Origin of the sequence: Ruegeria sp. HKCCD6157 (assembly GCF_013110685.1) — a bacterium.
Taxonomy (GTDB): domain Bacteria; phylum Pseudomonadota; class Alphaproteobacteria; order Rhodobacterales; family Rhodobacteraceae; genus Ruegeria.
In genome coordinates this window covers 1,026,164-1,083,273 of sequence record NZ_WVRB01000001.1, presented here as the reverse complement: position 1 = coordinate 1,083,273, position 57,110 = coordinate 1,026,164, and the positions used below count along the sequence as shown (strand labels likewise).

Sequence of the window (57,110 nt, the reverse complement as noted above, 5' to 3'; positions counted from 1 at the left end):
TTCAAGCTACGGAAGTGTCGCAAAGACGTTTCACTGGCTCACCGCGTTGCTGATCTTCACAGCCCTGCCGCTCGGCTGGATCGCGGACAATCTGGCCCACGCCGTATTGCATGCCTCCACAGCCCCAAGCGAGGCCGAAATCGCACGCGCGGCGCGCATGTTCTCATTGCACAAAACCGTAGGCGTCACCGTGTTCTTCGTTGCTTTGGCTCGGATAATGTGGGCCTTCACGCAAACCAAGCCCGGCCTGTTGAATGCCGACAACAAGCCCGAGGCTTTTGCCGCCGAAACTGTCCACTGGCTTCTTTATGGGTCATTGGTGCTTGTGCCACTGACCGGTTGGGTGCACCACGCCGCAACCGAAGGGTTTGCTCCAATCCTCTGGCCCTTCGGCCAAAACCTGCCTTTTGTACCGAAATCAACCATTGTGGCCGAGGTGACAGGCGTTCTGCATTGGCTGTTCATGTGGACGCTCGTCGGCGCGCTGGTCCTGCATGTTGCCGGAGCGTTGAAGCATCACGTCATAGACAAAGACAGCACATTGCGCAGGATGTTGCCGGGTGGGTCGGACGCACCGGAGCCTCCACACCAGCATCATTCCCTTGTGCCCGCCGTCGCCGCGGTGGCCGTTTGGGCGCTTGTCCTCACCGGCGGCTGGGTCTCTGGCGAATTTGCGCGTGAGGCCGACGATGATGACGCCGACGTCCAACTGGCCGAGGTGCAATCAGACTGGCAGGTTCAGAACGGCACCCTGTCCATCACGATTTCCCAATTGGGCAGCCCGGTCACCGGCTCGTTTTCCGACTGGACAGCCGCAATTGCATTTGACGACCCGGCCGAGCCTGGCCCGGCCGGGTCCGTCGAGGTCACGATCGCAATAGGTTCTCTCAGCCTCGGAACCGTAACCGAACAGGCCATGGGTGCGGATTTCTTCAACAACGCCCAGTTTCCGACGGCCCAGTTCGCGGCTGACCTTTTCAAAACCGAAAGCGGATATGAGGCACGCGGACCACTGACAATCCGCGACAAGACGATCGATATCATACTACCGTTTTCACTGGACCTTCAGGACGACACCGCGACCATGACAGGCTCGGTTGATCTGAACAGGTTGGATTTCGGCATCGGCGCATCGCAGCCCACCGAAGATTCGCTCGGCTTCACCGTCACAGTCGCTGTGGAACTCGCCGCGTCCCGCAGTCAGTGATGCCAAATACATACCGCCGGTGACAGGATCACCGGCGGTTTTCGTGTTCGCCGTCTTGCGCTTATTCGGCTTTTTGCGCTTCGACCGAGATCTGCACCTGCACTTCGTCACTGACAAACGGTGCGAACTGGCCCAGATCAAATTCACTGCGGACAAGGGTCGTGGTGGCGTCGAAACCGGCCCATGGCTTGTTCGCCATTGGATGGGTATCAACCTTGTTCAGTTTGGCATCCAGAACAACGGAATTGGTCACGCCGTTCATGGTGAGGTCGCCGGTGATCTTGGCAGTGTTTTCACCGGTCACTTCGATACCCGTCGAGGTAAAGGTGATCAGGTCGCCCTCGGTCGCACCAAAGAAATCCTCGGTCATGAAGTGATCTTCACGCGGCTTCCAACCGGTGAACATCTCCAATACCGGCATCGACACGCTCACGCTGGAAGCGGCGGGATTTTCCTGATCAAACATGATCTCGCCCTCAAAGCCCGAGAACATGCCGGTTGTGGTTGAAAAGCCCAGGTGGTCATAGCTGAAGACAACCTGGCTGTGGCTCGGGTCCAGCACGTATTTCTCGGCGCTGGCGAATGCCGTGGTCGCCGATACGGCCAGTGCAGCAGCAAGAAGGGTGGATTTCATAACAATCTCCGCGTTTTTGTGAATGCAACCCGGCAGGGTTGCTCACAAACAAAATGTGCCGCCTGTCGGCGGCACACAACCTTTTTCGAGTCACAACATCTGTTCCTTTTTGAACAGAATAAAGTTCAGCCGAAAATTGTTACGCTCTTGCTCAGTTGCCCTTTCAGCGCTCGGCTGACATCCGCCGATTCAAGGGGCAGCTTCATCAAAAGGCTCCCATCCACATCAAACAAGTGGACTTCGTTTTCTTCAAAACGCGCACCACCCAGCGATTCATAGCTGCGGCGCAGCACCGTCTGAGGGCGTCCGTCTTCGTTCTTTTGCAGAACACGGACTTCGCGGCGGATCGGATCGAAATAGGCATCCGGGCGCTGATCAAGAACTTCGATCGTCAGCAAACTGACACCGACGATCAGAAACAGCATGGATGCCACCATCTTGATCGGCCAGACATCTGCACCCACGATCGAGCCTGGCATCAGCCACATCGAAAACGCCGAAAAGATCAAGAACGCTCCTACCAACCGCGCCAGGATCAAACGGGCCTTCCAGTTTGGCGCGAAGGCAATCATTACCGGCACCGAATGCTCAAAGCGCGAGCCTGCCGCCTCTTCCCGGTATGTGTTTGTATTGGTCGCGGTCATAACACTTCACCTTTTATCAGGTTACTGTCGAATTTCTGTTTGGTCCGGGTAACGTCCGGTATGCAAAACAACTTTGAGCCGAAAAGCGTCAGCATTTGGGCGGCCCAAAGGAAATTGGGCGGCGTCTCAAAGGCATATGTGGCGGGGCTTGCTCCTGCGGTTCAAACGTGTATACGGGGCCATCCTTCGCAATCAGATGAATCGCGCAGCCTCTCGTGGCAGGGTCGCGAAGGACCGGATGGCCCCGCCTATGAAATGCGCCTTGACATAAACAGGAGTGCACATGCCACTGTATGAGCATGTAATGATCGCGCGTCAGGATCTGTCCAACGCGCAGGCGGAAAGCCTCGTCGAACATTTCGGCACCGTTCTGGCTGACAACGGCGGCAAGCTGGTTGATAGCGAGTACTGGGGCGTCAAGACGATGGCCTACAAGATCAACAAGAACCGCAAGGGCCACTACGCCTTCCTGAAAACCGATGCGCCCTCGGGTGCGGTTCAGGAAATGGAACGCCTGATGCGCCTGCATGATGACGTCATGCGCGTGCTGACCATCAAGGTTGACGGTCACGAAGACGGCCCGTCGGTTCAGATGCAGAAGCGTGACGAACGTGGCGACCGCCGCGAGCGTCGTTGATCACCGCCTGAGGAAAGGACACTAAACCATGGCCGCAAAACCATTTTTCCGCCGCCGCAAGGTCTGCCCGTTCTCGGGTGAGAACGCGCCGAAAATCGACTACAAAGACACTCGTCTGCTGCAGCGCTACATCTCTGAGCGTGGCAAGATCGTACCTTCGCGCATCACCGCCGTTTCGGCGAAAAAGCAGCGTGAACTGGCCCGTGCTATCAAGCGCGCCCGCTTCCTCGCCCTGCTGCCCTACGCAGTGAAGTAAGGAGAGACTGATATGCAAGTTATCCTGCTGGAACGCGTTGCGAAACTGGGTCAGATGGGCGACGTCGTTGACGTCAAGCCCGGCTACGCCCGCAACTTCCTACTGCCTCAGGGCAAAGCTCTGAGCGCCTCAGACGCCAACATCGCGTCGTTCGAAGCCCAGAAAGCGCAGCTTGAGGCACGCAACCTGGAAACCAAGAAAGAAGCTGAAGCACTGGCTGAAAAGCTGGACGGACAGCAGTTCATCGTGATTCGCTCGGCATCGGATGCTGGCGCTCTGTACGGCTCGGTCACCCCGCGTGACGCCGCAGAGGCTGCAACCGAAGCTGGTTTCACCGTCGACAAAAAGCAGGTTGTTCTGGTCAATCCGATCAAGGAACTGGGTCTGCACTCGGTTGCAGTCAAGCTGCACCCCGAAGTCGAAGTTGAAATCAAGATGAACGTGGCGCGTTCGGAAGAAGAAGCCGAACTTCAGGCGTCGGGCAAATCGATCCAGGAACTGGCCGCTGAAGAAGAAGCAGCCGCTGAATTCGAGATCGCCGAACTGTTCGACGACATCGGCTCGGCCGCATCCGAGGACGAAGAGCTGGCTGCAGAAGCCGCTCCTGCCGAGGAAGACGAAGCCAAAGCCTGATCCGGCAAGGTTTCGAACACAACAAAGGCCGTGCTTCAGCGCGGCCTTTTTTCTTGCCTCCGAGCCAAACCAGCAAATTTTAGCCCAACTCCATCCATAATCTTGCAGCCAAATACTCAGACCATATCATTGCAACTCGAAACCCCGGAGAAACTTATGCCCCTGTTCACCCGTCGCAATCTCATGGCACTCTTACTGACAGCCCCGTTGGTTGCCTGCGGTGCAGGAGAAGTCTCCAAGGCGGAAACACCGCAATTCAATCCTCCGCTCTATCCAAACGAAACGCCGGAACTGCGCGCGTCGATCAACAAATGGGCGGACCACTACGAGCTTCCGCGAGAGCTTGTTCACAAGCTCGCCATTCGTGAAAGCACGCATCGCCCCTGGGCGGTCAACCGACCCTATTATGGGTTGTTGCAAATCCTTCCGGCCACCGCACGATCCATGGGATACACCGGAAACGCCAAAGGTCTGTTGGACGCGGACACCAACCTTGAGTTCGCCGGGAAATACCTTCGTGGCGCCTGGCTTCTGTCTGATGGCAACCAGGATAGGGCCATATTTCTTTATGCCAAGGGCTTTTACCCCGAAGCCAAAGCGCGCGGATTGTTGGTGGAAACTGGGCTGAAACCCGCCAACTGACGGTGATTAGCGTCAGAAAGCCGCGTGAAATTAGCACTTTTTGCCGAATAGTGACAAAAATGTTCTATTGAATGTCTCATTATTTGGAATTGCGCAGACAATTAGTACCTCGCCTTGTCATGTTTAGGAAAGTATGGTGTTCTGGCTCGGTGAGGTAAACGGGTTCCACTCTGTGTTATATGCATGCTCGACGACACCATCGGGCTGTAAGATGGGCCGCAGCTGGTAGGCACCACATGGAAATTGTCGATCTGAGCACTCTGCCGGATTCAGAAGTTCGATACACCGAATTTCTAAGGCAAATCTGTGAGAAGCATGATATGGATCATGCTGCTTATGCTGGCATGAACCCTGCTGCCGGCACGGTTGCCGGCTTTGTTACCTATGACGACGCCTGGAATGAGCACTACCAAAACCAGGGTCTGATCATGATTGATCCGACCATCCATATGGCCCGCCGCAGCATCGCGCCAGTGGATTGGAGCCGACTTGAGCGCAGCCCCGACTTCCAACGTGTATTCCGGGATGCCCATGATTTTGGATTGCCAAACCAAGGCGTTACAATTCCCGTGCGCGGTCCCTACGGAGATATCGGCCTGCTGAGCGCAACGCGCAATTGCAGCAAAGAGGAATGGCGCAAGCTATACACGCATGTCATTAGTGACTTGCAATCGATGGCAGTGCACATCCATGACAACGTGGTTTCCTCAGACGAATTGACCAGCGCGCTGTATCATCCAACACTTTCCAGACGTGAGACAGAGATCTTGCAGTGGGTTGCGGCAGGGAAATCGCAACAGGACATCGGCGATATTTTGTCCATTTCACACCGAACCGTAGAAGTGCACTTGCGTTCCAGTCGAGAAAAGCTTAGTGCGCTGACCACTCCTCAGGCCGTTGGCCGGGCGATTGCAATTGGGCTTATTACCCCAAGTTAAACAAAAAAAACGCAAAATTTCGCCAAAATACGGGAAACCCCCAATAGAAAAATCCCCTGTGTCCGGTAACGTCTAAGTTACCGAATAACCACTCGAAGGGGGAAGAAATGATCATCGTGGTAGATGGCCTGAACAGACATATGTTCAGCGAAGTTCTTGATGAAATGTTCGAGTTGAGAGCACGAGTTTTTGGCGAACGCCTGGGATGGGACGTCAACATTGAAGATGGCAAAGAGATCGACGAGTTCGATCACCTGGACCCGGCATATGTAATCGGACTCGACGATGAGGGGAATGTCGTCGCAGCCGTGCGTGCCCTCCAGACCACCGGACCACACATGTTGTCGGATGTCTTCTCGGCGATCCTTTGCGGCGAAGCACCACTTCGCAGTGCGACCATGTGGGAATCGACCCGGTTCTGCGTCGACACGCAACGGCTCACGCGTGGCAAAGAAAAGAACTCGGTCTCCTACGCGACTTGCGAGTTGATGATCGGATCTTTGGAATATGCGAAAAATGCAGGTATTCAGGACATCATCACCGTGATTGATCCGGTCATGGATCGGGTGTTGAAGCGTTCGAATTGCGCGCCTTACGACTATGTCGGTAAGACAGTTCCAATGGGCAAGGTTCACGCATTGGCCGCTCTGCTGGACTGCACCGAAGAACGTATCGCCGGCCTGCGTGAATTTGCGGGCATTCACAACGACGTGTTTATGGACGAAGAAGAAGCGTTAGCTCTGTTTGCCGCGAAGAAAGCCGCAGCACAGAATCCCGCGAACCAGGATCACAAACCACTCACCGATCTCGAGAAATATTTTGTGGAACAGATGAGCGCCGCAAAAACAGAAGCTGAACGGCAGGATGTCCTCAAGCTGATCGAAGCGCTCACGGATACGTTCACGCCAGAGCAAAGAACCGCTCTTTTGGAAACCCCCCGTGCTTTTGCTCATGAGGCCTGACCCCCTCACCTCATAGATACAAAAGCCACCCATGCGGAGCCGTCTGATTGCAGGCGGCTCCGTTTTTTGTCCCTTCTTCTGACGAAGGGAAGGAAGAGGATTACTCCTCTTCCAGTGCCTCGACGGCTTTCTTAAGGTCATCTTTGCTGACTTCCTTGTCAGTGACCTGAGCCAGCTCCAACACGTAATCCACAACCTTATCTTCAAAGATCGGGGCACGCAGCTGCTGTTGCATCTGTGCGTTCTGTTGAACGAACTCGAAGAACTGACGTTCCTGACCCGGGTACTGACGTGCCTGGTTCATGATCGCCTGTGTCATCTCAGCGTCGGTAACTTCAACTTCGGCCTTCTGGCCCAGTTCAGCCAGCAACAGGCCCAGACGCACGCGACGCTCGGCCAGCTTGGTGTGCTCGTCCGTGGGCTCGATCGGGTCATGGTCGTGGCCTTCGACTTCTGGGTTTTCTTCGTGCCACAGTTGATGCGCAATCTGCTTGGCTTCGGCTTCAACCAGCGACGGCGGCAGATCGAACGACACCTTCTCGTCCAGCGCATCCAGCAAAGCGCGCTTGATCACGGCGCGCGATGCACCTGCATATTCAGCTTCCAGGCGCTCTGCGATCTGGCTTTTCAGGGCTTCAAGATCTTCGGCACCGAATTTTTTAGCCAGTTCGTCGTTCACTTCCGCAGCAACCGGTTCTTTGACTTCCTTGATGGTGCAGGTGAAAACAGCGTCTTTGCCCGCCAGATGCTCGGCGCCGTACTCTTCAGGGAACGTGACGTTGACGTCTTTTACTTCTTCGGCTTTCACGCCAACCAGCTGCTCTTCAAAGCCGGGGATGAAGCTGTTCGAGCCCAGAACCAGCGGGTAATCCTCGGCCGAACCACCTTCAAATTCTTCGCCGTCAACCTTACCGACGAAATCGAACACGATCTGGTCGCCGTCCTTGGCTTTTGACCCCTTGCGGCGCGCTTTGAAGTCCTGAGCGGTTTCCGCCAGATTGTTAAGAGCTTCCTCGACGGCTGCTTCATCAGCCTTGACGATCAGCTTTTCCAACTCGACCGATTTCAGATCAACTTCCGGGATCGCTGGCAGCGCCTCGTAAGACATGGCGACTTCTACGTCATCGCCTTCTTTCCAGTCCTCATTGGTCATCTTGACCTCGGGCTGAAGCGCGGGGCGATCACCGCTGTCTTCAAAATGCTTGTTCATGGCGCCGTCGATGGTTTCCTGCATCGCCTCGCCCAACAGGCGCTGGCCGAACTGCTTTTTCAGCAGCGCCATAGGCACCTTGCCTTTACGGAAACCTTTCATTTCGATTTCCGGCTGCGCTTCGGTCAGCTTTTCATTGACCTTTTCGTCCAGCTCGGCTGCTGACACAACGATGTTGTAGCCACGTTTCAGACCTTCGTTCAGCGTCTCGGTAACCTGCATTATGGTAGTCCCCATAGGATTCGGGGCGCGCAAATAGGGCGCGCCGGGCAAATTTGAAGCCTTCTATTTGCCCTGCCGCCCGCGTGCAAGAGGCAAAGGCTGAATCCAGTGGTATTTGATCGCCTAAACCGCAAAAAAGAACGCCCCGGAAACCGGGGCGCTCGCACTTGTTCCAGCCAGACAATCAGAACTTCCAGCGTGCGCCCAGAACCCATGCTTCGTTGTTGTCGAATGACGAGCCGTCATCGAAATCGTGGTTGCGGTATTTCAGATAAACATCCGTGTTGATCGGCTCGACTTTTTGCACGACCGCGATACCCCAAGCTTTGGTGTCAGAACCGTTGCTCTGGAAATCCGAGCCACCATAATAGTCGATACCGACGCCGGTCTTGCCCCAGGACACCCAGTTGCCTTCGTACGAGATCTTACCGTACCAATAGTTCGGATCCGTGGCACCGGCCTGATCATCGTCGCGCGTACCGCCCGCAATCGTAAAGCCCAACCCGCTGGGAAGCAGGACGGAAGCGGAACCGATCGTATCTTTGCGATCCCCCGAATTGTCATCCCGGTCTCTTACCGAATAGGCCACGGCTGCTGCGAATTCCACACCACCGGCAAAGGTGTTTTCATAAAACAGACCGACATCGTAGTAATCGTCATCGTCGCTGCTGGACAAAATGTTCTGACCATAAGCGAAACCGGCGGAAAACCCGTTGAACGACGGCGTATCATACCGCACACGACCACGCCGCGCGCCGTCAAAGTTGCTGGAACTGTCACCAACCGTAATACCGCTCAGCATACCGGTCGTGTCCCGATAGAAGAACCCTGCATTTTCATCGTTGGTAAACGAATACAGCGCGGTTCCGACATATGACAGATCAACTTCTGCGGCGCCATCAGCGACCATGCTGCCCTGACCTGCCGAAAACTTGCCGTAGCCACCTTTCAGCGAAAAATCCACATGGCGAATGTCTTCGCGATTCCAACCATCTGCGTTGGTTCCGAATTGATCGGCAGACGCCGAACCCGGCAGGCCAAGGCCTGATTCAAACCAAAATTGGAATTCGTTGCTTCCATATGGCTGCACAAGACGCAGGCCAACACGGCTGTTCGACAGATCGTTGTCGAGAACACGGGTCTCGGTATCCTGTCCGTCATCCACCGAGATCAAGGCGGGGTGCAGTTGTCCATACAGCAGCACATATCCGCCACTATTGTTTTCGTATTTCATTTCCGCCACAGCCGGGATGGCGGTCGTCGCAGTCAGAACAGCGGCTACTGATATCGGTTTGATGTTAAGGGTCATTTCACTCACCATGAAAGGTTCGGGGTTCAGGTACTGTCCATTTGTTTACGAACTGCGAGCGTTCCAGTGGCCCGCATTCACTCCCTCGCAAGCATTGCAAATTCGCAACATGGCATATCGAAAAATTGGTTATTTTTCATTTTATTTCATACAGTTACGAATCCATTCGAAGATCCAAAGCACAGTGTGCAAATAAATTGTGACGTCCAGCCATGCATCTGGCAAACATTCGGTCTGCACTGATGTGAACCTTGACGGCGGATTTCCGCCGACTCGCCGTAAATTGAGCCGTTCCACGCCCAACAAACTCAAATATTCAATTTTCTAAAAACCTCCGGCACTTGTTCCGGCAAATCTTCCGCGATCAAACCCGGCCCGAACTGGCGCGCACATTCCACATGCAGCCACGCCGCGGTTCCCGCCGCCTGCATCGGTGCCAAACCTCGCGCCAACAATCCTGCGATGAACCCGGCCAGCACATCGCCGGACCCGGCCGTCGCCAACCAGGGGGCCGCTCTTTCGTATACGGCCAAGTTGACCACGCACCGCCCATCCGGCACAGCGATCACCGTGTCCGGGCCCTTGAACAGAACCACGCACCCAGCCCGTTTTGCGGCAGCACGCGTTGCGTCCACCTTGGAAAACGTAGGACCCTTGACCGGTTGCGCGTTCATCTGCGCGGCGATGTCCGGGAATACCCGAGCAAATTCCCCGCCATGCGGTGTCAGTACGCATTTGTCGTGCAATCGCGCGATCAGGGCGCCGGGATCCTCTGCAAAAGCTGACAAAGCATCCGCATCCAACACGGTCGCCCGCCGCGCAGCCAACGCCATCGGCACCAGCGCCTGCGCCCGCTCGAATCCCAGCGCAGGCCCCAGACAGAGCGCATTCAGGCGCGTATCCTCAAGTATTTCAGTTATTCGATCAGCCCCATCAACCCGCTGCAACATGAGGGCCGTGATCTGGCTGGCCACCTCCATCTGCGCAGACGGCGGCACGCCCAGCGTCACCAGCCCCGCTCCAACCCGCAAAGCCCCCCGCGCCGCCAAACGCGCGGCCCCTGTTTTGCCCGAGCCCCCGGACAGGATCAAAGCATGACCATGTGAGTATTTGTGGCCAACCGAACCTTTCGACAGCTTCACCCCGTCAGCCTGGGTCGTGTGAACGATCTGACCGTCTTCCAGTGTTTCAAGCCCGATCGACTTGGTTCGGACCGCCCCGCAGGTCACCGGACCATCGCACAGAACATGCCCAAGCTTTTTGCTGTGAAACGTCACCGTCATGTCCGCAACAATCGCCTGACCAAGAATGCGACCGCTGTCGGCGCACAGGCCGCTTGGCGCGTCAATTGAAACGACCTTTACGCCTCGCTCTCGCAGCAGGTCTCTGACCGGCGCATTGGCCAGCATGGAGAACGCCCCTGCAAATGGCCGGGTGAGACCCGTGCCAAAAACCCCGTCGACAACCAGATCAATGCTCTTTGGAAACCCAAGAACATCATCCGCCAACGGGGCGGAGTCGAAAGCGAAGACGCGAACCTCGTTCTTTGCCCCCCATTTCTCATAATTCACCCGCGCATCCGGAGGCAGCTTTTCCGGGTCTCCATAAAGGAACACCTCAACCGCCCACCCCTGCTTCTGCAAAAGCCGCGCCACGACAAACCCGTCACCCCCATTGTTGCCCGGTCCGCACAGCACCACTGCGCGCAGCGGGCCCTCTTCATCTGGCCCTAAATATCCCGGGGAGCGCGAGGGGCTGGCCCCTCGCCTGTCCAACACGGGCCATTCTTCGAAAATCGCGTCAACAACACCCCGCCCGGCCCGCTCCATCAGCTCCAGACCGGTCACGTCACCAGACTTGATGGCGGCCTGCTCAATGGCCCGCATCTGTGCCGCTGTCAGCAATTCCATCCTTTCACCCCTTGCTCGATTCAATTTTGATTACTTTTTGTGCAAGTCGCTCAAAAAATAGCATACAGCCGTTTTTCAAAGCACCCCGACCCGCACGATATCGCAATCACATTGCCGCCCGATCTTAGACGTGATCACTGCCCCTGAGACAACCATTCAAGGTGAGCCGGGATGAAAAAGATCGAAGCGATCATCAAGCCGTTCAAACTGGACGAAGTGAAAGAGGCATTGCAGGATGTGGGCGTCCAGGGCCTCAGCGTCATCGAGGTCAAGGGTTTCGGTCGCCAGAAAGGCCATACCGAATTGTATCGCGGCGCGGAATATGTCGTCGATTTTCTGCCCAAGGTAAAGGTCGAGGTCGTATTGGACGACGACCAGGTCGACGCCGCGATCGAAGCCATCGTATCGGCCGCCAAAACCGACAAGATCGGAGACGGCAAGATTTTCGTCTCGCCCGTCGACCAAGCCATTCGCATCCGGACCGGCGAGACCGGCTCGGAAGCACTCTAACTCACAACATTACTGACACATCTATCAGAAGGACCAAGGGAATGAGCGCAGACGCAGTTCTCAATACAATCCGCGAAGAAGACGTCGCATATGTCGACATCCGCTTCACCGACGTGCGCGGCAAACTACAGCACGTCACGGTGGACGTCGATCTGGTCGACGAAGACTTCCTGGAAGAAGGCTTCATGTTTGACGGCTCGTCCATTGCAGGCTGGAAATCGATCGAAAACTCGGACATGAAACTGATCGCCGACACGACTTCGGCTTACATCGACCCGTTCTATGCGGAGAAGACACTGTGTCTGCACTGCTCGATCGTTGAGCCCGACACCGGTGAAGCCTATGGTCGCGACCCGCGCGGAACCGCGCAGAAAGCCGAAGCCTACCTGAAGTCCAGCGGTATCGGTGACGTTGCCTATATGGGTCCCGAAGCTGAATTCTTCCTGTTCGATGACGTTCGTTTTTCCAACAGTATCAATAAAGTATCTTTCGAAGTTGATGCAACGGATGCGTCGTGGAACACCGACACCGAATACGAGATGGGCAACATGGGCCACCGTCCGGGCGTCAAGGGCGGCTACTTCCCTGTCAACCCCATCGACGAAGCGCAGGACCTGCGTTCGGAAATGCTGTCGACCATGAAACGTCTGGGCATGAAGGTCGACAAGCACCACCACGAAGTGGCCTCGTGCCAGCACGAGCTGGGTCTTGTCTTTGACAGCCTGACCAAGCAGGCCGATGAGCTGCAAAAATACAAGTACGTCATCCACAACGTAGCACACGCCTACGGCAAATCGGCCACTTTCATGCCCAAGCCGGTCGCAGGTGACAACGGCACCGGCATGCACGTGAACATGTCGATCTGGAAAGATGGCAAGCCGCTGTTCGCTGGCGACAAATATGCCGACTTGTCGGACGAAGCGCTGTACTTCATCGGCGGCATCCTGAAACACGCCAAGACCCTGAACGCTTTCACCAACCCGTCGACCAACAGCTACAAGCGCTTGATCCCCGGGTTTGAAGCCCCCGTTCTGCGAGCCTATTCGGCACGTAACCGTTCGGGTTGTGTGCGTATCCCATGGACTGAAAGCCCCAAAGCCAAACGTGTCGAGGCGCGGTTCCCCGATCCGTCATCCAACCCCTATCTGGCGTTTGCCGCCCTGCTTATGGCTGGCCTGGACGGTATCAAGAACAAGATCAACCCCGGCGAGGCGATGGACAAGAACCTGTACGACTTGCCCGCCGAGGAACTGGCCGACATCCCGACCGTCTGCGGCAGCCTGCGTGAGGCTCTGGAAGCTCTGGCATCCGATCACGACTTCCTGCTTCAGGGCGATGTGTTCACCAAAGACCAGATCGACGGTTACATCGCACTTAAGATGGAAGAGGTGGAAACCTACGAGCACACGCCGCACCCGGTGGAGTACGGCATGTACTACAGCTGCTAAGCTGAGTACGGAAATGATTTGGCAGGGCGCCCCTTCGGGCGCCCTTGTCATTTCTGCCCACACGGTTTGACGCGCCGCCCTTGATCCAACAAACTGGTGAGAACACGCCCGGCCGGAGACGACAGCATGCCTTGCGATACCTCACCTTTCTCGAAATTCACAAACCTTGTGACATCCGAACAGGAGCTGAGGAGGATCTCTGGCCATCCGCTGCCACAGATCACTGCCAAGGAGGTGTCTTCACTCGATCAGATGTGTCGCGATTTCATAGCGACCTCGCCCTTTTGCCTGATCGCTTCGGCCAACACGGATGGGCATCTTGATGTTTCACCCCGTGGCGACCCGCCCGGCTTTGTTCAGGTGCTGTCCGATACCCTGATCGCGATCCCGGATCGGCCGGGAAACAAACGCGTGGATACGTTTCACAATGTTCTCAAGGATCCGCGCGTCAGCGTCCTGTTCTTTGTTCCCGGCAAGATGGAAACGCTTCGTATTCGCGGCACGGCCCGCATCTGTGCAGACCCCCGTTTGCTTGAAACCATGGCCATTGACGGGCACCCGCCCAAACTGGCGCTGCTCATCCATGTCGAGACAGCATTTGCACATTGTCCCAAATGTGTAATCCGCGCACATCTGTGGCAACCCAAAGACTGGCCGGATTCGACCCATCTGCCAAACATGAATGCGATGATGGTGAAACACGCCCACATCAATGCCACGCCTGAGGAATGGTTCGAAACGCTCAGGAAAAAGGGCGAGTTGGACCTTTATTAACCGCTTTGCCCAAGACGCAGCCCACGCTAGGCTAACCGCAGATTTCAATTCCATCGGATTACGCCCATGTTTCGCCTTGCCACCATTCTTGCCCTTTCCCTGACGTCCCCGGTTCTGGCCGCACCCTGTGGCAACACCAGCGCAGGATTTGAGGCGTGGAAGGCCGATTTTGCCAAACAGGCCCGCAAGGCGGGAGTGAAAAAGAAAGGTCTGCAAGCGCTGTCCCAGACACAATATGCCACGCGCACCATCGCCGCGGACCGCAATCAAAAAAGCTTCAAATACTCGCTGGACAAATTCATGCGTGTCCGAGGGGCCGATACTATTGTCGCACAGGGGCGCAAACGCAAAGCCGCCAACCCGAACTATTATGCCGCCTTTGAGCGGCAATATGGTGTTCCTGCGGGCGTTCTGATCGCCATTCACGGCATGGAAACCGGCTTTGGCAATTTCATGGGCGACAGTCAGGTTGTTTCCGCAATCACAACACTGGCCTATGATTGTCGCCGTTCAGAGTTCTTTATTCCCCACGCAATTGGGGCACTGAAACTGGTCGACATGGGCAGTATCACAATGGCGACAAAAGGGGCAAAACATGGCGAACTGGGCCACACGCAATTCCTGCCCGGCAACGCCCTGACCTATGGTGTCGATGCTACGGGCGACCGGCGCGTGGACTTCTACAACATGACGGATGCACTGGCCTCAACCGCCAATTTTCTTCGCAAGAAGGGGTGGAAACCGGGGCGCGGTTATCAACCCGGAGAACCAAATTTTCGCGTCTTGCAGCAGTGGAATGCAGCCTCGGTCTATCAGCAATCCATCGCAATAATGGCTGCCCGAATCGACAATTAGCCCCGCCGCACCGGCACCACGCGCCGCACCTGATTTCGCCACATTTCCGCCACAGTGACAAACAAAAGCCTTTAGTTGCTTGGTTTCCAAAGCGTAACCAATCGCTAGGAAATTTCACTTTTTTGCATTTTTCGCCAAATTCTCTCCAAGATGGGGTGCTAGTCTTTGAATAACAGAACGCAGAAAAGGACGGGGCAGTGGCTCGGAAGCACAGCTACCATGGCGGCCTGCAATTTGATGGCGACGCAACCGGCGCAATAGAGCGCTTTGGATCCATCGTTGCCACGACGCTGGAAGACTACGGTCATCTGGTCGAGCGCAAGGCCCTGCTCAGCGCGACCGAGGCCAGCATCGTCTCGAGCCAGTATCTTGTGCGGATGACTCTGGATACAGGCGCCTCCGGGCAGCAGGACCGCTACGAGCGCATGGATCGCGCCGCAGGGTTGAAAACCATAACAAAGCCCCGCGTGTCGCATCCCCAAAACAGGTTGGTGCTGACAATTACTCCAGTCTCGCCACTTTTGGACGACGCCGAGATTTCGGAACTGATGCTGGTGGTCACTCTGTATCGCATGGTCGATATCTGTTCGACCCGACGGGTTGAATGGTTGTCGCCGCACACGGTTCTTACAGTCGAGCACTTCATGAGCGCCTTTGACACCCTGACACCAAGCCGAACAACGCGGGATCGAAAGCAGATCTTTCAATCACTGACCGGACAGTTCGCCGGGATGCAGCAGTCTGAACAGGATGACACGATCACTGCCCTACACTCTCCTGCCGCGCGTCCAATTCAACTGACCGACGAACAATTGCTCAGCATCGCGTTCCGAAGCGACGAGGCAGACCTGCCCACCCAGATAGACGCAGGTGCGGCCATCGCGGATGATGATGACAAGCCAAGCGACATCCTGCGCCTTAGTAGTTGGTGCATGACCGGAGTTTTGGCCAGCATTTCAGCGCCAATTGCCGTATCGATGGCCGCAGTCAACCTGATCCGGGGCGAGGATTTCCGCCTGAACACACAGGTGCTTGTGCTCACATTCGCCATTGTCGCGCTGAACGCCAGCAACGCGTTGGCTGATGTTGCGGGTGCCTTGGGCATGTAAAAGAATTATCGAAGACCCTCCTAGGAGGCCCCGCCATCAGGCGGGGTTTTCCGTTTTTGGGATCGCGTTTGCGGCCAGAACGTATGTGTGGATGGAAAACACGACCGCGTTGGTTTTCGGCAAACGCAACAACGTCTGCCGCTCGCTTCGCAGATAAGACGCCTGACGCCGGTCCCGTATTTCGCGCGGCTCACTGGCACTGCGAGGTTGGAACAACTCCGGGTCTTCGTACCACAGGGCGTTGAAGCGCCACAGCGGGCGACCGGGTTGAATACCGTCAAACAGCCTCTGTACCCGTTTCGCGACATTGGCGTCATAGCTTTCCACGGGCACGTGGATATCAATCAGCGGCCGCATGAATTTCTCGGACAAGCGCCAACTGGCAGGAAAACACAGAATGGCACCCGTCAGAACATGCTCATTTCCCCGTTTCTGAAGAATGCAGAAGTCCTCCTGCACCAGCCTGCACAGCGTATCAAGCGGTCGGTCGCGGTCGATCGCGACGGATATGCCATCCGGCCTTGCGGCCTCTGCCCCGGCCGTGGGATATGTCTGCATCAGCACCAGATCCAGCAACTCTTGCGCGGCAGGTTTGGCCCCAGGATCAAGCGCAAGAACATCGTCGCGCCGCTCAGCCAGAATTTCTTCGCGACGCCGCATCTGGTCGGCAAAAGCCTCATCCTGACGCAGCCAGTTTTCCATGGTTGCCGGTTGAATACCCGGCAAAGCGCGTGGGTTTTCGACATCATACGGGATCTTGTTTTGCAGAATACGAGTCATGCCGGGGGCTTAGCATGCGCAGCTTTTCTTGTCGGTCGAAAACGACAACCTCGCCGTCGCATTTTTCTCAGACGATTGGTTGTGGCGGATGAATTGTAATTGGAACAAGCAACGAGGCCAGCCATGAACCAGCACTACCGAGACGCGCGCAAGATTGACCCCAGCCGTGGCACGACATTGGGCGATGGTACGCCAAACGAAAATGACCGGATCGAGATTGGTCCGACGCAGCTTGCGTTTGACGAGTGGGCCGCTGCGGGGCTGGAACTTCCCAATCTGGCACGGATGCGGGAACACCGCTGGAAGAGGCTGACACAGGCCATCGTGGACCGCGGCTATAGCGGCTTGCTGATTTTTGACCCGCTGAATATCCGCTATGCCACCGACAGCACGAATATGCAGCTGTGGAACACCCACAATCCGTTTCGGGCGGTTTTGCTGTGCGCGGATGGCTATATGGTGATCTGGGATTACAAGAACTCCCCCTTCCTCAGCACCTTCAACCCACTTGTGCGCGAGCAGCGCTCGGGCGCTGACCTGTTCTACTTCGACCGGGGCGACAAGGTTGACGTGGCCGCGGATGTGTTCTCGAACGAAGTACGCGTACTGATCGAAGAACACGGCGGCGGCAACATGCGCCTGGCCGTCGACAAGATCATGCTGCACGGATTGCGCGCGCTCGAGGCGCAGGGGTTCGACATCATGGAAGGCGAAGAGCTGACCGAGAAGACCCGCGCCGTCAAAGGGCCCGACGAAATCCTGGCCATGCGCTGCGCCAGCCATGCCTGCGAAACTGCGGTTGCCGAAATGGAACGGTTTGCCCGTGCCAATGTCGGCGACGGCAAGACCTCGGAAGATGATATCTGGGCTGTTCTTCACGCCGAAAACATCAGGCGTGGCGGTGAATGGATCGAAACCCGTCTGCTGGCTTCGGGTCAGCGGACCAACCCATGGTTTCAGGAATGCGGCCCGCGGATCACCCAGCAGAACGAGATCATCTCGTTCGACACCGACCTGATTGGATCTTACGGGATTTGCATCGATATTTCCCGCAGTTGGTGGATCGGCGATCAGAAGCCGCGCGAGGACATGATCTATGCCATGCAACACGCCCATGAACACATCATGACCAATATGGAGATGCTCAAGCCCGGCGTGATGATCCCCGAACTGACCGCAAATTCCCACCGGCTGGACGAGAATTTCCAGGCGCAGAAATATGGCTGCCTGATGCACGGCGTCGGCCTTTGCGATGAATGGCCGCTGGTTGCTTATCCGGACAAGGCGGTTGAAGGGGCCTACGATTATCCGCTGGAACCCGGAATGGTCTTGTGTGTCGAAGCCTGCGTGGGCGAAGTGGGTGGCGATTTCAGCATCAAGCTGGAGGATCAGGTTCTCATAACCGAAGACGGATATGAAAACCTGACGAAATACCCCTTCGATGCCCGGTTGATGGGGCTCGAGTGAGGCCGGCGCCTCATTCTGACCAATGAGACCGGCGCACGTTGCCGTGCCAGTCTTCGACAGTTGGACTTGCCTGAGCCTGCGGCCCGCTGAAAACTGCGGGCCGGGATTGCCCGACGGCAAAACCCACGAGGCCAGCCAGAACAATCGCCATGACTGTACCGGGAAGTATCTTTGGAAGGTGTGCGGCAGCGTCTGCATGTGCCATCTGCTTCTCCTTTATCAATTGCTGTAGGCCGTAGATGGGCCTGATTGCGACATAAGTGAAACGAATGTTTGTTCGGCTTTGCATCACACACATTGATGGAGCGCCAAACACCCCCAATTAGCGGCCACGCCTGTCACCGCCCGTGGCATCTTTCGGATTGCAAGACGCTCGCTTGGTTCTCACCTTCCCGTGACGCGTTTGACATAAGGGTTGTGACCCGGCGGGCTTGACCACAGTATTGGGGATGTTTCCCCGAACCGTTCAAGGAGCCGACATGCCCACGGAACGCATCACTTTTGCCGGACATGACGGCAGCCAATTGGCCGCGCGGCTGGATTTGCCGGATGGTCCGGTCCTTGCGACGGCCCTGTTTGCCCATTGCTTCACCTGTTCCAAGGACATACCTGCGGCCCGGCGCATTTCGGCCCGCCTGGCGGCCATGGGAATTGCAGTGCTTCGGTTCGACTTTACCGGCCTGGGTCATTCCGAAGGAGAATTCGCCAACACGACTTTCACGTCGAATGTCGAGGACCTGATCTCGGCCGCGCAATATCTGGCCGGACGAAACATGGCCCCTGCCCTTCTGATCGGTCACTCGCTTGGCGGTGCGGCGGTTTTGCGGGCGCGTGCCGGAATTCCGACGGTCAAGGCCGTGGTCACCTTGGGCGCACCGGCGGATCCCGGCCACGTGTCCCATCATTTCGAGGATGCCCTGCCCCAGATCGAACAGGAGGGCAGCGCCGAGGTCACCTTGGGCGGGCGCCCGTTTCGAATTGGCAAAGCGTTCGTGGATGACATTGCGGGATCGGCCCTGTCTGCCTCGATCGCTGATCTCAAGGCCGCTTTGCTGATCCTGCACGCTCCTCGGGACGAAACGGTCAGTATCGACAACGCAAGCACCATCTTTCTGGCTGCAAAGCACCCAAAAAGCTTCGTCACCCTCGACGAAGCCGATCACCTGATCACACGGGCGTCTGATGCTGAATATGCCGCGGATGTCATCTCGGCTTGGGTCTCGCGCTATCTGAAACTTTGCCCCCCCGCGCCACCCCCGGGTGCGCCGGAAGGTGTCGTTCGCGTGACAGAGGCGGATCCGAATGGCTTCATGCAGGATATTCAGGCCGGTCCGCACCATCATGCGGTTGCAGATGAGCCTGCCTCTTATGGCGGCACGGATAAGGGCATGTCGCCTTATGGCTTTGTCTCATCCGGCCTCGGCGCCTGCACGTCCATGACGATAAGGATGTATGCGCGCCGCAAAAAATGGCCGCTGACCAGTGTCAGCGTCGATGTCTGCCATGACAAAGTTCATGCTCAGGATGCCGGTTTGGCAAATGAGGGCAAAGTGGATCAGTTCCGCCGCAAAATCCGCCTGAGCGGCCCGCTTGATCAGGAACAAAAACAGCGCCTGCTGGAAATCGCAGACAAATGCCCGGTTCACCGGACACTTGAAGGCTCGGCGCATATCACGACCGAACTTCTTACCTGAGAAAAGGCCGCCGGACAGGCGGCCTTTTGATTATCTGCGGCGTGGTGCCGGGCGGTGGATCGGTGGCCGCGCGGCAGGTGGCCGGGCCACCGGGGGTCGCGGCCGTGCAGGAGGTTTGGCAACCGGCGGATTTGGGCGCTCGGGACGCACGGGCCGATCAGGTCGATCTGGGCGGTCCGGGCGGTCGATATCAACATTCACATCGACATCGCGATAGTAATCGTTCCACAGCATCGAGTCATAGAACGGGTCATACCCGTATCCAACGCCGACCGTTACGCCGTCACAGGCCGACAACGTCAAAGTTGCAGCCCCCAGCCCCAATGCGAGGGAAATCCGTTTGATCAGTCCAATGCGCATCTTGCCCCCCTTTACAGAAGCGACCGGAACGACGCGAAAACGGCGTTCAAATCTTCGGCGAAATCCGGGTCTGCCCCGTCCCGCAGGATGGCAACAGCTATGGCGACACGGTTGCGCGGCAAATCAATGACAGTGGCCGTGAAGTTCACCCCCTTGCCATCCCGGCGCCCTGTCCCCCGAAACACCCGGGCAGGCAACCCGCCGATACGGGTGTCGCTGGTGCTGGTAAGGGTCGGGTCTTTGACCAGAAATTTGTCGATGTCCTGCAAGTAGCGGACCCCATCCTGAATGGTTGCAACCCCTGAAGGTGAAACAAACCCCATCCAGACGTTGTCGTCCGTTACGGGGCGCAGCCCCATGACTCGGGCCACCGCACGCGGATCATCCAACCCGGTGTCTTCGATCTCACGCGGGCCGCCAGTGCGCAGCACCCAGAAATCGGGCACGTCGAACCGAAACAGGGCGCGACCATCCTCGGTATACGTCACCGGAGTGTCGGCCAGTGCTGATCCTGCCCCACCCAGCCAGACAGCGGCGCAAGCGGCAAGAATTGGAGATGATAATAAACGCATATCTCAATAACCTGATGATTTCTTCGCCCTCAGCTTGACCGCTGAAAGCGCGACTTGTCCAGCACTGCGTTGCAAAGACCCAGGAAAACCGCGTTCAGGTGTTTCCCTTCCCCGCACATGTCGTCTGGCTCTTGCAAGCATCACGCCCCAGTTTTTCATACAAATACATGAGTTCTATTTCGCATAGACCCCGACGGTCTGGCCGCCCGCATCATCAACGAAACGGATCGCGTCCCCTTTTCGCCAGACGTCGTAGCAGGCCCACAAATCGGCAGGTGGCCATGTCGAGCAGTATTGATCCCCTCTCACCGCCCAGCGCCCGACACTGGGCCCGCCCGAAAAATACTGCGTGGTCATGCTGGCTTCGAAAACCTGCCAAACACCCGAGCCGTATTCCAGCTTCTTGCCCGCCAAGGCTGACAGGATTTCCTCTCCGGGCAGTTTCTGGAAGTCTCCGGCCGTCAAAACACCCGGCCAAAGGGCGAAAATCAGGGCAAACCGTCTCATACCTGCTCTCACATCTTGTTCCCTTGCGCACAGGCGGCTAAACCCCGCGCCAACGCCTCATCCCAATCACATAAAGGTGCTGCCGCCAATGATTCCCCGTTATTCCCGCCCTGACATGGTTGCCATCTGGTCGCCCGAAACGAAGTTTCGCATCTGGTACGAAATCGAGGCGCATGCCTGCGATGCCATGGCCGATCTGGGCGTGATCCCGCGCGAGAATGCAGAAGCCGTTTGGAAAGCCAAGGACGTGGAATTCGACGTCGCCCGCATCGACGAAATCGAAGCCGTCACCAAGCATGACGTCATCGCATTCCTGACCCATCTCGCCGAACATGTCGGCAGTGAAGAGGCCCGGTTCGTGCACCAGGGCATGACCAGTTCGGACGTGTTGGACACCTGCTTCAACGTCCAGCTGACGCGTGCGGCCGACCTTCTGATCGCCGATCTCGAAGGGCTTTTGGCAGCGCTCAAGCGCCGTGCGTTTGAACACAAGGACACCGTTCGCATCGGCCGCAGCCACGGTATCCACGCAGAGCCCACCACAATGGGCCTGACCTTTGCCCGGTTCTATGCCGAGATGGACCGCAACCTGTCCCGTATGCGTGACGCCCGTGCGGAAATCGCAACTGGGGCCATCAGCGGCGCCGTCGGAACATTTGCCAATATCGATCCCGCCGTCGAGGAACATGTCTGTGACAAACTGGGCCTTGTGCCCGAACCGATCAGCACCCAAGTGATCCCGCGTGATCGCCATGCGGCCTTCTTTGCGACGCTTGGCGTCATCGCCAGCAGCATCGAAAACATCGCCATCGAAATCCGCCACATGCAGCGGACCGAGGTTTTGGAGGGCGCGGAATTCTTCTCGATGGGCCAGAAAGGCTCGTCTGCCATGCCGCACAAGAAAAACCCGGTACTGACCGAGAACCTGACCGGGCTGGCCCGCATGGTACGCGCGGCAGTGATCCCGGCAATGGAGAATGTCGCGCTCTGGCATGAACGCGACATCTCGCATTCCTCGGTCGAGCGCATGATCGGACCAGATGCCACGATTACACTGGATTTTGCGCTGGCCCGTCTGACCGGTGTGATCGACAAGATGCTGATCTTCCCCGAAAACATGCTGGAAAACATGAACAAATTTCCCGGTCTTGTCATGAGCCAGCGTGTTCTTCTGGCTCTGACCCAGGCAGGGGTCAGCCGTGAGGACGCCTATGCCATGGTCCAGCGCAACGCGCTGAAGGTTTGGGAACACCGCACCGATTTCAAACAGGAACTGCTGGCGGACGCCGATGTAACTGCCGCGCTCAGCCCCGAAGAAATCGAAGAGAAATTCGACCTCGGCTATCACACCAAACACGTTGATACGATCTTCGCCCGGGTATTCGGCGAATAACGTAGGTCTCGACGCCGCCTTCCCACGGCCCGGTCTGCATTTCACAGGCCGGGCCTTGTTTTTTGCCAGACCGCCCGAAATCGGTTATTCTGTGGATGATTTTTTGGGGAGAGGCACCATGATCCGTACCGTTCTTTGCTCACTTGCACTTGTTTGTGTGGCATCTGCCAGCTTTGCGTGCAGCGGGCATTCCAAACAGACGCAATCCTGCGCGCCCGGCACAACCTGGGACACTGAAACGCAAAGCTGCGCGAAATCCGTCAACAGCTGACGAATTTCTGTCCGACTTGTGAATAAAAGCAACCGTTCCACTGTTAGCTTTTTTGTAGATCGCACTATGATTTTGTGAGCAGCCCCGAGAACGGAGTAAGAATATGCGCCTTTTGTTAGCTTCAGCCCTCGCTTTGCAGGCCTTCGCCTTTGCCCCGGTGGTCCACGCCGCAGGCGGCGACAGCAGCAGCCCGCCGAAACCGACGAATACGACCAAGAAATGTTTGTTCGGTCGGGTCTATGACGAAGCCAGAGGCCGGTGCGTGAAACCCAACAAAACCAACCTGTCGGAAAATCAGCTTTACGACGCCGTCCGCGAACTGGCCTATGACGGGCAATACGGGCACGCGCAGGATATCCTGCGGATCATGGATCAGGACGACGACCGTGTGCAGACCTATTGGGGCTTTACCTACCGCAAGATGGGCGAGCTGGAGCTGGCGAACGTCTTTTACCAGAATGCCATCAATGCCAATCCCGACAATCTTCTGGCGCGCAGCTACATGGCGCAAGGCTTTGTAACCGAAGGCAAAACCGATCTGGCAATCGAGCAATGGCGCGAGATCAAGGCCCGCGGCGGCGAAGGGACCTGGGCCGAGACGTCTCTGCGCGAGGCCATCCGGACAGGGTTGACCTACAGCTACTGAGCTTCAGGGTTATTTAACCCAACTCCCGTTAATCTGCCCGTGGTTCGGAAAATTTGGCACTACGGGCAGATGCAGGACACAAACGCTTTGATACAAATGGCAAATGGGGGGTCTGCCCCACTTGCCGCGGGGGATGAACACGCGCCGCAAGTTGTTCCGCGCACATTGACCGGTCGGCAAAAAGCGGCCGTTGTCGTCCGCCTTCTGTTGAACGAGGGCGCCGATATTCCACTTGAGGAACTGCCTGACGACCTGCAAGAGACATTGACCCATCAACTTGGTCAAATGGGCCTTGTGGATCGCGTCACTCTAGGCGTGGTGGCCCAGGAATTCAGCGACGCTCTGGACAATGTCGGGCTTGCTTTTCCACATGGGCTTGCAGGTGCACTGGATGCGATGAACGGAAAGATCGCACCATCGACGGCCGCGCGCCTGCGCAAGCTTGCCGGGGTGCGCCAGATCGGCGATCCATGGCAACGCTTGCGTGACGTACCCGTTGAGGATCTTGCCAAAATGGCCCAGTCGGAAAGCACCGAGGTGGCGGCCGTCATGCTTTCAAAGATGGATACCGCACAGGCGGCGCAGATGCTGGCCCATATGCCGGGCCCGGTTGCGCGGCGCATTACCTATGCCATCTCGAAAACAACAAATGTCACCCCCGAAGCGGTTGGACGTATTGGCTGGTCGCTGGCCGCGCAACTGGATCAGCGGCCTGCTCAGGCTTTCGACAATGGTCCCGACGCACGCGTGGGCGCGATCCTGAACCAGTCGGCGGCCGCAACACGCGACGACTTGTTGAACGCATTGGACGAGGACGACGCCGAATTTGCGGATCTGGTACGCCAGTCGATCTTCACCTTTGCCCATATCCCAAACCGTATCGCGACCCGCGATGTTCCCGCCATCCTGCGTGAAGTGGAACAGCCGGTTCTTGTCACCGCATTGGCAGGTGCCGCCGCAGATGATGACAAGGCATCCGTTGAATTCATTCTGTCAAACATTTCGTCCCGCATGGCCGATAATCTGCGCGAGGAAATGGCCGAACGTGGGCGCATCAAACAATCGGAAGCCGAAGATGCCATGACACAGGTCGTGGCCGCCATTCGCGTTCTGGTCGATGCCGGTTCCATTGTTCTGATCGAAAACGATGACGAGGAAGATGCAGCCTGACCCCGCGAACCCACGGGTATTGCGCGATCCGGCCACCTGCTGCGGGTTCAGGTTTTCCGCCCGTCTGGGCGCTTGAGCTTGCAGGCATCGGGCTGTATGTCTTCCTCAGCAATTCGCAACACGCGGTGAGACACCTCCATGCCCGTTGAAAAGTCGGAGCTCAGCCGGTTTGAGCTTGGGAAATACTATGTCGCCAACCTGTTTCTTCAGGGGGTCATCCGCGTTATGCGCATGCTTCCCTATGAGCGGCGCATTGCAACAATGGGGACCATCGTGCGGTTTCTGGCACCTGTCGTCGGGTTTCGCAAACGTGTCCGTCGGAATCTGAAGCTGACTTGCCCGGACTTGCCTGAAGCCGAAGTCAGGCAGATCTGCCGCGATGTGCCGGACAATGCCGGTCGTGCGATCATGGAGCATTTTTCACCGGAAGACTTTATCGAACGACAGAGCAAGGCCAAGATTTCTGGGCCAGGTATCGCTGCATTAGACGCGGCTGTTGCCGAGGGGCGTCCGGTCATGATGATTACGGCGCATTTCGGTCACTACCTTGCAGCGCGCATCGCCTTGCAGACATACAGCGGTCAGCCCATCGGCTGCCTGTATCGGCGGATGGCCAACCCGTATTTCAACGACGCTTATGTCGAAGCCTTCTACAAGACAGGCGCCCCGATGTTCGAACAGGGGCGGCGCGGAATGGTCGAGATGGTACGCTCGTTGAAAAAGGGCGGGATCATTGCCATCGTTTCCGATCTTCATGCAATGGGCGGTGAGGAACTGATGTTCTTCGGCAAACCCGCCGTGACATCCGTGCTGAACGCCGAGTTGGCCATCAAATACAATGCCGAGCTGATTCCGTGTTACGCGGTGCGTCAGCCCAACGGTATCGATTTTGAGATCGTTCTGCACGAACCGGTTCCGCACACGGACCCAAAAACCATGACTCAGTTCACCAATGACGATCTGGAAAAGATGGTGCGGCAGCATATGGGGCAATGGTTCTGGATTCACCGTCGCTGGAAACATTGGAACGGGTTGGGCATCAAACCGGAAGAAATGCCCTGATCACTTGACCCGGGTGGCGGCAACAATCGGCCCTTCCCCGGCCCTTTGAACCAGAACGACTGCCGGCAGGTCCAAACCAAGCTGAACCGTGAATGATTGCGATGCAGTTCCATCCCATTGCCCCGCAATCTGCCAGGCCTCAACGACATTGGCATAGTCCAGCTCGTGCCCGGCCAGCTCTCCACGACGGATCGAAGCGTGACGCATGGGAGAATACTGAACCACATGCACGTCATAGGTATCGCCTTTCGGCAACTCGACGGGCGTCACATCCACTGTCACTTCATCGGCTGAGCGCACGGCCGTCACAAGCGCTTCGGGCGCTGCTTTCAGATGCGCTTCGATCAATCGATCAAGTTCACGGGATTGCGCCCCGACGATGTCGTGCTGCCCGTTGATCACCATCTGCGGGGTATAGATCATGGAACGCCCCCCCTCGCGGGCATAAGCCCGCTGCCGAAGCGTATGATCGGGGTTCGCATATTCGTCCTTCCACCCGATATAGTCCCAGTAGTCGACATGCAAAGCCAGCCCTATGACGTCGTCGCGCTTGGCCAAATCGTGCATGATCCGATCCGCCGGCGGGCAGGATGAACACCCCTGAGACGTGAACAGCTCGACCACAACCGCGTCTTCCTCGGCCGCGACCTGTACCGCCACAAGGCAGGAAAACACGGTGGTCAAGGCAATGGATCTGAACATGTGAACTCTCGGGTTGGGCGGTTGGATCTCAGGGATAGCTGCTTTGACACTCAACAGCCAATCAAGGTTTCTTGAGGCTTTGATACATTCCCTCCGCGAAAAAGTGTACAATAGTATACAAAATTGCCTCTCATTGCGTGTTCAGCCTTGAACACGGGGGCTTGGTGATGCAGATAACACTCAGCAAATCCTAATATCCAAGTCATTTGAGAGGGAGGCCACAGATGCCCATCAAAGTCGGACAGGATACCGCCAAAACGCGCCGCAGCCTGAGCGTGAATGGTAAATCCATTTCCTATTATTCGATCCCCGCCGCGCAAGAGGCCGGTCTGGGCGATTTCTCGAAACTGCCTGCCGCACTCAAGGTGGTGCTGGAAAACATGTTGCGGTTCGAGGATGCCGGGTTCTCGGTCTCGGTCGATGACATCAAGGCCTTTGCCGAATGGGGGGCCAACGGTGGCAAAAACCCTCGTGAAATCGCCTATCGCCCTGCCCGCGTACTGATGCAGGATTTCACCGGCGTTCCTGCCGTTGTGGATCTGGCTGCGATGCGTGATGGCATCAAGGCGTTGGGCGGCGACGCGCAAAAGATCAACCCGCTGAACCCGGTCGATCTGGTCATCGACCATTCGGTCATGATCGACGAGTTCGGCAACCCGCGTGCGTTCCAGATGAATGTGGACCGTGAATATGAACGCAACATGGAACGGTACCAGTTCCTGAAATGGGGTCAGGGTGCATTCAACAACTTCCGCGTTGTTCCCCCCGGCACAGGTATCTGCCACCAGGTGAACCTTGAATATCTGGCCCAGACCGTCTGGACCGACACCGATCAGAACGGTGAAGAAGTCGCCTATCCCGACACGCTGGTCGGCACCGACAGCCACACCACCATGGTCAACGGCATGGCCGTGCTGGGCTGGGGTGTCGGCGGGATCGAGGCCGAGGCCGCGATGCTGGGTCAACCGATCTCGATGCTGATCCCCGAGGTCGTGGGCTTTGAGCTGACCGGTGATCTGGTCGAAGGCACCACCGGCACCGACCTGGTTCTGAAGGTCGTGGAAATGCTGCGCGAAAAAGGCGTTGTCGGCAAGTTCGTCGAATTCTACGGCGAAGGCTTGGATCGTCTGCCGCTGGCCGACCGTGCGACCATCGCCAACATGGCCCCGGAATACGGCGCGACATGCGGCTTTTTCCCGATTGACGGCGAAACGCTGCGCTACATGCGCAACACCGGCCGCGACGAGGATCGCATCGCGCTGGTTGAAGCCTACGCCAAGGAAAACGGTTTCTGGCGCGATGAAAACTATGCGCCGATCTACACCGACACCCTGACCCTGGATATGGGCACGATTGTTCCAGCAATCTCGGGGCCCAAACGCCCGCAGGATTATGTTGCGCTGACTGACGCCAAGGCCGCTTTCGCCAAGGAAATGGCCGAGACCTTCAAGCGCCCGATGGGCAAACAGGTCGAGGTCAAAGGCGAAAACTATGGCATGGAATCGGGTAAGGTCGTGATCGCCTCGATCACGTCCTGCACCAACACGTCGAACCCTTACGTGATGATCGGAGCGGGCCTCGTGGCGCGTAAGGCAGCCGCGCTGGGGCTGGATCGCAAACCTTGGGTCAAAACCTCACTGGCACCGGGGTCGCAGGTTGTATCCGCTTACCTCGAGGCCGCGGGCCTTCAAGAGGATCTGGACAAGATCGGCTTCAACCTCGTCGGATACGGCTGCACCACATGTATCGGCAACTCGGGTCCGATCCAGAAAGAAATCTCGGAGGCCATTGCGGAAGGCGATCTGGTCGCCACTTCGGTCTTGTCCGGCAACCGCAACTTCGAAGGCCGCATCTCGCCCGACGTACGCGCAAACTATCTGGCTTCGCCGCCTCTGGTCGTCGTGTACGCCCTGGCAGGCACCATGGACATCGACCTGACATCCGAACCGATCGGTCAGGACAAGGACGGCAACGACGTCTATATGAAAGACCTCTGGCCGACGCAGCAGGAGGTCGCGGAACTGGTCGAACAGACCGTCACGCGCGATGCGTTCCAATCGAAATACGCCGACGTCTTCAAAGGGGACGAGAAATGGCAGTCGGTCGAAACCACCGATGCGGAAACCTATGACTGGCCGCCGACATCGACCTATATCCAGAACCCGCCCTATTTCCAGGGCATGGGCCCCGAACCGGGCACGATTTCCAACATCGAAGGCGCCAAGGTTCTGGCCATTCTGGGTGACATGGTCACGACCGACCACATCTCGCCCGCGGGGTCTTTTGCGACAACTTCGCCCGCAGGCCAGTACCTGATTGAACGTCAGGTTCAGCCGCGTGAATTCAATTCATATGGTTCACGCCGCGGCAACCACGAGGTGATGATGCGCGGCACATTCGCCAACATCCGCATCAAGAACGAGATGCTGGACGGCGTCGAAGGCGGTTACACCAAAGGCCCGGACGGTGAACAGACGTCAATTTATGACGCCTCGATGGCCTATCAGGCGAACGGCACCCCGCTGGTGGTATTCGGTGGCGAGCAATATGGTGCGGGCTCAAGCCGCGACTGGGCGGCCAAGGGCACGGCGCTGTTGGGCGTCAAAGCTGTAATCGCCGAGAGCTTTGAGCGTATCCACCGTTCAAACCTTGTTGGCATGGGGGTCATTCCGTTCGAGTTTACAGGTGGCGACACCCGCAAAACCCTGGGGCTGAAAGGGGATGAAACCGTTTCGATTCACGGGCTGGATACGATCGAGCCGCTACAGGAAGTCCCCTGCACCATCGTTTATGGCGATGGAACCGAAAAGACCATCACCCTGAAATGCCGTATCGATACCGCGCCCGAGATTGAATACATCGAAAACGGTGGCGTGTTGCATTACGTCCTGCGCAATCTTGCGAAGGCATCATAACCGATAGCAAAGCGTGCAATTTAAACCCCCGGCCACCCGCCGGGGGTTTTTTGTATTCTGGTCATTTATTCGAAAACCTGAAACTGTTGGGCAAGGTCATCAACGGAAAACCATTCGCCATGAAGAAACCCAACGCCCTGCTGGTATGTTCGCTCAGCGTAATTGCCGTGGTCGGGATATGGGGTGTCGTGGACATTCAAAGCCTGGTGACCTGGGCAAGCGGCATCGTCCAGCAAACCTTCCACAGCCGCGGCTGGTTCGTGATGCTCGCCGCTTCGGGTATGTTGATCGGATGCCTGTTTCTGGCATTTTCACCCTATGGAAACATTCGCCTTGGCCGGGATGACGAGGAGCCAGAGTTTTCCACCGCCACATGGATTTCAATGTTGTTCTCCGCCGGTATGGGCGTCGGCCTGCTGTTTTGGGCTGTGGCGGAACCGCTGACCCATTTCAACTTCATCTCCGGCATGGCGCCGGATTTCATCGCGGCGCAGCAGGCGATGCTGGCGACAAATTTCCATTGGGGGCTGCATGCCTGGGCGATTTATGGCTCCACCGCGCTGACAATTGCCTATTTCAGCTTCCGGCGCGGTACCGGGATGATGGTCAGTGCGCCGATCAAAAACCTGTTTCCCGGTGAACGCTGGGCTGAACGCGTCGGGTGGCTTTCGGACTTCATGGCGATCATCGCCATTGCCATTGGTGTCGGTGGCTCCATGGCCATGGGCGTGTTTCAGGTGGCAGACGGCATCGCAGTGCTGGGCGGTCGGGAAACGGTCGGCGCCCTTTTGATTGGTGTCGTGTTTCTGGCAATGGTTGCTGCGTATATCCCGGCACTCATGATCGATCTGGGCCAGGGCATGGCGCGCCTGTCCAATGCCGCCATGCTGATCGCAATCGGCCTTGTTGCCTACACGGTGGTCCTTGGCCCCACCGAATACCTTCTGAATACCATCGTTCAGGGGTTCGGCGACTATGTCACCAATGTCATTCCCAGGGGATTTCAGACCTTTACGTTCTTCAGCGATGACGTCACCAGATGGTTCAGCGACTGGACCCTGACCTACATGGTCTGGTGGATTGCCTGGGGCCCGTTCGTGGGCGTCTTTGTCGCCCGCATCTCTCGCGGTCGCACGATACGGGAATTCGTGATCGGCGTCCTGTTCGCCCCCACGCTGTTTTCAATCCTCTGGTTCGGTGCCTTTGGTGGCATTGGCCTGTTCGAGGCACTCAATGGTGCGGGCGAATTGCTGGCCTATACGCATACAAACATCGAACGCGTAACCTTCGCCCTGCTCGACCGACTTCCACTTTCCGTGATCACCACGCTTGCAACGGTACTGGCCGCCTTTCTATTCATCGTGACCAGCGTCGTAAGCGCGGCATTTGTTCTGGGCACCTTCTCGACGGGCGGGGACGAGAACCCCCCGCCGCGTGTGCGTCTGATCTGGGGGGGATTGCTGGGATTGCTGAGCGTTGCAATGATCCTTTCGGGATCCGTCGACTCGGTTAAGATCCTCATCTCGCTTGGCGCTTTGCCCTTTGTCTTCATTTCGGTCCTGCTGATGGTTTGCCTGTTCCGCGGGCTCAGAGAGGAGGGCCAACGCAATGCTGATCGGTGATCTCACGGACACATTGATGAACCTTGTCACCTTCGCGTTCATCGCGGCAATGCTCTGGATATTACTGCGCAAGTGACAGCATTCCGGCAGCGCAAAAAATCAACGTTGAATCCTGGGCGCTTTGCCGGTCATCTGAGTTCATGGAAAAAGTTGCACTCATAACCGGCGGTGCCCGTGGAATTGGGCGGGCAATAGTCGAAGACCTGCGCGGTGATCACCATGTCGCCTTCACCTGGTTGGCCAGCCACCCCGATTCAGAATTGCTGAAAGGCGACGTTCTGGCGATTCAATCGGACCTTACAAAAGACAACCAACCCGCCCGGGTGGTCGAAAAGGTCATCGATCACTTCGGGCGACTGGACGTGATCGTGAACAACGCCGGTCTTGTTCGCTCCACTCCGAAACAAGAGTTTCAGGCCGAGGACCATCGCGCCATTCTTGACCTCAACGTGCTGGCCCCCGCCGCGTTGCTTGCCGCGGCATTGCCGCATCTGAAACGCGGCGCTTCGATCGTCAGCATCTCGTCGATGAACGCAACATTGCCACCGCGCGACGCCGCGACCTATGGGGCGAGCAAGGCCGCGCTGAACCTCTGGACGCGCGCCATGGCGAAAGAGCTTGGCCCGGACGGAATCCGCGTCAACGCGGTTGCACCGGGTGCGATCAACATCCCCGAATCCCCCCGTCCTGACGATCTGACATCGCTATTCGTCAAGGAAACGGCGCTGGGCCGGATCGGAACTCCGGAAGACATCGCCAGGGTCGTTCGGTTTCTGGCCTCGGACGCGGCGGGATTCGTAACCGGAGAGGTTCTGGGCGTGACCGGAGGCTATCGCTTGTAACGTGGCTTAAACCTCATTTTCCAAATTGCTCAACCGCCCGCAGCCTTTTCCAACGCCGGACGCAGAGTGTTTTCAATCACACGCTGCGTGATCGGGCCGGCAAAGCGCAGAATGATCATGCCGTCGCCATCAACCACATAGGTTTCGGGAACGCCGTAAAGGCCCCAATCCAATGCCATGCGCCCCTTTTCATCACGTCCAATCGCGGCGTAGGGATCGCCAAGTTCGGTCAAAAACGTCTCAGCCTTGACTAACTCGTCTTTGTAGTTGATGCCATAGACTGGGATGCCTTCGGCGGCCAGGGCTTCCAGATTGGGATGCTCGGCGCGGCATGGCGCGCACCAACTGGCCCAGTAGTTGACCAGCTTGACCTCACCGTCACGAAGGGTCGCGTCGTCGAACATCGTCTTGCCCGGAAACTCGGTAAGAACGACCGGAGGCGCGGGCTGACCCTGACGGGTTGACGGCAGCGTGTCGTCCGAGCCGTCTTGCAATTGCACTAGAGCCAACACGGCGAAAGCGCCAAAAATCAAAGGCGGCGCGATCATCAGGGGCGATATCTTAGCCATTTCGCGAAATCCTTTGTTCGATCTTTTCCATTTCAGTGCGTACCTTGCGCCCTCGCATCACGCTGAACACGATCAATGCCACCAGCAGCACGATGGACACGGCATAAGACGACAAAACCGCGTCAGCATATTTTCCAAGATCGGGGATCATCCGCCCACCCTTTCCCGCGCCTGCAACGCCTTTATGCGACGCGCGCGGATTTCAGTTCCGGTGCGGTACAGCACCAAAGCGATGAACAGCAGCACAAATCCGATGATGCACAGCAACAGCGGATAGAAGTAGATATTGCTGACTTTTTCTTCCGTATCGGTCCCGGTCACCGCTGCCGCGCGCATGACCGATGCGCCCTGATGCAGGCCCTGGTTCCAGAAGTTGACCGCATATCGGCTGAGCAGCGCGAACACGGATCCGACCAGACACAGAACCGAGGTCAGGTCCGCCGCAGTGTCCGGATCCTCGATGGCTTCCCACAATGCGACATAGCCAAGATAGAACAGGAACAGGATCAGAAACGACGTCAGGCGCGGATCCCACGCCCACCAGGTGCCCCACATGGGCTGTCCCCAGATCGCCCCTGTCAGCAACGCAATCAGGGTCATCACGATCCCGATCGGCGCAGCCGCCCGTGCCGCCAGCGCGCTGACATGATGACGCCGCACCAGCCAGACCAGAGAAGTCGCCAGCATCATCAGCCAGCAATTGATCGCCATCAGGGCCGCCGGGACGTGCAGATAGATGATCTTGACCGTCGACCCTTGTTTGTAGTCGTCCGGCGTGAAGAAGAACCCCCAAACCAGCCCGACGACGATGCTTAAAATCGAGACAATCCAGAAAAACGGCAGGACACGTTCACTGGTCGCAAGAAACTTGCGCGGGTTGGCGTATTCCCAGAGGGCATTGGCTTTGGCTGCTATCGACATGGGCCCTATCTAGTCCGAGTTGGGGGGTTTCTCAATTGACATCAGTCAAAATTGGGACGGTTCACCGCAGATTGATACGCAACACAGCCGCGCTGGCGAAGGGCAACAATGCGATGGTGGCCGCCGTGATCCCCGCCAGCATCAACAACGGCGTCTGCACGTCCATCCCCGTTGCCCCACGCCGGGCGACCTCGGCCCCGAAAATCAGGGTGGGGACATAAAGCGGCAGCACCAGAAGCGACAACAGCAATCCGCCGCGCTTGAGACCGACGGTCAGGGCAGCCCCGAACGTTCCGATCACGCTCATGGCCGGGGTGCCGATCAGCAGCGAGATGACAAGCCAGAAGAACCCCTGTGCAGGCAGGTTCAGCAAGACCCCCAGGAAAGGTGCGGCCAGAACCAAAGGCAGGCCTGTGGTCAGCCAGTGGGCCAGCGCCTTGATGGTCACGACAGATTCCAGTGGCAGCGGCGCCGTGACCAGCAGGTCCAGTGATCCGTCCTCCCAGTCCAGCGCCAGAAGACGGTCAAGAGACAGCAGGCAAGCCAGCAACGCCCCCAGCCAGAGCACACCGGGCGCGATGGTGGACAGCAGTGACGATTGTGGCCCCACTGCAAAAGGCACCATTACGGTCACGATCAGGAAAAAGGCCAATCCCAAACCAAACCCGCCACCCGCACGGAAGGCCAGTTTCAGGTCGCGCAGCAGAAGGGCGATCACAGGAAACCTCCGTCGAAATCGTCAATGGGTTTGGGTTTGGCCTTGTTCGGGCCGACGTCCAGAACCTCACCATCCAGACCAAGGTCGATATGGGTCGCGATCAGGGCTGACCCACCCTGCCCCAGATGCGCGCGGACTGCATCGGCGAACATCTGCACCGCATTTCTGTCCAGCGAAACGGTCGGCTCGTCCAGCATCCAGATCGGCCGCCCGGTGACCAGCATGCGTGCCAGCCCCAGCCGCCGTTTCTGACCTGCCGACAGGTTCCCTGCATGGCGATCCGCCAGCTCGTTCAACTGGAACGCGTCCAGCGCCGTCTGGATGCCGTTTGTGCCAAAGACAGAAGCCCAGAACGTCAGGTTCTCGGATACAGTCAGCGTCGGTTTCAGCCCGTCCGAATGGGACGCATATGCAATCTGGTCTTCCGCGCCCTGGATCTGACCCTTCAGCGGCGGCTGCAAACCAGCCAATGTGCGAAGAAGGGTCGTTTTACCGATCCCGTTCGGCCCACGCAGAATCAGCGCTTTGCCAGGAGGCAGCTGAAAGCTGAGATGCTCCAGGACGGGAATGCCACCACGGGTGATCGACAGGTCGGTTACAATCAGAGTCATGAGACCCGCTTATCGGAATGTCATCAGAGGCAAAAGGTGGGATTTGCCGCAGTTCGGTTGTGGGAGCTCTGAGCAGAGAGGTCCGAGTGAGGGGCCAGCCCCTCACACACCCCGGGATATTTTCAGCCAGATGAAGGGATCCCGTCAGACCGGGATCAGAGCAAGCGCTATTCGGCGACCTTCAGAGAGCAAGACATTGTAGGTGCGGCACGCAGCCGGAGAATTCATGATTTCGACGCCGACACCGGCACTCTCCAGTTGGGTGCGCAAAGACTGGGGAATGTGGGCCATGTCTTTGCCCGTACCGACAAGCAGAACGTCAATTTCATCAGCCAGTTCCAGAAGTGGCTGCGCATCTTCATAGCCGCCCCAGGTGGCAGGTCCTGCGGGGCCGGTCAGAACGGCGCCCTCGAACACATCACCGCCGATGCGGAAAAACCCGGGGCCATAGCCATCAACCGGCTTGGCATCCGAAAACGTAACTTGGTTCAGGCGCATTCCTTCCCTCCTTCAATCCAGGATCGGCAAACCGGAAACGACTGCTATCAGAATGACCGAATAAGCCGCGGCGCGATAGATCCGTTCGAGCTTTGGATCGAACAGAGCCTTGCCGATCAATGTCGTGGTCAGATAGGGCACGCCCAGCAGCAGGACAATCCAAAGGATCGACAGATCCGCAGCGCCTCCGATCAGGATGCTGAAGACGATGGCCACGTCCAGCAAAGCCAGAAAGATGATCGTGTTGGCACGAATCTTGCGCACATCTGAAGAGCTGGCCAGATAGAATACGATAACGACCGGGCCGGTCAGCCCGGTCATGCCGCCGATCACGCCTGCGCTGCCTCCGATGGCCAGCCGTCCGGGCACACCCAGCCGCCCCTGCCAGCGCCAGCCAGTGACGATTGCCAACAGGGTCACGCCGGTGATACCGCAGGCAATCCAGCGCAGAACGACCGTGTCGGCCTGTGCCATGACCCAAAGGCCAAGCGGCACGGTCAATGCCGCTGCAACGCCCAAAGTGCTGATTTCCGTCTTGTCGCATTCACGCCATGCCTGTGGCGCCAGCGCAAAGGTCGATACGATCCCGGTGGCTGCCATCAGAAAGACGACATCTGCAATCGGCAGAAATTGAGTGGCCACCGGAACAAAGATCATCGCGGTGCCAAAACCAGTGAAGCCGCGGACAAGTCCCGCGGCTCCGATGGTAAGAACCAACCAACCCAGCCCCGGCAGGGACAAGGCCTGTTGCAACGCCTCAGGCATCGATATTGGCAAACTGGTTGCCCGCCGTGTTCGACGGCTTGGACCAGTCGCGCTTGACCCCGAGCCACAACAGGATGGTCGAGGCGACGAAGACCGATGAATAGGTGCCCACGATCACGCCCCAGATCATCGCGAATACGAAGCCGCGGATCACATCGCCACCCAGAACATAAAGTGAGATCAACGCCAGCAATGTGGTGACCGAGGTCATCACCGTCCGGCTGAGCGTTTCGTTGATCGAAATGTTCAGCACCTCTTTGAGGTCTTTCTTTTTGTACTTCCGCAGATTCTCTCGCACCCGGTCGAAAACGACCACGGTATCGTTCAGCGAATAACCGACGATGGTCAGAAGGGCCGCTATAATGGCCAGATCAAACCGGATTTGCAGTTCCGAGAAGATGCCGATGGTCAGGATCACATCGTGAACCAGTGCCGCCACGGCCCCCAGCGCAAACTGCCATTCGAACCGAAGCCAGATATAGACAAGCACGGCACCAATCGCCAAAGCCACCGCGATAACGGCGGTCTGGATCAGCTCGCCAGAAACTTTGGGGCCCACGGATTCTACGGAGACGAACTGAATATCAGGTATTACCTGCTGCAACGCGCCCTCCACGGCGGTGATGGTCGCTGCTTCGACGGCCTCGGCATCTTCCTGCGCCTGGATGCGGATCATCGCAACGTTTTCGTCATCCGCAAAGGTTGGATCGAAAATCTCGGTGATGGTCACATCGCCCAGTTCCAGCGGGGCGATGGCATCTCGGTATGTGCCCACATCGATCTCGACCGCGCTTTGCGTCCGGATCGTCGTGCCACCCCGGAAATCAATACCGAAATTCAGCCCTTGCAGCATGAACGAGGTGAAGGCAATCACCATCATCAGGCCGGAAATGCCCAACCAGACCTTCCAGCGGTTGAAGAAATCGAACGAGGTGTTCTGGGGTACGAGTTTCAGTCTCATGTCAAACCTCGATCGTTTTCGGACGGCGGCGTTCGAACCATATCACGATCATCAGGCGCGTCACGAAGATCGCGGTGAAGACCGAAGTCAGAATGCCGAGGCCCAGAGTGATTGCAAAGCCGCGCACCGGGCCACTGCCCATGGCAAACAGGATCACGGCGGTGATGAATGTGGTCACGTTCGCATCCAGAATGGCAGACAGCGCCTTTTCATAGCCCAGTTCGATTGCGCGCGCCGGACCTTTGGCGGATTTCAATTCCTCGCGGATACGTTCAAAGATCAGCACGTTGGCGTCCACCGCCATACCGACAGTCAATACGATCCCCGCGATACCCGGCAGGGTCAAGGTTGCTCCGATCATGGACAGCAGACCGAACAACAGGCCCACATTGATGATCAGCGCGATGTTGGCGAAGATCCCGAACAGACCATAGCTGAGCGCCATGAAAACCAACACCGCGACAAAGGCCACGATGGTGGCGACTTTGCCCGCGTCGATACTGTCCTGCCCTAACTCGGGTCCGATGGTACGTTCTTCGAGGAATTCCAAACCGGCAGGCAGTGCGCCCGCTCGCAGCAGGACGGCCAGGTTGGTGCTTTCCTCAACCGTAAAGTTCCCGGTGATGATGCCCGAGCCGCCCGGAATATGACTTTGGATCACGGGGGCTGAAATCACTTCATCGTCCAGAACGATGGCAAAGGGGGCTCCGATATTGTCGCGGGTGTAATCCCCAAATTTGCGCGCACCAGACGTGTTGAACCGGAAGTTGACCGCAGGGCGGCCGTTTTGGTCGAATGCGGGCTGCGCATCGACCAGTTCCTCTCCGGTAACGACTGGAGCGGACTCAATTGTGTAGTAAACACCGCTTTCGTCAATCGACGGCACGATTTCCTCGCCGATGCCTGCAACGGCATCCGGATCGGTGCCGCGTCCGGCAACCGGGTTAAAGGTCAGTTGCGCCGTCGTGCCGATGATCTCTTTCAACTCACCCGCGCTGCCGATGCCAGGCACCTGAATCAGGATACGATCGGCACCCTGACGCTGAATGGTCGGCTCTCGGGTTCCCACTTCGTCGATCCGGCGGCGGATGATTTCCAACGATTGACGCACTGTGCGGTCGTCTGAGGCTAGTTTTTCTGCCTCGGACAACTGAACGACAATCGTGTCGCCTTCGGCACGTGCCTCGATATCCGTTGCCCCGACACCAGTCAGGGTCTGCACTTGACGGGCAAGACCGCGCACGACCTCCAGTGCCCGCGCCATGCCCTCAGGCTGGCTGATGCGCACGCGAATCTCATCTGGGGCCGATTCCTGACGGCGGACCGTCCCAACGGTCGAACGCTCATCGCGCAGGGCGTCACGGATATCTGGCCACATCGCCTCCATCCGGGATTCGTAGACGTCCTGCACCTGAACTTCGGCCAACAGATGTGCACCGCCGCGCAGGTCAAGGCCCAGATTGACCAGTGACGAGGGCAGCCAGTTCGGCCATTGCCCCGCCTCGGCCTGCAACTCGGGCGTGTCCACGCCCAGCTCGATCGCAGCTTTGGCGTCGTTTGATTGCTCGACCCGTGTATAAAACGCATTTGGCAGGGCCATGATCAGGCCAGTCACGCAGACCAGCCAGATCAGAACCCGCTTCCAGGTATCAATGTGCAGCATTACCCTGCCTTTTCAAGGATTTGTAAGGTGATGTTATTTCGCAGGTTCGGTTTTGTTCAGAACCTGAGCGATGGTCGATTTAACCACACGCACTTTAACACCTTCGGCGATCTCGACTTCGATCTCGTTTTCGCCTTCCTTGACCTTCGACACTTTGCCGATCAGCCCGCCTTGGGTGACAACCTGATCCCCCCGACGCACGGCATCGACCATGGCCTGATGTTCCTTCATTTTCTTCTGCTGCGGACGGATCAGCAGGAAATACATGATCGCAAAGATCAGGATAAGCGGGAGAAACTGGGCGATTGCGCCACCTTCCATGGGATATTCCTTTGTTCAGATCTTGCGGCACCGTTCCGCAAATTTTGCCGGAACCTATGCTTTGAAATGCGTGTTTGCAAGCAAAGGTGGTCATGTGATCGGCCGCAACCTGACAAAGGTGCCACATGAACCGTTCAATCGTTGCAGATATGTCCTATGCAGATATCTCAATTTGGCTATAGTCGAACATCAGGGGGGGCAATGAGAGCTAGATACAACCTATTCCAATCGTTGACGCTTTTGCTGTCTCTGCTGAGCTTGATCCTGTGTCTGGCCGCACCGGTGAAGGCCCAGGAATTGCCTGCCGAAGCCACCGAACCCGAGGCGGAAGAAACCGAAAGTTTCAAGGCGCCCGTCATCGTGGACGGCGACATGTTGTTCTTCCTGCGCGGCTCCAGCGCCCTGCCCGCGCCGGAACGTGCCGAAAGCGTGCAGAACAAGATCATTGAGGTGGCCGAAGCCTCGGAAAGCCCCACAGTCGACATCACCTTTGAAGAAACCGACCTGGGTATACGCATTCGCGCCGACGGTGAAATCGTATCGATCGTGACGGTTGCGGACGCCGAACTGGACCAGATGGAGCTGGACGTCCTCGGCTTTTTGCATGGTCAGGCCATCGAAGAGGCCATCCTTGCCTACCGCTCCAACCGTACAGATCAAGCCCGGGTATCCGGAGCGATTGAAGCCGCCGGATGGACCTTAGGCTTTGTCGTCTTCGTGCTGGTTATCCTTTGGCTGCACCGGCGGATCAGGCGGCGCACTCTGAAATTGGTGAAGCGTTATTTGAAGGATGTCGAAACGGCGACGGCCAAAAGCGTTCAGGCCGAAGCAATCGCCGCCCTGATCCGATACGGGCTGAATTTTGCCCTGTTGGTCATCTTCTTTCTCGGCTTCTACTACTACCTGTCCTTCGTTCTGCTGGCCTTTGCGGAAACACGCTATTTCGCGCAACTGCTGCTGACCTATCTGACAGAACCGGTACTGCTGATATTCAAGGGAATACTCAGCTATATCCCAAACCTGATTATGCTCAGCCTGATCGCATGGGTCACGTTGTACATCATCAAGGGCATGCGCGTGTTCTTCGACGCGGTCGAAGCCGGTTCGTTCGAAATGGGCGATTTTGAAAAACACTGGGTCAATCCGACGTTCAACATCGCACGGGTTGTCGTGATTCTGATCGCGCTGGTCTTTGCCGTTCCCTACATTCCCGGTTCGGATTCGGCCGCCTTCCAGGGTCTGACCATTCTGGTCGGCGCCATGCTGTCGCTGGGTGCCAACTCGGTCGTGTCCAACATGCTGGCAGGGCTGTTCGTGATCTATCGCCGCTCCACGTCAATCGGCGACCGCATTCAGATCGGAGAGCATATCGGCGACGTGGTTCAGATCAAACTGATGGAGACGCATCTGAAATCCATCAAGAACGAGCTGATTTCGATCCCGAACGCCCAGTTGATGAATTCGGACGTCGTGAATTTCTCGAAGAAAACCGATGGCAGTGGGTTGCTGCTGCACACGACGGTGGGCATCGGATATGAAGAACCGCCCGAAAAGGTCGAAGCGATGCTGATCGAGGCGGCCAACCGCACCAAGGGCATCAAGTCCAAGCCTGAACCTTTCGTGTTGTGGACGGCGCTGGCCGACTACGCCATCAATTATCAGATCAACGGTTACACCACCCGCGGCAGCATCATTCCGAAAATCCGCTCGGACCTGCATCGCAACATTGTCGCCGTTTTCAACGAGAACAAAGTGCAGATCATGACGCCATCTTACATGGCTGATCCGCCAGAACCAAAAATCCCGGCCGAGGACTGGGACGGACATCTGGCACATGAAACCCACGACGAGGCCGATAAGTCGTAACCGGCGCTACACCCTGCCCCACAGATGGTGCATAAGCGGTTTCAGTGATTCACGCATTCAAGGATCTGAGACATGCACGACATCCGCGCCATTCGCGAAAACCCTGCCGCTTTCGACGCCGCTTTAGCGCGCCGTGGGGACGTGCCGGTGTCGTCAGATTTGCTCAGGTTGGACGAAAGCCGCCGCGCCAAGATTCTGGCGGCCGAAACAGCGCAAGCCGAACAGAACAAAGCGTCCAAGGAAGTCGGGGCTGCCAAAGCTCGAGGCGACGAAGCCGAATTCGAACGCCTGCGCGCGCTGGTCGCCGAGAAAAAGGCCGAAATCGCGCGTATGCAGACCGAGGCCAAGGATCTGGATGCCCTGCTGACGGATCAGTTGATCCGGATCGCAAATCTGCCCGCCGAGGATGTGCCGGATGGCGTGGATGAAAACGACAATGTCGAGATCAGCCGCTGGGGCACACCGCGTGAACTGGATTTTGCGCCCAAGGAACACTTCGAGATCGAAGCCGTTCAGCAAGGCATGGATTTCGAAACCGCGGCCAAACTCTCGGGTTCGCGATTTGTGCTGTTGTCCGGTGGAGTCGCTCGTATTCATCGCGCTTTGGCGCAGTTCATGCTGGATACGCATATCACCGAAAACGGGCTGACCGAGGTGAATGGCCCGGTTCTGGTTCTGTCCGAGATGATGCAGGGCACCGGCCAATTGCCGAAATTTGGCGAAGACAGCTATCAGACCCGCGAAGGCTGGTGGCTTATCCCGACCTCCGAAGTGTCGCTGACCAATATCGTAAACGACAGTTTGATCGAGGAAAGCTATCTGCCCCGCCGCTACACCGCGCATTCCCTGTGCTTCCGGTCCGAGGCCGGATCCGCGGGCAAAGACACCCGCGGGATGTTGCGGCAACACCAGTTCGAAAAGGTCGAGATGGTTTCGATCACACATCCGGACAAATCGGATGAAGAACAAAAGCGCATGCTGCGCTGCGCCGAGGGCATTCTGGAAAAGCTGGGCATTCCTTACCGCACTGTCATCCTGTGTACCGGTGACATGGGCTTTGGCGCCCGCCGCACCTATGATATCGAGGCCTGGTTGCCCGGTCAGGACACCTATCGCGAGATCAGCTCGGTTTCGACCTGTGGTGATTTCCAGGCCCGCCGCATGAACGCAAGGTTCCGCCCCGAAGGTGGCGGCAAGCCGGAATACGTCCATACGCTGAACGGTTCGGGTTTGGCCGTTGGGCGTTGCCTGATTGCCGTGCTGGAAAATGGCCAGAACGCGGACGGCACCGTGACCCTGCCCGAAGTCCTGAGCCCCTATCTGGGCGGCAAACTGACCCTGCAACTGGACGGCACACTGGCCTGAAAAACGAAACCGGCACCACCGGGCGCCGGTTCACAATGCAAGACGGGGCGAAGGAATTTATTTCTTCGCCTTTTTCTTATCCTTCTTGCTATCTTTCTTCTTGTCACTTTTTTTCTTGCCCTTCTCGGCGTCTTTTTTGCCCTTCTTGGCGTCTTTTTTCTTTTCGTCCTTTTTCGATTTTTTGCCCTTCTTGGACTTTGCTTTCACCTTATCCTTGGCCTTGGAAAACGCTGCTTCCATTTCTTTGCGTTTCTTGGCGGCTTTTTCAGCTTTCGCCTTGGCCTTGGCCTTTTTCTTGGCGGCGGCTTCGGCTTTTTCGGCCGCCGCTTGTTCCTCTGCCGCTTTGCGTGCAGCTTCTTCCGCCCGTTTTTCTGCCGCTACAGCGGCCACGGTCTTGCGCGGGGCGGCTTTTCGTGTCGCCGCCTTTCGGGCGGCTGGTTTTGCGGCTGCTGGCTTCCGTGCCGCTGGCTTTCGTGCCGGCGCCTTGCGCGCGGCAGGTTTCCCGGCAGTGGGTGTTGCGGCTATTGCGGCTTTTGCGGCTTCGATCAATACGGCGGCTCGGCTCTCACCGACCCGAGGAACCTTGACCAGATCTGCGGGTGACGCCTTCGCTATCGCTTCTGCGGTCTTAAAGCCATTGGCTGCAAGGGCTTTTTCCAGCGCCTCTCCCACACCTTTTACGTCGGTCACTGCAGTCATCTAAGGGTCCTTTCTCTATCGCCCTGCCTCATCGCGTATACATTGGAAATGCATGTCCGCCAGTTCAGCGCTTGCCTTCTCAGAGCCAATGGATCAGCTATGCGCCAACCCAGCGGTTCGGTCATTTTTCGGGAATGGCACGAGGCGTTTCGCATCCTCATCCCAAAGCTTGAGGTTCAAAGCCGCCACTGCCTCGGGGAACTTGATCCGACGAGGCGTGAATTCAGGCGGCAGGTTATAGTGGCAGGCCCGCAACCGGTACGACGGGATACGTGCGTTGTAATGATGGATGTCATGTAGCGTGATGCAGGCGACGGCAGTATCGAACCACCATCCGAAATCCAGTGCAGAAGATCCGTGCAACGCTGCAGTCTGCGGGTTCAGATCAGGACGGCGATCCCAATAGGTATCTTCAAAATTGTGTTGCAGATACACGAGAAACACACCCAGCATTCCGCCCAGAAAAGAAAACACCAGCCAGACCAGAATTCCGGTCATGCCCGCCACCAGGTACAACAGGCCCAAAAATACGATGATCGAGGCATTGTGCAGCAAGACGCCTTTGACACCGAAACGAACAGTGTTCTTGGGCCAGCGATAGCGAATGAAATATGTGAACAGCGCACCGACCGGCACCAGGATGAAAGGGTTTCGATACAGCCTGTAAAACAAACGAGTTTTCCAGTCCGCGTCCTGCCATTCCCGCAATGTCATGGTGTGAATTTCGCCGGTCTCACGATGCTCAAGGTTTCCGATCCCCGCGTGGTGCAGATTGTGGTTCTGTTTCATCACCTCGAACGGTGCAAAGGTGAATGGCGAAAGACCATGCCCTGCCCATTCGTTCTGCATTCGCGTTTCAAACAGCGAATGGTGCCCGCAATCATGTTGCAGCACATAAAGGCGTACCGCCGAAAAGGCGAAGACGATCCCGGCCGGGATCATGATGTACCAGCGATCCACGAATACGATCGCCAGAGACAGCGATGCGAAATACACCGCAAACGTGCCAAAATAGCTCAGTGCAGCCAATCTGTTGTCCTGAACTGCGTAGTGTCTTGTGTATTCCCTCAGATCCATCCAGTCCGCTCCCCACGATGGCCCTGTTTTAAGCTGTTAAAAATCCAGGCGCGGCTTGACCGCGTGCAAGCAATGCATGTGCTGACAGCTGCACACACGCGAATGCTAGCGCGCAGAACAGGGGCTGTCACGCCCTCAGAGCGAAAACGCTGAAAATTGGCGCAGTTACGCGCTGGCGTCAGGATCACCGGCACTGAAAAACGCGAGCCTCTCAAAAGAAGGAAGCGCCCGAGAAATACTGCCCTGAAGTGTCTCGAAAAGCTTCAACCGCATTCGCATGCCCCTCTGAGTTGACGCGTGGAGGCTACCGATCAGAAAAACAAACAGTATTTTCAGGCTTGTTGATTGACTTTATCGAGAAATATTTTGCCATTTGCGCCATTCATCTGCGTCTCGCTTGCGGGGTGCTCTTTTAACGGCTTCGGCACCTCATCCTCTGCCGCCATCTTGACTGGCAATGCAGTCTTGCACGAGTTGCGCGGTCGCGGGTTGCACCTGGATTCAGGATCGCAGTTTGGTCTATGGGGAACGCAGCGGCGTGAACATCGCCTTGCGCTCTGATCCTGCCAAGGCACTGCCTGTCGAGGTCAACGCAGGTGTACAGCGCCGCATAACAACGCTGGTTCCGCCCATATCGCGCAATCAAAACAAACGACCCAATGATGAGGCGGTCAGTTTGGTTTCGACATTTGACCTGACCTATGACTATGCCGACGCTTCCAAAGGTCTTTTCGGAGGTCGAACGCGAATTGCAATGATCTTCGCGCCAGGTTCAGCCGCGACCGAACTGGCGACGGCCATTGAACAGGGCAATGGGACGTCGGAGGGTATCGCCAATGCCGCAGAAGCGAACCGCGCATTCGTCCTTGGGAACGATTGAGTCAGTCTGCCTGTGTCATCAAAGCCCTGAGTCCGGTGCGCAGCTTACCCGCGCCCCTTTAGATGCTTGGCCAATGCGCCCGCGTTTTTCTTGCGTCGACCCTTGTAGGGGTTCTTGTCCCCTTGCCCGCGCAGCGTCAGGCGGATCGGTGTTCCGGGCATGTCGAAATCCTGCCGTAAACCGTTCACCAAATAACGGGTATAGCTTTCAGGCATTTTGTCGGGATGCGAACACATCACCACAAACCCCGGAGGTCGGGTCTTGGCCTGCGTCATGTAGCGCAGTTTGATCCGGCGTCCCTGTGGGGCTGGCGGCGGATGTTGTTCCAGCATCGCGGTCAGCCACCGGTTCAGAGCGGCAGTCGGCACCCGGCGGTTCCAGACGTCATGGGCGCGCAGGATCGCGGCGCGCAAACGCTCCAGTCCCCGGCCCGTCTTGGCGGAAACCGTGATCAGCGGCGCGCCGCGCAGTTGCGGCAGCAGCCGGTCAAACGACTCTTTCAACTCGCGCAGCTTTTCCTGCTTGTTGTCTTCGATGTCCCACTTGTTGACGGCGACGACAACGGCCCGGCCTTCGCGCTCGGCCAAATCGGCAATCCGCAGATCTTGCTGTTCAAACGGGATCGCGGCGTCCAGCAACACAACGACGACCTCGGCAAATTTTACCGCGCGCAGGCCGTCGGACACGGAAAGCTTTTCCAGCTTTTCCTGTACTTTTGCCTTCTTGCGCATCCCTGCGGTGTCAAAGATCCGCATCGGCGTACTTTGACCATCCGGGTCAGCCCAGTCGATTCGCAAACTGATTGCGTCACGCGTGATCCCGGCTTCTGGCCCGGTCAACAGACGGTCTTCGCCGATGATCTTGTTGATCAAGGTGGATTTGCCCGCATTCGGACGCCCCACCACCGCAACCTGCAAGGGCTTGGCTGCGGTGATCGGCGGCGTCTCGCCCTCACCGTCTTCGTCCAGTTCAATGTCCGTTTGCGGGGCGTCCTCGACCTGTTTTTCCTCTGCCGCATCTGCCAGAGGCATCAGCTGCGCATAGAGGTCCGTCATCCCTTCACCGTGTTCGCCCGACAAGCGGACCGGTTCACCCAGACCAAGGTTGTAAGCTTCCAGAACACCCGCATCTGCAGCATTGCCTTCGGCCTTGTTGGCCGCAAGGATCACGTGCTTGGACCGTTTGCGCAGGATTTCTGCGAACATTTCATCCGTTGGTGTCACACCCACGCGCGCGTCGATCATGAACAGGCAGACATCAGCCATGTCCACGGCACGTTCCGTCAGACGGCGCATCCGCCCCTGAAGGCTGTCATCCGTCGCATCCTCAAGACCCGCCGTATCAATCACTGTAAAGCGCAGATCGCCCAGACGCCCTTCGCCTTCGCGCAGGTCACGCGTCACGCCGGGCTGGTCGTCGACCAAGGCCAGACGTTTGCCCACAAGGCGGTTGAACAGGGTGGATTTGCCCACATTCGGGCGCCCCACGATGGCGAGGGTCAGCGACATGATACTCAACTTTCAAGACTCAAGGAGCGCCCTTTAGCGCATCTTGCCGTCAACGGAAAGCGTGTAGATCCCCCTTGGAGGAAACGACATACAGCGTTTGCCCGGCAACAACCGGAGCCGTAGTTGCACCTCCGGGAACTTCGACCTGGTGAACCAGTGCCCCGTTAACCGGATTGAAGAAGCGCAGATACCCGTCATTGGACGCAATCACAATACGGCCTCCGGCCAGGATCGGACCGTAATGTGCAAAGATCGGTCCGCGGCGGCCTCGCTTGTCCTTGACAAAGCTTGGCAGATCCTGCGCCCAGATGACCGAGCCATCGGCCGCATTCAAGCGCGCCAGCTGACTGCGGTCACTGATCAGGAAGATGCTGTTGCCTGCGGGCCAGACAGTGTCGACCGCGCCTTCATCGGCGGTCCAGCGGCGTTCACCGGTGGCAGCGTCAAAGGCAACGGTCCGGCCAGAATGGTTGCCGATATAGATTGTGTTTCCGACAACCATCGGACTGCCGGTCACGTCAACGATCTGCGCGGCGGCCCGTCCCCGCCGCCCGCCTGCGACCGACGCATTCCAGCGACGGATGCCCCCACGGCGGAAGGTGGCCGCAACATCGCCGGACCCGAATGCAAACACTGCCAGGTCCGAGGCAATCACCGGTGCCGGTGCGCCCAGAACGTTACCGACGCTGGGCGTGCCTTCGATTTGCCAGGCGATACGCCCATCCTTGGTGTTGATGGTCCACCCGGTTTCGTCCCCCGCAACCAGGTACAACAACCCGTCATTGACCATCGGAGAGCCGCTTCCGGTTGCGTCCAATCGCTTCTGCCACCGCACGGCGCCCGTTTTTGCATCCAATGCGGTCAGTCGCCCGAACCCGGAGGACACATAGAGAACGCCGTTCGAATACGCCATGCCGCCACCGGTGGCGTCTGCATCACCGTCGCTTGGCGGAACCAGATCGGTATCCCAGGCCAACTGGCCCTGCGGCGTGACCGCTGACACCGTCGCCCTCGCATCCAGTGTATAGATCAACCCGCCCGCAACCACCGGTTCGGCGGTGATACGTTGCTTGCGCGAGTCGCCCTGCCCGATCGACACAGACCAGACCCGCTGTGGCGTGCCACGCAGTGCTGCGTTCGAGGTTCGGTAAGCAGCCGTACCAGGGCTTTGCGGCCAGCTGGCATTCGCTTTTTGAGCTGGCAGGCTGATGGGCTGAGAGCCGCTTTTTTCCACTGTTTCCAGATCAGACGCCGGACGGATGTCTTCACGTTCTCCGGGCAAGATCGCTTCGGGAGGTTCACAGGCGGTCAATGCGGTCAAAGCCAGTGCCGCAACCGGCAATCCCGCGCGGGAAATTAGTCTTGTTACCATGATGTTCCGAACTCGCCTGTCATTAAGTCTTTTGTCCCGCCTGGTCAGCCCTGTTGCGCCACCAATGGCTCGGGTTCGCCGCCCAACGCAACTATCAGCTGGGCCGCACGCTGTTGCAGATCAATACCGACCTCGGCGTCCTGACGCAGCGCCTGCAAGCGGTCCAGTGCCGCATCGACATTACCCTCGGACACGTCGATCAGGGCCAACTGCTCTTCGGCCAGCAGTCGAAGGGGCGCACCTGGCGCTGCCAGCGCTTCGAACTGCTGCCGACGGTCGGCGGCGGGCAAGGTGTCGCTTTGCAACAACAGCGCCTTGAAGCTTGCGATCGCACGATAGATTTCGGGCAAATCCCCCTGCACGGCAACCGCGTTCAGACTGTTGACCGCCTCTTCGCGCGATCCCGCTTCAAGCTGGGACGCAGACAGCAGCATGTTCAGAACAGCATTCCCGCCCGGCGACTGCGCTTCGATTTCCCGCAAACCGGCCGCCCGTGCATCAGAATCGTTTTCCGACAGGGCCGCCAGAATCGAGTCACCCAGATCCTGCGCCTGCGCCGTATCGCGGGATTTGCGGTATTCATTGAACGCCGCACCGCCAACAATCAGCGCGACCGCCGCCACACCAATCCAGCCCCAGCGGCGCAGCAGCAGATACATCCGGTCACGGCGTACCTCTTCCGTGACCTCATCAATGAAACTGTCGGTGTCGCTCATTCCTGCCCCCTGGGCTGTGTGTCTTGCATAAGTGCGCCATGTCATACCCCGACACCAACGCCAAGCCAAGGGTCCGATTTTGCGCATTTTCACCGCTTGGCTTCTCTCTTGCGAAAAAAACTAAACCGAACTATTCAGTTTAGTGTAGAAATTACACAGCCGACGCCCCATTTCATACCAAGACGGCCCCGCTTTTGTTGGCACCGAATTCTAGGAGAAACACTGAATGCGTTTGATTTCTTTCATCAACGCCCTTCTGGTTATTATTGCGTTGTATTTTCTTGTTTTTGAGCGCGACTCTTTGTTTGCTTTCGCCGGGCGTGGCGAAGCGGAAGAAGCGGTGCAGACCGAAGCCGCCGAATCCGACGAGACCGATATTGATGCCGTTGGCGTGGTCGCCCTGCGTTCGCAGGCGCGCGAAATTGACAGTGCGGTTCTGCTGCGAGGACAAACCAAGGCGAACCGGCAGGTCGAGGTTTTGTCGGAAACCACATCCACGGTCATCTCGGAACCCAAGCGCAAAGGTGCCTTTGTCGAGGCCGGGGATGTTCTGTGTGAACTCGACCCCGGCACGCGCCCAGCGCAACTGGCCGAGGCGCTGGCCGGAAAACTCGAAGCCGAAAGCCGCATTCCCGAGGCTGAAGCCCGTTTGCAAGAGGCGCATGCACGTGTGGCCGAGGCCGAAATCAATCTGACGGCTTCGCGCAAACTGGCGGAAACCGGGTTTGCTTCGGAAACCCGCCGGATTTCCAGCGAGGCTGCGATGAGCGCCGCCAAAGCAGGTGTAAAATCCGCCGAAGCCGAGCTGGAGGCGACTCGGGCCGGAATCGAAGCAGCCACAGCCGCAGTTGAAGCCGCGCAGCGAGAGGTTGGACGCCTGACCATCAAAGCTCCGTTCAAAGGCCTGCTGGAAAGCGACACCGCAGAACTGGGCAGCCTGATGCAGCCCGGATCGCTGTGCGCAACCGTCATTCAGCTTGATCCGATCAAACTGGTCGGGTTCGTGCCGGAAACCGAAGTCAACCGTGTTCAGGTGGGGTCCGAGGCATCGGCAACGCTGGTCACAGGTCGGCAGCTTGGCGGCCGCGTCACTTTCCTCAGCCGGTCGGCTGATGAAACAACGCGTACGTTCGAAGTTGAAATCACGGTTCCGAACCCGGATCTGACCATTCGCGACGGTCAGACCGCGACCATCCGCATCGCAGCCGAAGGCACAAAGGCACATCTGCTGCCGCAATCCGCCCTGACCCTAAGCAACGAGGGTCAATTGGGTGTCCGTACTGTCGGCACCGGCAATGTGGTGGATTTCCTGCCTGTCCGCATTCTGCGTGACACGGCAGAGGGTGTCTGGGTCGACGGTCTGCCCGAAACAGCCGACATAATCATTGTCGGACAAGAGTTCGTGACACGCGGTGTGACCGTTGCGCCGACCTATCGGGAAGCTTCACAATGACCGGTGTTGTCGCATGGGCCGCTGATCGGGCCCGCATGGTGTTGGCATTTATCGCCATCTCGCTGGTTATCGGTGGATTTGCCTATGTCTCGCTTCCGAAAGAAGGCGAGCCGGATATCGAAATCCCTGCCCTGTTTGTATCTGTGCAGTTTCCCGGGATTTCCGCAGAGGATTCTGAAAACCTGCTGATCAAGCCGATGGAGACCGAACTGGCGGATCTCGACGGGCTCAAGGAAATGACATCGACCGCTGCCGAAAATTATGCCGGGGTCGCGCTGGAATTTGACTTCGGTTGGGACAAGACCGCGATCATGGCCGATGTGCGTGACGCAATGAACACAGCTCAGGCGGACTTTCCCGAAGGCGCAGAACAATATTCCCTGACCGAGATCAACTTTTCCGAATTCCCGATCGTCATCGTGAACCTGACCGGTCCCGTTCCCGAACGCACGATGGCCCGTGTCGCCAAGGATCTGCAGGACGATCTTGAGGCTCTGGATTCCGTTCTCGAAGCCGGTATCGCAGGCAATCGCGACGAGATGCTCGAGGTCGTGATCGACCCGCTTCGGCTTGAAGCTTACAACGTGACGGCGGACGAGCTGATCAACGTGGTACGGAACAACAACCAGTTGATTGCAGCCGGTGAAGTTGAAACCGCGCAGGGCACCTTCTCGGTCAAGATACCGTCGTCGTTCAAAACCGCACAGGATGTTTACGGCCTGCCCATCAAGGTCAACGGTGATCGGGTCGTCACCTTGGGGGAGCTGGCGCAGATCAACTACACTTTCGAAGACCGCGAAGGGACAGCCCGTTTCAACGGCGAACCGACCGTCGCGTTGCAGGTGGTCAAACGCAAAGGATACAACCTGATCGACACCGTCGCGCAGGTGAAGGAAACCATTGCGCATGCAAAGACCAAGTGGCCGCCCGAACTTCAGGCGGCGGTTGATCTGGGTACATCGAACGACCAGAGCCGCATCGTCGGCTCGATGGTCAGCCAGCTTGAAGGCTCGGTATTGACCGCGATTGCGCTGGTGATGATCGTGGTTCTTGCCTCGTTGGGTACGCGGGCCGCCCTGCTGGTCGGTTTTGCGATCCCAACCTCGTTCCTGCTGTGTTTCGCGTTTCTGGCGGTCATGGGTGTCAGCATCTCGAACATCGTGATGTTCGGCCTCATCCTGGCGGTGGGGATGCTGGTGGATGGCGCCATCGTCGTGGTGGAATACGCCGACAAACGCATCAAGGAAGGCGTGGGCCCGATGCACGCCTATGTCGAGGCCGCCCAGCGCATGTTCTGGCCCATCGTGTCCTCGACCGCAACGACACTCTGCGCGTTCCTGCCCATGCTGTTCTGGCCCGGTATTCCCGGCGAGTTCATGGGAATGCTGCCGGTCACGCTGATCTTCGTTCTGTCGGCTTCACTGATCGTGGCGCTGATCTATCTGCCGGTCATGGGCGGTGTATCCGGCCGCCTGAGCCGCCTCTTCGATCGGTCTTCGACGTGGTTGCGGGCGCGCACGCCTTGGTGGGTACGGGTGCTGATGGTGCCGCCGTCGCTGTACATGATCTTTCTGGGCGCGATGCAGGTTCTGAACCCCAACTACCTGCTGCCCGGGGGCTCGATCGCCGGCGCCCTGCTGTTCCTGTTCGGGGCGTTTGCCGGGTCCGTAACCCTGAGCGCGGCCAAAATTGAACGCGCCGAAGAAGACCACGTTCATACAGCGGACGAACACACGTTTTTTGGCCACGTCGTTCGGTTCCTTGTCGGCAATCCGATCATGCCGATCGTTTCCCTGCTGACGGTTTTCACGGCGGTGTATTTCGTGGCCTTCGTCTGGTTTCCTCAGGAATCCCGCGGGGTTGAATTCTTCGTGGAAAGCGAACCTGAACAGGCCACCGCATATGTGCGTGCTCGCGGAAACCTTTCCCTGGCTGAAAAAGACGCGATGGTTCTTGCCGCCGAAGAGATCATCGGATCTCATCCCGCGGTCATCAATGTCTTTGCCTTTGCCGGCGAAGGTGGCCTGAACCAGAATAACGGTGGCGCTCAGGCGCCCGCCGATACAGTGGGCCGGGTTCAGTTCGAAATCATCCCGTGGGAAGATCGTCCCAACATCTCGGAATCCGCTCTGTGGGGCCTGTTCGAGCGGCACTTCGTGGCGCCCGAATATGACGGCGACTTCGTGATTGATGAACTCAATGCCCAACTTGCAACGATCCCCGGTATCATCGTCGAGATTCTGCCCTTGGAGCAAGGCCCTGCTTCAGCCAAGCCTGTGCATCTGCGCATCAAGGGTGACGGGTGGGAAGACCTGACCTCGGCAGCGATCACCGCCCGCGAGGTTTTCGACACCACGCCGGGCCTGATCAAGACCGAAGACACCCTGCCCCTGCCCGGCATCGACTGGCAGATTGACGTGGATGTCGCCAAGGCCGGTCGGTTCGGAGCCGACGTGGCAACCGTCGGCGCCATGGTCCAGTTGGTCACGCGCGGCATATTGCTGGGCGAGATGCGCCCGGACAGCAATGACGAAGAGATCGAAATTCGCGTTCGTCTGCCCGAAGAAGACCGCGTTTTATCGACACTGGATACACTCAAGGTTCGTACCCCGGACGGTTTGGTGCCGTTGTCGAACTTCGTAACGCGCAAACCCGTGGCCAAGCTGGCCGAAATCAACCGCGTCGACCAGCAGCGATACTACGACGTCAAAGCGGATGTCGAACCGGGGCTGAGCAAGGTCGTGACCGAAGGCCCCGATGGAAATCAGGTGCGGATGGCCGTCATGCGTGAAGTGACGGAAGGCTACACCCCGACCGGCACCGTTCTGAATGGTACGGGTGGAAAGTCATATGAACTGGTTCAATTGACCGGCGCAGAAAGTGTCGACCAGCTGCGCAGCGCAATCGACGACGGGGACGCGCAGTTTGCGCTGATCAACCCGAACGAGCGAATTGCGGTGCTGACGGAATGGCTGGAAACCGGCCCGTTCGCCAACGCGATCAGCTGGGAATGGACCGGTGATCAGGAAGAGCAGGAAGAATCTGGCGCCTTCCTGGTGAACGCGTTCATGGGCGCCCTGGGGCTGATGTTCGTGATCCTGCTGGCGCAGTTCAACTCGTTCTACAATTCGGTTCTCGTGCTGCTGGCGGTGGTTCTGTCCACCACCGGGGTTCTGATCGGCATGATCGTGATGGAACAGCCCTTCTCGATCATCATGACCGGGACCGGCATCGTGGCCCTGGCCGGTATCGTGGTGAACAACAATATCGTTCTGATCGATACCTATCAGGAATACAGCAGCTATATGCCAAGGATCGAGGCGATCATCCGCACCGCGGAGTCCCGTATCCGCCCTGTGCTGCTGACCACGCTGACAACGATGGCCGGTCTGACGCCGATGATGTTCGGCCTGTCGCTGGACTTCATCAATGGCGGCTATTCCATCGACAGCCCCACCGCATTGTGGTGGAAACAGCTGGCCACGGCGGTGGTCTTTGGCCTGGGCATTGCAACTGTTCTGACGCTGATCGTGACGCCATCGCTTCTGGCCTTGCGGGTATGGGTGACAACCTATGCGATTTGGCTCAGCCGAGTTCTGGCCCGTGTAACCGCAGGCCGGTCCAGCCAGATCGCGCAGGACATGGCGATTGGGCGCTCTGCCCGTCAGGTGCAGGCCACCGAAATCGTGTGGGAGGACGACACGCGTTCCGAAGAACCGGAACAGGACAGTCGATCAGATCAGTCTGGTCGCCCCTCTGGCCCGCCGCTGAAAGCTGCTGAATAAAGGAAAAGGACCGGTATTCCCGGTCCTTTTTCATTTGGCCATCATCACAACCGGGACCACGTCTGATGTGCGCAAATCGCATGTTCACATCCTTTGACCAGCAGCTTGTCCCCCTGCAATGTCATCTGTGGCACAGCATCCACGTTGATCAGCGGGACCCAGAATTCGCCGCCGCCGTATTTTCCACCGCCTTCACCGACCACGTCCCAGAACAGTTTTTTGCCGATATTCGGTGTTTGGACTTCCTTGCCTGAAGCGTCATAGGCCGAAAGGATCCGACCGCAGAACTTATCTCCACACGCCGTGATTTTAATGTGCGAAATCAGGTTTTTGCGGTCAGGTTCAGTCTTCCAGACACCCACGATGGGATCTGCCACCACAATGACGGGCAGACAAATCGCGATCACAATAGACGATATTCGTGATTTCAGTCGCTTCATCATGACAGGCACCCTCCTGGTTTGGTGTATCCTACCATGTTTCGCCCCATGTTTGGATCTTCAGGCCGCTTCCCCGTCCGATTGCTGCCGGTTCCACAATTGGGCATACCGCCCCGACCGCGCCAGCAACTCGTCATGCGTGCCCTGTTCGATGACCTCGCCCGCTTCCAGAACCACGATCCGGTCCGCTTCGGCAATGGTGCTGAGGCGATGGGCAATGGTTATAACCGTACGACCCTCTCCTGCGCGCGCCAGCGCATCCTTGATGTCCTGCTCGGTATCGGTGTCCAGGGCCGAGGTCGCCTCGTCCAGCAACAGGATCGGCGGGTTCTTGAGCAAAGTCCGCGCGATGCCGACTCTTTGTTTTTCACCACCTGACAGTTTGAGCCCCCGTTCACCGACCATAGTGTCATAGCCTTCGGGCAGCGAGGTGATGAAATCGTGAATTTGCGCAGCTCGGGCCGCGGCCTCGACCTCCTCCGGGGTGGCGTTGTCACGGCCATAGGCAATGTTGTACCGGATGCTGTCGTTGAACAGTACTGTGTCCTGCGGCACAACGCCGATGGCCGCGTGCAGGCTGGACTGCGTCACATCCCGCACATCCTGCCCGTCGATCTTCAAGGCTCCTTTGGTCACATCGTAGAACCGGAACAGCAGCCGCCCGATGGTTGATTTGCCAGACCCGGTTGCCCCGACGATGGCCACGGTCTGCCCGGCAGGAACGGTCAACGAAACACCTTTGAGGATCTCCCTTTCAGGGTCATAGCCGAAATGCACGTCGTCCAGCGTGACTTCGCCGCCATTCACCTTGAGGTTGGGCGCACAGGGTTTGTCGGTGACTTCGGCGGGCTGTTCAAGCAGATCGAACATCTGGCCCATATCGACCAACGACTGCCGGATTTCCCGATAGACCGTCCCCAGAAAGTTCAGCGGTACGGTGATCTGGATCATGTAGGCGTTGACCATGACGAAATCGCCCACTGTCAGGTTCCCGCTCTGAACCCCGATTGCAGCCAGAACCATCACACCGATCAGACCACAGGTGATCAGAAATGACTGGCCAAAATTCAGAAATGCCAGCGAATAAGCCGTTTTCAAAGCCGCCCCGGCATAGGCTTTCATCGACACATCATATCGTTCAGCTTCGCGGGCTTCGGCATTGAAATACTTGACGGTTTCGAAATTCAGCAGGCTGTCGATGGCGCGCTGATTGGCTTCGGTGTCCTGATCGTTCATCTCGCGCCGAAGCTTCACCCGCCATTCGGTTACGGCAAATGTGAACCAGATATACAGGCCGATTGTGACGGCGACGACCACCAGATACCAGACATCGAACAGCCACATCAGGATGATCGCCACCAGCAGCAGTTCCAGGATCAGCGGCCCGATCGAGAACAGCAGAAAGCGCAACAGGAACTCGACGCCCTTGACACCCCGTTCGATGATGCGGCTCAGCCCTCCGGTACGGCGGGACACGTGGTAACGCATCGAGAGGTTGTGAATATGCCGAAAGGTCTCGAGCGCCAACGCCCGCAGGGCCCTTTGCCCTACGGGCGCAAAGGCCGCATCCCGCAGTTGTTGGAAACCCACGGTCAGCATCCGCGCCACGCCATAGGCGACCGTCAGCCCGACCGCGCCCAGCGCCACCGGCGGCACGCCCTCACCTGCCAGCGCGTCAACCGCACCCTTGTAAAGAATCGGCGTATAGACCGCGATCAGCTTGGCCAGAACCAGCATGACCATGGCAATCACCACGCGGCGCTTTACCCATGGCTCATCCTGTGGCCAAAGATAGGGTGCCACTTTGCGGATCGTGCGCCAGCCCGAGCTTCGTTCGTCGCGCGGCACCGTATCGTCCGGGGTCATAGTAGGTGTTCGTCTCATCACGTACCTTAACTGCGGTCAGAGATTGACCCCGGCCCGCTTGGGCCAAAGGCGATGCTTATTCAGGTATGGTGAAGACCTGCCCCGGATAGATCAGATCCGGATCGCGGATCAGGTCGCGATTGGCCTCGAACAGCCGTACATACAGGACCCCGTCGCCAAACCGGTCGCGCGAGATGGCCCACAGCGTGTCGCCCCGTTGAACCGTAACCGAACGGATGGCAGCTGCTTCGCCCTGCGCGTTGGCCTGGCTGGCCGCCACGGCGGCATCCAGCACTTCAACCGGCTCTCGCTTGAACGGCGTTTCGACCCGGCTCAGCACCGTCCCGTCCGTATTCACCGCGTCCACGCGCAGCGTGTAGACACCCGGATCAATTCCCTCCAGATCGCTGCGCCAGGATCCATCCTCTTTCGGGTCGAGATCGGCGATCAGGCGATTGTTCAGGTACAGTCGAACGGCTGCACCGTCCTGCACACGTCCTGTCAACTGAACATTGCCGGTATCAGAATATCCGATTGTATCCAGTGCGATCTGATCGGGGGGCGTATCCCGCACCACAGGCGGCTGCACCAGCTCAACCCCTTCTTCGCCGGACCGCAGCACCGCAATCTGCTGATCCGGTTCGGGTGTCTGCGGCGGCAAGTCGGCGGTTTGCGTTTCCTCGGCCTCCGGCACGGTGGGTTCGGTTCCGGTCACGTCAGTTTCTGGCGCCGGAACTTCGGTCGTCGTTTCGGGCTCAACATCTTCATCGGCTGTCGCGATCGTGGCGTCTTCGGCATCGGCCGTCGTGTCCGGATCGGATGCCAGCGATTCTTCAGTTACAGGCGCTTCTTCGACCGGCTTTGGCAATGCCGCAATCAGATAGTCGTCGGACTGTGTGATCCGTTCGCCATCCTTGCTTTGCAGGACCAACCCCTGAGCCGCGTCGCTGAACGGGATCGAAACGAATTCGGCAAACTGGCCGCTGCCGTCCACGGTAAAGCTGTGCAGGGGTTCGCCGTTCAGCAGCACCTCGATCCGGCTGCCGGGCTCGGCATCGCCGGACAACAGCGCCGTGCCATCTGGCTCAACAAATATCTGATCCAGCGCCGGAGGGACCGCTGGCTGGGGCGCGGTATCATCCGTCTTGGCAAC

The 57,110-nt window shown here is 57.8% G+C and carries 55 protein-coding genes and 1 pseudogene (2 of these 56 running past the window's edge); 26 read left to right on the top strand and 30 right to left on the bottom strand.

Annotated elements, in window-relative coordinates; all coding sequences use genetic code 11:
- On the top strand, positions 1-1,207 hold the 3' portion of the coding sequence (locus tag GS612_RS05065; protein WP_171231423.1) for a cytochrome b/b6 domain-containing protein. It extends 20 nt beyond the left edge of the window; the window shows 1,207 of its 1,227 coding nt (coding positions 21-1,227); the start codon falls outside the window, past its left edge; the stop codon is at positions 1,205-1,207.
- Between the two features lie 61 nt (positions 1,208-1,268).
- On the opposite strand, the gene GS612_RS05060 is transcribed toward GS612_RS05065, so the two are convergent.
- Both GS612_RS05060 and GS612_RS05055 read right to left on the bottom strand, forming a co-directional pair.
- A complete protein-coding gene (locus GS612_RS05060) occupies positions 1,269-1,841 on the bottom strand; it encodes a YceI family protein (protein WP_171167617.1) in 573 nt (190 codons plus the stop codon).
- A gap of 125 nt (positions 1,842-1,966) precedes the next feature.
- The gene (locus tag GS612_RS05055; RefSeq protein ID WP_171167615.1) at positions 1,967-2,485 is read right to left on the bottom strand and encodes a hypothetical protein; all 519 of its coding nucleotides are present in this window, start codon (positions 2,483-2,485) and stop codon (positions 1,967-1,969) included.
- 283 nt (positions 2,486-2,768) lie between these two features.
- Between GS612_RS05055 and rpsF the strand changes: the two genes are divergently transcribed.
- From rpsF to GS612_RS05025, 6 genes are all read left to right on the top strand, one after another.
- The gene (gene rpsF, locus GS612_RS05050) at positions 2,769-3,122 is read left to right on the top strand and encodes a 30S ribosomal protein S6 (protein WP_152458335.1); all 354 of its coding nucleotides are present in this window, start codon (positions 2,769-2,771) and stop codon (positions 3,120-3,122) included.
- A gap of 28 nt (positions 3,123-3,150) precedes the next feature.
- Positions 3,151-3,378, top strand: a complete 228-nt coding sequence (gene rpsR / locus GS612_RS05045) for a 30S ribosomal protein S18 (RefSeq protein ID WP_005608650.1) — start codon at positions 3,151-3,153, stop codon at positions 3,376-3,378.
- A 12-nt stretch (positions 3,379-3,390) separates the two neighbouring features.
- Positions 3,391-4,011 (top strand): 50S ribosomal protein L9, encoded by a 621-nt coding sequence (gene rplI, locus GS612_RS05040; RefSeq protein WP_152458336.1) that lies wholly within the window; start codon positions 3,391-3,393, stop codon positions 4,009-4,011.
- A gap of 156 nt (positions 4,012-4,167) precedes the next feature.
- Positions 4,168-4,653: a lytic transglycosylase domain-containing protein gene (locus tag GS612_RS05035; protein ID WP_171204967.1), complete on the top strand. Its 486-nt coding sequence runs from the start codon at positions 4,168-4,170 to the stop codon at positions 4,651-4,653.
- A 236-nt stretch (positions 4,654-4,889) separates the two neighbouring features.
- Entirely contained in the window at positions 4,890-5,591 is a 702-nt protein-coding gene (locus tag GS612_RS05030) for an autoinducer binding domain-containing protein (RefSeq protein ID WP_152458337.1), read from the top strand.
- A gap of 107 nt (positions 5,592-5,698) precedes the next feature.
- Positions 5,699-6,553 (top strand): acyl-homoserine-lactone synthase, encoded by an 855-nt coding sequence (locus GS612_RS05025; protein WP_152458338.1) that lies wholly within the window; start codon positions 5,699-5,701, stop codon positions 6,551-6,553.
- A 100-nt stretch (positions 6,554-6,653) separates the two neighbouring features.
- On the opposite strand, the gene tig is transcribed toward GS612_RS05025, so the two are convergent.
- The 3 genes from tig to GS612_RS05010 form a co-directional block, all read right to left on the bottom strand.
- Positions 6,654-7,985, bottom strand: coding sequence for a trigger factor (gene tig / locus GS612_RS05020; RefSeq protein ID WP_171115357.1), 1,332 nt, complete (start codon positions 7,983-7,985; stop codon positions 6,654-6,656).
- Positions 7,986-8,169: 184 nt separating this feature from the next.
- Positions 8,170-9,294 (bottom strand): porin, encoded by a 1,125-nt coding sequence (locus GS612_RS05015; protein WP_171639273.1) that lies wholly within the window; start codon positions 9,292-9,294, stop codon positions 8,170-8,172.
- Between the two features lie 308 nt (positions 9,295-9,602).
- Positions 9,603-11,204 carry an NAD(P)H-hydrate dehydratase gene (locus GS612_RS05010; RefSeq protein ID WP_171639272.1) on the bottom strand — a complete coding sequence of 534 codons (1,602 nt, stop codon included), beginning with the start codon at positions 11,202-11,204 and terminating at the stop codon, positions 9,603-9,605.
- A 171-nt stretch (positions 11,205-11,375) separates the two neighbouring features.
- Between GS612_RS05010 and GS612_RS05005 the strand changes: the two genes are divergently transcribed.
- The 5 genes from GS612_RS05005 to GS612_RS04985 all read left to right on the top strand — a co-directional run bounded on the left by GS612_RS05005 (position 11,376) and on the right by GS612_RS04985 (position 15,900).
- Positions 11,376-11,714 (top strand): P-II family nitrogen regulator, encoded by a 339-nt coding sequence (locus GS612_RS05005; RefSeq protein WP_152458342.1) that lies wholly within the window; start codon positions 11,376-11,378, stop codon positions 11,712-11,714.
- Between the two features lie 41 nt (positions 11,715-11,755).
- On the top strand, positions 11,756-13,162 hold the full coding sequence (glnA, locus tag GS612_RS05000; RefSeq protein WP_152458343.1) for a type I glutamate--ammonia ligase: 1,407 nt from the start codon (positions 11,756-11,758) through the stop codon (positions 13,160-13,162).
- A 126-nt stretch (positions 13,163-13,288) separates the two neighbouring features.
- Entirely contained in the window at positions 13,289-13,936 is a 648-nt protein-coding gene (locus tag GS612_RS04995; protein ID WP_171639271.1) for an MSMEG_1061 family FMN-dependent PPOX-type flavoprotein, read from the top strand.
- 66 nt (positions 13,937-14,002) lie between these two features.
- A complete protein-coding gene (locus GS612_RS04990) occupies positions 14,003-14,791 on the top strand; it encodes a lytic transglycosylase domain-containing protein (protein WP_171204971.1) in 789 nt (262 codons plus the stop codon).
- Positions 14,792-14,988: 197 nt separating this feature from the next.
- Positions 14,989-15,900: a hypothetical protein gene (locus GS612_RS04985; protein ID WP_171614383.1), complete on the top strand. Its 912-nt coding sequence runs from the start codon at positions 14,989-14,991 to the stop codon at positions 15,898-15,900.
- 36 nt (positions 15,901-15,936) lie between these two features.
- Here the strand turns inward: GS612_RS04985 and GS612_RS04980 are convergent, their stop codons facing one another.
- Positions 15,937-16,680, bottom strand: a complete 744-nt coding sequence (locus GS612_RS04980) for a DUF3445 domain-containing protein (protein WP_171639270.1) — start codon at positions 16,678-16,680, stop codon at positions 15,937-15,939.
- A 123-nt stretch (positions 16,681-16,803) separates the two neighbouring features.
- Here GS612_RS04980 and dddP point away from each other — a divergent pair, with 123 nt between their 5' ends.
- A complete protein-coding gene (dddP, locus tag GS612_RS04975) occupies positions 16,804-18,147 on the top strand; it encodes a dimethylsulfonioproprionate lyase DddP (RefSeq protein ID WP_171639269.1) in 1,344 nt (447 codons plus the stop codon).
- Between the two features lie 10 nt (positions 18,148-18,157).
- On the opposite strand, the gene GS612_RS04970 is transcribed toward dddP, so the two are convergent.
- Complete coding sequence (locus GS612_RS04970; protein ID WP_171204975.1) at positions 18,158-18,352, bottom strand: hypothetical protein; 195 nt, start codon at positions 18,350-18,352, stop codon at positions 18,158-18,160.
- Positions 18,353-18,626: 274 nt separating this feature from the next.
- On the opposite strand from GS612_RS04970, the gene GS612_RS04965 reads away from it, so the two are divergent.
- The gene (locus GS612_RS04965; RefSeq protein WP_171639268.1) at positions 18,627-19,841 is read left to right on the top strand and encodes a bifunctional alpha/beta hydrolase/OsmC family protein; all 1,215 of its coding nucleotides are present in this window, start codon (positions 18,627-18,629) and stop codon (positions 19,839-19,841) included.
- A 30-nt stretch (positions 19,842-19,871) separates the two neighbouring features.
- Here the strand turns inward: GS612_RS04965 and GS612_RS04960 are convergent, their stop codons facing one another.
- From GS612_RS04960 to GS612_RS04950, 3 genes are all read right to left on the bottom strand, one after another.
- Complete coding sequence (locus GS612_RS04960) at positions 19,872-20,201, bottom strand: hypothetical protein (RefSeq protein ID WP_171167593.1); 330 nt, start codon at positions 20,199-20,201, stop codon at positions 19,872-19,874.
- Between the two features lie 11 nt (positions 20,202-20,212).
- Entirely contained in the window at positions 20,213-20,773 is a 561-nt protein-coding gene (locus GS612_RS04955) for a hypothetical protein (RefSeq protein ID WP_152458352.1), read from the bottom strand.
- A 174-nt stretch (positions 20,774-20,947) separates the two neighbouring features.
- On the bottom strand, positions 20,948-21,280 hold the full coding sequence (locus GS612_RS04950) for a hypothetical protein (protein ID WP_171639267.1): 333 nt from the start codon (positions 21,278-21,280) through the stop codon (positions 20,948-20,950).
- A gap of 88 nt (positions 21,281-21,368) precedes the next feature.
- On the opposite strand from GS612_RS04950, the gene purB reads away from it, so the two are divergent.
- From purB to GS612_RS04930, 4 genes are all read left to right on the top strand, one after another.
- On the top strand, positions 21,369-22,673 hold the full coding sequence (gene purB, locus GS612_RS04945) for an adenylosuccinate lyase (protein WP_171228076.1): 1,305 nt from the start codon (positions 21,369-21,371) through the stop codon (positions 22,671-22,673).
- Between the two features lie 374 nt (positions 22,674-23,047).
- On the top strand, positions 23,048-23,590 hold the full coding sequence (locus GS612_RS04940; protein WP_171614395.1) for a tetratricopeptide repeat protein: 543 nt from the start codon (positions 23,048-23,050) through the stop codon (positions 23,588-23,590).
- A 96-nt stretch (positions 23,591-23,686) separates the two neighbouring features.
- Positions 23,687-24,760 carry a flagellar motor switch protein FliG gene (locus tag GS612_RS04935; protein WP_253286136.1) on the top strand — a complete coding sequence of 358 codons (1,074 nt, stop codon included), beginning with the start codon at positions 23,687-23,689 and terminating at the stop codon, positions 24,758-24,760.
- A 138-nt stretch (positions 24,761-24,898) separates the two neighbouring features.
- A complete protein-coding gene (locus GS612_RS04930; RefSeq protein WP_171639265.1) occupies positions 24,899-25,822 on the top strand; it encodes a lysophospholipid acyltransferase family protein in 924 nt (307 codons plus the stop codon).
- Here GS612_RS04930 and GS612_RS04925 read toward each other — a convergent pair whose 3' ends face one another.
- Positions 25,823-26,524 carry a thioredoxin family protein gene (locus GS612_RS04925; RefSeq protein WP_171639264.1) on the bottom strand — a complete coding sequence of 234 codons (702 nt, stop codon included), beginning with the start codon at positions 26,522-26,524 and terminating at the stop codon, positions 25,823-25,825. It abuts the gene before it with no gap.
- 224 nt (positions 26,525-26,748) lie between these two features.
- Here GS612_RS04925 and acnA point away from each other — a divergent pair, with 224 nt between their 5' ends.
- From acnA to GS612_RS04910, 3 genes are all read left to right on the top strand, one after another.
- Complete coding sequence (gene acnA, locus GS612_RS04920) at positions 26,749-29,439, top strand: aconitate hydratase AcnA (RefSeq protein ID WP_171639263.1); 2,691 nt, start codon at positions 26,749-26,751, stop codon at positions 29,437-29,439.
- 119 nt (positions 29,440-29,558) lie between these two features.
- On the top strand, positions 29,559-31,061 hold the full coding sequence (locus GS612_RS04915) for a BCCT family transporter (protein ID WP_171639262.1): 1,503 nt from the start codon (positions 29,559-29,561) through the stop codon (positions 31,059-31,061).
- 140 nt (positions 31,062-31,201) lie between these two features.
- Positions 31,202-31,903 (top strand): SDR family NAD(P)-dependent oxidoreductase, encoded by a 702-nt coding sequence (locus GS612_RS04910; protein ID WP_171639261.1) that lies wholly within the window; start codon positions 31,202-31,204, stop codon positions 31,901-31,903.
- Positions 31,904-31,932: 29 nt separating this feature from the next.
- On the opposite strand, the gene GS612_RS04905 is transcribed toward GS612_RS04910, so the two are convergent.
- The 10 genes from GS612_RS04905 to yajC form a co-directional block, all read right to left on the bottom strand.
- Positions 31,933-32,472, bottom strand: a complete 540-nt coding sequence (locus tag GS612_RS04905) for a DsbE family thiol:disulfide interchange protein (protein ID WP_171639260.1) — start codon at positions 32,470-32,472, stop codon at positions 31,933-31,935.
- Positions 32,465-32,623: a heme exporter protein CcmD gene (ccmD, locus tag GS612_RS04900; RefSeq protein WP_171115312.1), complete on the bottom strand. Its 159-nt coding sequence runs from the start codon at positions 32,621-32,623 to the stop codon at positions 32,465-32,467. The genes GS612_RS04905 and ccmD overlap by 8 nt, the downstream gene beginning before the upstream one ends.
- Positions 32,620-33,393 (bottom strand): heme ABC transporter permease, encoded by a 774-nt coding sequence (locus GS612_RS04895; RefSeq protein ID WP_171639259.1) that lies wholly within the window; start codon positions 33,391-33,393, stop codon positions 32,620-32,622. Before GS612_RS04895 ends, ccmD begins: the two co-directional genes overlap by 4 nt.
- Positions 33,394-33,454: 61 nt before the next feature.
- The gene (gene ccmB, locus GS612_RS04890) at positions 33,455-34,111 is read right to left on the bottom strand and encodes a heme exporter protein CcmB (RefSeq protein WP_171639258.1); all 657 of its coding nucleotides are present in this window, start codon (positions 34,109-34,111) and stop codon (positions 33,455-33,457) included.
- Positions 34,108-34,722, bottom strand: a complete 615-nt coding sequence (gene ccmA, locus GS612_RS04885) for a heme ABC exporter ATP-binding protein CcmA (RefSeq protein WP_152458363.1) — start codon at positions 34,720-34,722, stop codon at positions 34,108-34,110. The genes ccmB and ccmA overlap by 4 nt, the downstream gene beginning before the upstream one ends.
- Before the next feature lie 144 nt (positions 34,723-34,866).
- Positions 34,867-35,220 carry an Mth938-like domain-containing protein gene (locus GS612_RS04880; protein WP_171639257.1) on the bottom strand — a complete coding sequence of 118 codons (354 nt, stop codon included), beginning with the start codon at positions 35,218-35,220 and terminating at the stop codon, positions 34,867-34,869.
- 12 nt (positions 35,221-35,232) lie between these two features.
- The gene (locus GS612_RS04875) at positions 35,233-35,997 is read right to left on the bottom strand and encodes a TSUP family transporter (RefSeq protein ID WP_371809292.1); all 765 of its coding nucleotides are present in this window, start codon (positions 35,995-35,997) and stop codon (positions 35,233-35,235) included.
- A complete protein-coding gene (gene secF / locus GS612_RS04870) occupies positions 35,978-36,946 on the bottom strand; it encodes a protein translocase subunit SecF (RefSeq protein WP_171362646.1) in 969 nt (322 codons plus the stop codon). Before secF ends, GS612_RS04875 begins: the two co-directional genes overlap by 20 nt.
- 1 nt (position 36,947) lies before the next feature.
- Positions 36,948-38,609, bottom strand: coding sequence for a protein translocase subunit SecD (gene secD, locus GS612_RS04865; protein WP_171639255.1), 1,662 nt, complete (start codon positions 38,607-38,609; stop codon positions 36,948-36,950).
- Between the two features lie 33 nt (positions 38,610-38,642).
- The gene (gene yajC / locus GS612_RS04860) at positions 38,643-38,930 is read right to left on the bottom strand and encodes a preprotein translocase subunit YajC (RefSeq protein ID WP_152458368.1); all 288 of its coding nucleotides are present in this window, start codon (positions 38,928-38,930) and stop codon (positions 38,643-38,645) included.
- Between the two features lie 201 nt (positions 38,931-39,131).
- On the opposite strand from yajC, the gene GS612_RS04855 reads away from it, so the two are divergent.
- Positions 39,132-40,796 carry a mechanosensitive ion channel family protein gene (locus tag GS612_RS04855; RefSeq protein WP_171639254.1) on the top strand — a complete coding sequence of 555 codons (1,665 nt, stop codon included), beginning with the start codon at positions 39,132-39,134 and terminating at the stop codon, positions 40,794-40,796.
- 72 nt (positions 40,797-40,868) lie between these two features.
- The gene (gene serS, locus GS612_RS04850; RefSeq protein ID WP_171639253.1) at positions 40,869-42,161 is read left to right on the top strand and encodes a serine--tRNA ligase; all 1,293 of its coding nucleotides are present in this window, start codon (positions 40,869-40,871) and stop codon (positions 42,159-42,161) included.
- A 57-nt stretch (positions 42,162-42,218) separates the two neighbouring features.
- On the opposite strand, the gene GS612_RS20690 is transcribed toward serS, so the two are convergent.
- From GS612_RS20690 to GS612_RS04840, 3 genes and pseudogenes are all read right to left on the bottom strand, one after another.
- Positions 42,219-42,551, bottom strand: a complete 333-nt coding sequence (locus GS612_RS20690; protein ID WP_371809331.1) for a hypothetical protein — start codon at positions 42,549-42,551, stop codon at positions 42,219-42,221.
- Positions 42,552-42,704: 153 nt separating this feature from the next.
- Positions 42,705-42,860: pseudogene (locus GS612_RS20685) on the bottom strand (helix-hairpin-helix domain-containing protein); the annotation flags it as partial.
- A 93-nt stretch (positions 42,861-42,953) separates the two neighbouring features.
- Entirely contained in the window at positions 42,954-43,937 is a 984-nt protein-coding gene (locus GS612_RS04840; RefSeq protein WP_171115297.1) for a fatty acid desaturase, read from the bottom strand.
- Between the two features lie 514 nt (positions 43,938-44,451).
- Here GS612_RS04840 and GS612_RS04835 point away from each other — a divergent pair.
- Positions 44,452-44,817, top strand: a complete 366-nt coding sequence (locus GS612_RS04835) for a hypothetical protein (RefSeq protein WP_216603504.1) — start codon at positions 44,452-44,454, stop codon at positions 44,815-44,817.
- A 44-nt stretch (positions 44,818-44,861) separates the two neighbouring features.
- Here GS612_RS04835 and der read toward each other — a convergent pair whose 3' ends face one another.
- The 3 genes from der to GS612_RS04820 are packed head-to-tail and all read right to left on the bottom strand — an operon-like array spanning position 44,862 to position 48,413.
- Complete coding sequence (gene der / locus GS612_RS04830) at positions 44,862-46,325, bottom strand: ribosome biogenesis GTPase Der (protein WP_171639250.1); 1,464 nt, start codon at positions 46,323-46,325, stop codon at positions 44,862-44,864.
- A gap of 49 nt (positions 46,326-46,374) precedes the next feature.
- Positions 46,375-47,697: a PQQ-like beta-propeller repeat protein gene (locus GS612_RS04825; protein ID WP_171639249.1), complete on the bottom strand. Its 1,323-nt coding sequence runs from the start codon at positions 47,695-47,697 to the stop codon at positions 46,375-46,377.
- A 44-nt stretch (positions 47,698-47,741) separates the two neighbouring features.
- Positions 47,742-48,413, bottom strand: coding sequence for a hypothetical protein (locus tag GS612_RS04820; RefSeq protein ID WP_171639248.1), 672 nt, complete (start codon positions 48,411-48,413; stop codon positions 47,742-47,744).
- Between the two features lie 226 nt (positions 48,414-48,639).
- On the opposite strand from GS612_RS04820, the gene GS612_RS04815 reads away from it, so the two are divergent.
- A complete protein-coding gene (locus GS612_RS04815) occupies positions 48,640-49,866 on the top strand; it encodes an efflux RND transporter periplasmic adaptor subunit (protein ID WP_171639247.1) in 1,227 nt (408 codons plus the stop codon).
- Positions 49,863-53,651, top strand: a complete 3,789-nt coding sequence (locus GS612_RS04810; RefSeq protein ID WP_171639246.1) for an efflux RND transporter permease subunit — start codon at positions 49,863-49,865, stop codon at positions 53,649-53,651. Before GS612_RS04815 ends, GS612_RS04810 begins: the two co-directional genes overlap by 4 nt.
- Positions 53,652-53,695: 44 nt before the next feature.
- Here GS612_RS04810 and GS612_RS04805 read toward each other — a convergent pair whose 3' ends face one another.
- The 3 genes from GS612_RS04805 to GS612_RS04795 all read right to left on the bottom strand — a co-directional run.
- Positions 53,696-54,094 (bottom strand): DUF2147 domain-containing protein, encoded by a 399-nt coding sequence (locus tag GS612_RS04805; protein WP_171639245.1) that lies wholly within the window; start codon positions 54,092-54,094, stop codon positions 53,696-53,698.
- Positions 54,095-54,151: 57 nt separating this feature from the next.
- The gene (locus GS612_RS04800) at positions 54,152-55,957 is read right to left on the bottom strand and encodes an ABC transporter ATP-binding protein/permease (protein WP_171639244.1); all 1,806 of its coding nucleotides are present in this window, start codon (positions 55,955-55,957) and stop codon (positions 54,152-54,154) included.
- A gap of 76 nt (positions 55,958-56,033) precedes the next feature.
- Positions 56,034-57,110, bottom strand: partial view of a LysM peptidoglycan-binding domain-containing protein gene (locus GS612_RS04795; protein WP_171639243.1) — the 3' portion only. The gene runs 297 nt beyond the window's last position; only the last 1,077 of its 1,374 coding nucleotides appear in the window; its start codon lies beyond the right edge, outside the window; the stop codon is at positions 56,034-56,036.

Excerpts from the sequence above, each read along its gene's own strand:
- GS612_RS05060 (WP_171167617.1), bottom strand. The coding sequence starts at position 1,841 with ATGAAATCCACCCTTCTTGCTGCTGCACTGGCCGTATCGGCGACCACG.
- GS612_RS05055 (WP_171167615.1), bottom strand. The coding sequence starts at position 2,485 with ATGACCGCGACCAATACAAACACATACCGGGAAGAGGCGGCAGGCTCG.
- rpsF (WP_152458335.1), top strand. The coding sequence starts at position 2,769 with ATGCCACTGTATGAGCATGTAATGATCGCGCGTCAGGATCTGTCCAAC.
- rpsR (WP_005608650.1), top strand. The coding sequence starts at position 3,151 with ATGGCCGCAAAACCATTTTTCCGCCGCCGCAAGGTCTGCCCGTTCTCG.
- rplI (WP_152458336.1), top strand. The coding sequence starts at position 3,391 with ATGCAAGTTATCCTGCTGGAACGCGTTGCGAAACTGGGTCAGATGGGC.
- GS612_RS05035 (WP_171204967.1), top strand. The coding sequence starts at position 4,168 with ATGCCCCTGTTCACCCGTCGCAATCTCATGGCACTCTTACTGACAGCC.
- GS612_RS05030 (WP_152458337.1), top strand. The coding sequence starts at position 4,890 with ATGGAAATTGTCGATCTGAGCACTCTGCCGGATTCAGAAGTTCGATAC.
- GS612_RS05025 (WP_152458338.1), top strand. The coding sequence starts at position 5,699 with ATGATCATCGTGGTAGATGGCCTGAACAGACATATGTTCAGCGAAGTT.
- tig (WP_171115357.1), bottom strand. The coding sequence starts at position 7,985 with ATGCAGGTTACCGAGACGCTGAACGAAGGTCTGAAACGTGGCTACAAC.
- GS612_RS05015 (WP_171639273.1), bottom strand. The coding sequence starts at position 9,294 with ATGACCCTTAACATCAAACCGATATCAGTAGCCGCTGTTCTGACTGCG.
- GS612_RS05010 (WP_171639272.1), bottom strand. The coding sequence starts at position 11,204 with ATGGAATTGCTGACAGCGGCACAGATGCGGGCCATTGAGCAGGCCGCC.
- GS612_RS05005 (WP_152458342.1), top strand. The coding sequence starts at position 11,376 with ATGAAAAAGATCGAAGCGATCATCAAGCCGTTCAAACTGGACGAAGTG.
- glnA (WP_152458343.1), top strand. The coding sequence starts at position 11,756 with ATGAGCGCAGACGCAGTTCTCAATACAATCCGCGAAGAAGACGTCGCA.
- GS612_RS04995 (WP_171639271.1), top strand. The coding sequence starts at position 13,289 with ATGCCTTGCGATACCTCACCTTTCTCGAAATTCACAAACCTTGTGACA.
- GS612_RS04990 (WP_171204971.1), top strand. The coding sequence starts at position 14,003 with ATGTTTCGCCTTGCCACCATTCTTGCCCTTTCCCTGACGTCCCCGGTT.
- GS612_RS04980 (WP_171639270.1), bottom strand. The coding sequence starts at position 16,680 with ATGACTCGTATTCTGCAAAACAAGATCCCGTATGATGTCGAAAACCCA.
- dddP (WP_171639269.1), top strand. The coding sequence starts at position 16,804 with ATGAACCAGCACTACCGAGACGCGCGCAAGATTGACCCCAGCCGTGGC.
- GS612_RS04970 (WP_171204975.1), bottom strand. The coding sequence starts at position 18,352 with ATGGCACATGCAGACGCTGCCGCACACCTTCCAAAGATACTTCCCGGT.
- GS612_RS04965 (WP_171639268.1), top strand. The coding sequence starts at position 18,627 with ATGCCCACGGAACGCATCACTTTTGCCGGACATGACGGCAGCCAATTG.
- GS612_RS04960 (WP_171167593.1), bottom strand. The coding sequence starts at position 20,201 with ATGCGCATTGGACTGATCAAACGGATTTCCCTCGCATTGGGGCTGGGG.
- GS612_RS04955 (WP_152458352.1), bottom strand. The coding sequence starts at position 20,773 with ATGCGTTTATTATCATCTCCAATTCTTGCCGCTTGCGCCGCTGTCTGG.
- GS612_RS04950 (WP_171639267.1), bottom strand. The coding sequence starts at position 21,280 with ATGAGACGGTTTGCCCTGATTTTCGCCCTTTGGCCGGGTGTTTTGACG.
- purB (WP_171228076.1), top strand. The coding sequence starts at position 21,369 with ATGATTCCCCGTTATTCCCGCCCTGACATGGTTGCCATCTGGTCGCCC.
- GS612_RS04940 (WP_171614395.1), top strand. The coding sequence starts at position 23,048 with ATGCGCCTTTTGTTAGCTTCAGCCCTCGCTTTGCAGGCCTTCGCCTTT.
- GS612_RS04935 (WP_253286136.1), top strand. The coding sequence starts at position 23,687 with ATGGCAAATGGGGGGTCTGCCCCACTTGCCGCGGGGGATGAACACGCG.
- GS612_RS04930 (WP_171639265.1), top strand. The coding sequence starts at position 24,899 with ATGCCCGTTGAAAAGTCGGAGCTCAGCCGGTTTGAGCTTGGGAAATAC.
- GS612_RS04925 (WP_171639264.1), bottom strand. The coding sequence starts at position 26,524 with ATGTTCAGATCCATTGCCTTGACCACCGTGTTTTCCTGCCTTGTGGCG.
- acnA (WP_171639263.1), top strand. The coding sequence starts at position 26,749 with ATGCCCATCAAAGTCGGACAGGATACCGCCAAAACGCGCCGCAGCCTG.
- GS612_RS04915 (WP_171639262.1), top strand. The coding sequence starts at position 29,559 with ATGAAGAAACCCAACGCCCTGCTGGTATGTTCGCTCAGCGTAATTGCC.
- GS612_RS04910 (WP_171639261.1), top strand. The coding sequence starts at position 31,202 with ATGGAAAAAGTTGCACTCATAACCGGCGGTGCCCGTGGAATTGGGCGG.
- GS612_RS04905 (WP_171639260.1), bottom strand. The coding sequence starts at position 32,472 with ATGGCTAAGATATCGCCCCTGATGATCGCGCCGCCTTTGATTTTTGGC.
- ccmD (WP_171115312.1), bottom strand. The coding sequence starts at position 32,623 with ATGATCCCCGATCTTGGAAAATATGCTGACGCGGTTTTGTCGTCTTAT.
- GS612_RS04895 (WP_171639259.1), bottom strand. The coding sequence starts at position 33,393 with ATGTCGATAGCAGCCAAAGCCAATGCCCTCTGGGAATACGCCAACCCG.
- ccmA (WP_152458363.1), bottom strand. The coding sequence starts at position 34,722 with ATGACTCTGATTGTAACCGACCTGTCGATCACCCGTGGTGGCATTCCC.
- GS612_RS04880 (WP_171639257.1), bottom strand. The coding sequence starts at position 35,220 with ATGCGCCTGAACCAAGTTACGTTTTCGGATGCCAAGCCGGTTGATGGC.
- secF (WP_171362646.1), bottom strand. The coding sequence starts at position 36,946 with ATGAGACTGAAACTCGTACCCCAGAACACCTCGTTCGATTTCTTCAAC.
- secD (WP_171639255.1), bottom strand. The coding sequence starts at position 38,609 with ATGCTGCACATTGATACCTGGAAGCGGGTTCTGATCTGGCTGGTCTGC.
- yajC (WP_152458368.1), bottom strand. The coding sequence starts at position 38,930 with ATGGAAGGTGGCGCAATCGCCCAGTTTCTCCCGCTTATCCTGATCTTT.
- GS612_RS04855 (WP_171639254.1), top strand. The coding sequence starts at position 39,132 with ATGAGAGCTAGATACAACCTATTCCAATCGTTGACGCTTTTGCTGTCT.
- serS (WP_171639253.1), top strand. The coding sequence starts at position 40,869 with ATGCACGACATCCGCGCCATTCGCGAAAACCCTGCCGCTTTCGACGCC.
- GS612_RS04840 (WP_171115297.1), bottom strand. The coding sequence starts at position 43,937 with ATGGATCTGAGGGAATACACAAGACACTACGCAGTTCAGGACAACAGA.
- der (WP_171639250.1), bottom strand. The coding sequence starts at position 46,325 with ATGTCGCTGACCCTCGCCATCGTGGGGCGCCCGAATGTGGGCAAATCC.
- GS612_RS04825 (WP_171639249.1), bottom strand. The coding sequence starts at position 47,697 with ATGGTAACAAGACTAATTTCCCGCGCGGGATTGCCGGTTGCGGCACTG.
- GS612_RS04820 (WP_171639248.1), bottom strand. The coding sequence starts at position 48,413 with ATGAGCGACACCGACAGTTTCATTGATGAGGTCACGGAAGAGGTACGC.
- GS612_RS04815 (WP_171639247.1), top strand. The coding sequence starts at position 48,640 with ATGCGTTTGATTTCTTTCATCAACGCCCTTCTGGTTATTATTGCGTTG.
- GS612_RS04810 (WP_171639246.1), top strand. The coding sequence starts at position 49,863 with ATGACCGGTGTTGTCGCATGGGCCGCTGATCGGGCCCGCATGGTGTTG.
- GS612_RS04805 (WP_171639245.1), bottom strand. The coding sequence starts at position 54,094 with ATGATGAAGCGACTGAAATCACGAATATCGTCTATTGTGATCGCGATT.
- GS612_RS04800 (WP_171639244.1), bottom strand. The coding sequence starts at position 55,957 with ATGACCCCGGACGATACGGTGCCGCGCGACGAACGAAGCTCGGGCTGG.